This is a genomic window from Leclercia sp. GLN_9 (assembly GCF_043105735.1).
Taxonomy (GTDB): Bacteria; Pseudomonadota; Gammaproteobacteria; order Enterobacterales; family Enterobacteriaceae; genus Enterobacter; species Enterobacter adecarboxylatus.
The window spans coordinates 1-57,285 of the sequence record NZ_JBICLV010000038.1; the positions used below are offsets into that span (position 1 = coordinate 1).

General features: G+C 55.2%; 54 protein-coding genes and 3 tRNA genes (1 of these 57 only partly in view). 34 read left to right on the forward strand and 23 right to left on the reverse strand.

Going from position 1 to position 57,285, the window contains the following annotated elements; translation table 11 throughout:
• From ACF8PE_RS20400 to ACF8PE_RS20410, 3 genes are all read left to right on the forward strand, one after another.
• The coding region (locus ACF8PE_RS20400; protein WP_392495218.1) for a hypothetical protein at positions 1 to 186 on the forward strand (186 nt) is incomplete at its 5' end.
• Between the two features lie 44 nt (positions 187 to 230).
• Positions 231 to 1,073 (forward strand): AraC family transcriptional regulator, encoded by an 843-nt coding sequence (locus ACF8PE_RS20405; protein WP_338534247.1) that lies wholly within the window; start codon positions 231 to 233, stop codon positions 1,071 to 1,073.
• A 36-nt stretch (positions 1,074 to 1,109) separates the two neighbouring features.
• Positions 1,110 to 1,700 carry a LysE family translocator gene (locus ACF8PE_RS20410; protein WP_032616143.1) on the forward strand — a complete coding sequence of 197 codons (591 nt, stop codon included), beginning with the start codon at positions 1,110 to 1,112 and terminating at the stop codon, positions 1,698 to 1,700.
• Here the strand turns inward: ACF8PE_RS20410 and ACF8PE_RS20415 are convergent.
• From ACF8PE_RS20415 to aspA, 5 genes are all read right to left on the reverse strand, one after another.
• Positions 1,697 to 2,272, reverse strand: a complete 576-nt coding sequence (locus ACF8PE_RS20415) for a transcriptional regulator (protein ID WP_032616144.1) — start codon at positions 2,270 to 2,272, stop codon at positions 1,697 to 1,699. The two genes, ACF8PE_RS20410 and ACF8PE_RS20415, sit on opposite strands and share 4 nt — an antisense overlap.
• A 47-nt stretch (positions 2,273 to 2,319) precedes the next feature.
• Positions 2,320 to 4,029, reverse strand: coding sequence for a protein-disulfide reductase DsbD (locus ACF8PE_RS20420; RefSeq protein WP_392495219.1), 1,710 nt, complete (start codon positions 4,027 to 4,029; stop codon positions 2,320 to 2,322).
• Positions 4,005 to 4,328: a divalent cation tolerance protein CutA gene (gene cutA, locus ACF8PE_RS20425; RefSeq protein WP_392495220.1), complete on the reverse strand. Its 324-nt coding sequence runs from the start codon at positions 4,326 to 4,328 to the stop codon at positions 4,005 to 4,007. The genes ACF8PE_RS20420 and cutA overlap by 25 nt, the downstream gene beginning before the upstream one ends.
• Before the next feature lie 113 nt (positions 4,329 to 4,441).
• Positions 4,442 to 5,743, reverse strand: a complete 1,302-nt coding sequence (locus tag ACF8PE_RS20430) for an anaerobic C4-dicarboxylate transporter (RefSeq protein ID WP_032616147.1) — start codon at positions 5,741 to 5,743, stop codon at positions 4,442 to 4,444.
• Between the two features lie 114 nt (positions 5,744 to 5,857).
• Positions 5,858 to 7,294 carry an aspartate ammonia-lyase gene (gene aspA, locus ACF8PE_RS20435; RefSeq protein WP_032616148.1) on the reverse strand — a complete coding sequence of 479 codons (1,437 nt, stop codon included), beginning with the start codon at positions 7,292 to 7,294 and terminating at the stop codon, positions 5,858 to 5,860.
• Positions 7,295 to 7,629: 335 nt separating this feature from the next.
• On the opposite strand from aspA, the gene ACF8PE_RS20440 reads away from it, so the two are divergent.
• The gene (locus tag ACF8PE_RS20440) at positions 7,630 to 8,100 is read left to right on the forward strand and encodes an FxsA family protein (protein WP_032616149.1); all 471 of its coding nucleotides are present in this window, start codon (positions 7,630 to 7,632) and stop codon (positions 8,098 to 8,100) included.
• A 78-nt stretch (positions 8,101 to 8,178) separates the two neighbouring features.
• On the opposite strand, the gene yjeH is transcribed toward ACF8PE_RS20440, so the two are convergent.
• A complete protein-coding gene (gene yjeH / locus ACF8PE_RS20445) occupies positions 8,179 to 9,417 on the reverse strand; it encodes an L-methionine/branched-chain amino acid transporter (RefSeq protein WP_032616150.1) in 1,239 nt (412 codons plus the stop codon).
• Positions 9,418 to 9,594: 177 nt separating this feature from the next.
• On the opposite strand from yjeH, the gene ACF8PE_RS20450 reads away from it, so the two are divergent.
• From ACF8PE_RS20450 to ACF8PE_RS20460, 3 genes are all read left to right on the forward strand, one after another.
• Positions 9,595 to 9,888, forward strand: coding sequence for a co-chaperone GroES (locus ACF8PE_RS20450; RefSeq protein WP_032616151.1), 294 nt, complete (start codon positions 9,595 to 9,597; stop codon positions 9,886 to 9,888).
• 44 nt (positions 9,889 to 9,932) lie between these two features.
• Positions 9,933 to 11,579 carry a chaperonin GroEL gene (gene groL, locus ACF8PE_RS20455; RefSeq protein ID WP_032616152.1) on the forward strand — a complete coding sequence of 549 codons (1,647 nt, stop codon included), beginning with the start codon at positions 9,933 to 9,935 and terminating at the stop codon, positions 11,577 to 11,579.
• Between the two features lie 243 nt (positions 11,580 to 11,822).
• Positions 11,823 to 12,176 carry a DUF4156 domain-containing protein gene (locus ACF8PE_RS20460; RefSeq protein WP_032616153.1) on the forward strand — a complete coding sequence of 118 codons (354 nt, stop codon included), beginning with the start codon at positions 11,823 to 11,825 and terminating at the stop codon, positions 12,174 to 12,176.
• Between the two features lie 54 nt (positions 12,177 to 12,230).
• Here the strand turns inward: ACF8PE_RS20460 and epmB are convergent, their stop codons facing one another.
• On the reverse strand, positions 12,231 to 13,262 hold the full coding sequence (gene epmB, locus ACF8PE_RS20465) for an EF-P beta-lysylation protein EpmB (protein WP_059308910.1): 1,032 nt from the start codon (positions 13,260 to 13,262) through the stop codon (positions 12,231 to 12,233).
• Positions 13,263 to 13,302: 40 nt separating this feature from the next.
• Between epmB and efp the strand changes: the two genes are divergently transcribed.
• The 3 genes from efp (at position 13,303) to ecnB (ending at position 14,319) form a co-directional block, all read left to right on the forward strand.
• A complete protein-coding gene (gene efp / locus ACF8PE_RS20470; RefSeq protein ID WP_032616155.1) occupies positions 13,303 to 13,869 on the forward strand; it encodes an elongation factor P in 567 nt (188 codons plus the stop codon).
• Positions 13,870 to 13,935: 66 nt separating this feature from the next.
• On the forward strand, positions 13,936 to 14,067 hold the full coding sequence (locus ACF8PE_RS20475) for an entericidin A/B family lipoprotein (RefSeq protein ID WP_077226973.1): 132 nt from the start codon (positions 13,936 to 13,938) through the stop codon (positions 14,065 to 14,067).
• Between the two features lie 105 nt (positions 14,068 to 14,172).
• Entirely contained in the window at positions 14,173 to 14,319 is a 147-nt protein-coding gene (gene ecnB / locus ACF8PE_RS20480) for a lipoprotein toxin entericidin B (protein WP_032616157.1), read from the forward strand.
• Positions 14,320 to 14,368: 49 nt separating this feature from the next.
• Here ecnB and ACF8PE_RS20485 read toward each other — a convergent pair whose 3' ends face one another.
• Entirely contained in the window at positions 14,369 to 14,956 is a 588-nt protein-coding gene (locus ACF8PE_RS20485; protein WP_032616158.1) for a LuxR C-terminal-related transcriptional regulator, read from the reverse strand.
• Between the two features lie 271 nt (positions 14,957 to 15,227).
• On the opposite strand from ACF8PE_RS20485, the gene sugE reads away from it, so the two are divergent.
• Positions 15,228 to 15,545, forward strand: coding sequence for a quaternary ammonium compound efflux SMR transporter SugE (gene sugE / locus ACF8PE_RS20490; RefSeq protein WP_032616159.1), 318 nt, complete (start codon positions 15,228 to 15,230; stop codon positions 15,543 to 15,545).
• On the opposite strand, the gene blc is transcribed toward sugE, so the two are convergent.
• The 5 genes from blc to frdA form a co-directional block, all read right to left on the reverse strand.
• The gene (gene blc / locus ACF8PE_RS20495) at positions 15,542 to 16,072 is read right to left on the reverse strand and encodes an outer membrane lipoprotein Blc (RefSeq protein ID WP_392495221.1); all 531 of its coding nucleotides are present in this window, start codon (positions 16,070 to 16,072) and stop codon (positions 15,542 to 15,544) included. The genes sugE and blc overlap by 4 nt on opposite strands.
• Before the next feature lie 86 nt (positions 16,073 to 16,158).
• Positions 16,159 to 16,518 (reverse strand): fumarate reductase subunit FrdD, encoded by a 360-nt coding sequence (gene frdD / locus ACF8PE_RS20500; RefSeq protein WP_032616161.1) that lies wholly within the window; start codon positions 16,516 to 16,518, stop codon positions 16,159 to 16,161.
• Between the two features lie 10 nt (positions 16,519 to 16,528).
• Positions 16,529 to 16,924 (reverse strand): fumarate reductase subunit FrdC, encoded by a 396-nt coding sequence (gene frdC / locus ACF8PE_RS20505; protein ID WP_032616162.1) that lies wholly within the window; start codon positions 16,922 to 16,924, stop codon positions 16,529 to 16,531.
• 10 nt (positions 16,925 to 16,934) lie between these two features.
• Positions 16,935 to 17,669, reverse strand: a complete 735-nt coding sequence (locus ACF8PE_RS20510; RefSeq protein ID WP_032616163.1) for a succinate dehydrogenase/fumarate reductase iron-sulfur subunit — start codon at positions 17,667 to 17,669, stop codon at positions 16,935 to 16,937.
• Positions 17,662 to 19,452, reverse strand: coding sequence for a fumarate reductase (quinol) flavoprotein subunit (gene frdA, locus ACF8PE_RS20515; protein ID WP_032616164.1), 1,791 nt, complete (start codon positions 19,450 to 19,452; stop codon positions 17,662 to 17,664). Before frdA ends, ACF8PE_RS20510 begins: the two co-directional genes overlap by 8 nt.
• A 310-nt stretch (positions 19,453 to 19,762) precedes the next feature.
• On the opposite strand from frdA, the gene epmA reads away from it, so the two are divergent.
• The 3 genes from epmA to ACF8PE_RS20530 all read left to right on the forward strand — a co-directional run bounded on the left by epmA (position 19,763) and on the right by ACF8PE_RS20530 (position 23,037).
• The gene (epmA, locus tag ACF8PE_RS20520; protein WP_032616165.1) at positions 19,763 to 20,740 is read left to right on the forward strand and encodes an elongation factor P--(R)-beta-lysine ligase; all 978 of its coding nucleotides are present in this window, start codon (positions 19,763 to 19,765) and stop codon (positions 20,738 to 20,740) included.
• 198 nt (positions 20,741 to 20,938) lie between these two features.
• Positions 20,939 to 22,441: a glutamate/gamma-aminobutyrate family transporter YjeM gene (gene yjeM / locus ACF8PE_RS20525; RefSeq protein WP_392495222.1), complete on the forward strand. Its 1,503-nt coding sequence runs from the start codon at positions 20,939 to 20,941 to the stop codon at positions 22,439 to 22,441.
• Positions 22,442 to 22,719: 278 nt separating this feature from the next.
• A complete protein-coding gene (locus ACF8PE_RS20530; RefSeq protein ID WP_077226977.1) occupies positions 22,720 to 23,037 on the forward strand; it encodes a DUF2645 family protein in 318 nt (105 codons plus the stop codon).
• A 46-nt stretch (positions 23,038 to 23,083) separates the two neighbouring features.
• Here ACF8PE_RS20530 and mscM read toward each other — a convergent pair whose 3' ends face one another.
• The 3 genes from mscM to rsgA form a co-directional block, all read right to left on the reverse strand.
• Positions 23,084 to 26,407: a miniconductance mechanosensitive channel MscM gene (mscM, locus tag ACF8PE_RS20535; RefSeq protein ID WP_392495223.1), complete on the reverse strand. Its 3,324-nt coding sequence runs from the start codon at positions 26,405 to 26,407 to the stop codon at positions 23,084 to 23,086.
• Between the two features lie 16 nt (positions 26,408 to 26,423).
• Positions 26,424 to 27,392: an archaetidylserine decarboxylase gene (gene asd, locus ACF8PE_RS20540; protein WP_032616169.1), complete on the reverse strand. Its 969-nt coding sequence runs from the start codon at positions 27,390 to 27,392 to the stop codon at positions 26,424 to 26,426.
• A 99-nt stretch (positions 27,393 to 27,491) separates the two neighbouring features.
• Positions 27,492 to 28,544, reverse strand: a complete 1,053-nt coding sequence (gene rsgA / locus ACF8PE_RS20545) for a small ribosomal subunit biogenesis GTPase RsgA (RefSeq protein ID WP_072250796.1) — start codon at positions 28,542 to 28,544, stop codon at positions 27,492 to 27,494.
• Between the two features lie 107 nt (positions 28,545 to 28,651).
• On the opposite strand from rsgA, the gene orn reads away from it, so the two are divergent.
• The 4 genes from orn to ACF8PE_RS20565 all read left to right on the forward strand — a co-directional run bounded on the left by orn (position 28,652) and on the right by ACF8PE_RS20565 (position 29,792).
• Complete coding sequence (gene orn / locus ACF8PE_RS20550; protein WP_032616171.1) at positions 28,652 to 29,197, forward strand: oligoribonuclease; 546 nt, start codon at positions 28,652 to 28,654, stop codon at positions 29,195 to 29,197.
• Between the two features lie 198 nt (positions 29,198 to 29,395).
• Positions 29,396 to 29,471 (forward strand) — tRNA-Gly (locus ACF8PE_RS20555).
• A gap of 81 nt (positions 29,472 to 29,552) precedes the next feature.
• Positions 29,553 to 29,628 (forward strand) — tRNA-Gly (locus ACF8PE_RS20560).
• An 88-nt stretch (positions 29,629 to 29,716) separates the two neighbouring features.
• Positions 29,717 to 29,792 (forward strand) — tRNA-Gly (locus ACF8PE_RS20565).
• 270 nt (positions 29,793 to 30,062) lie between these two features.
• On the opposite strand, the gene queG is transcribed toward ACF8PE_RS20565, so the two are convergent.
• Positions 30,063 to 31,202 carry a tRNA epoxyqueuosine(34) reductase QueG gene (gene queG, locus ACF8PE_RS20570; protein WP_059308905.1) on the reverse strand — a complete coding sequence of 380 codons (1,140 nt, stop codon included), beginning with the start codon at positions 31,200 to 31,202 and terminating at the stop codon, positions 30,063 to 30,065.
• On the opposite strand from queG, the gene nnr reads away from it, so the two are divergent.
• The 13 genes from nnr to rlmB all read left to right on the forward strand — a co-directional run bounded on the left by nnr (position 31,201) and on the right by rlmB (position 47,152).
• Positions 31,201 to 32,727: a bifunctional ADP-dependent NAD(P)H-hydrate dehydratase/NAD(P)H-hydrate epimerase gene (gene nnr, locus ACF8PE_RS20575; protein WP_103793117.1), complete on the forward strand. Its 1,527-nt coding sequence runs from the start codon at positions 31,201 to 31,203 to the stop codon at positions 32,725 to 32,727. The genes queG and nnr overlap by 2 nt on opposite strands.
• Positions 32,720 to 33,181 (forward strand): tRNA (adenosine(37)-N6)-threonylcarbamoyltransferase complex ATPase subunit type 1 TsaE, encoded by a 462-nt coding sequence (gene tsaE / locus ACF8PE_RS20580; protein ID WP_032616175.1) that lies wholly within the window; start codon positions 32,720 to 32,722, stop codon positions 33,179 to 33,181. The genes nnr and tsaE overlap by 8 nt, the downstream gene beginning before the upstream one ends.
• 16 nt (positions 33,182 to 33,197) lie before the next feature.
• Positions 33,198 to 34,532, forward strand: a complete 1,335-nt coding sequence (gene amiB / locus ACF8PE_RS20585; RefSeq protein ID WP_032616176.1) for an N-acetylmuramoyl-L-alanine amidase AmiB — start codon at positions 33,198 to 33,200, stop codon at positions 34,530 to 34,532.
• A 9-nt stretch (positions 34,533 to 34,541) separates the two neighbouring features.
• Positions 34,542 to 36,389, forward strand: coding sequence for a DNA mismatch repair endonuclease MutL (gene mutL, locus ACF8PE_RS20590; RefSeq protein WP_032616177.1), 1,848 nt, complete (start codon positions 34,542 to 34,544; stop codon positions 36,387 to 36,389).
• Entirely contained in the window at positions 36,382 to 37,332 is a 951-nt protein-coding gene (gene miaA, locus ACF8PE_RS20595; RefSeq protein ID WP_032616178.1) for a tRNA (adenosine(37)-N6)-dimethylallyltransferase MiaA, read from the forward strand. The genes mutL and miaA overlap by 8 nt, the downstream gene beginning before the upstream one ends.
• Positions 37,333 to 37,417: 85 nt before the next feature.
• Entirely contained in the window at positions 37,418 to 37,726 is a 309-nt protein-coding gene (gene hfq / locus ACF8PE_RS20600; protein ID WP_032616179.1) for an RNA chaperone Hfq, read from the forward strand.
• A 76-nt stretch (positions 37,727 to 37,802) separates the two neighbouring features.
• Positions 37,803 to 39,083, forward strand: coding sequence for a ribosome rescue GTPase HflX (gene hflX / locus ACF8PE_RS20605; protein WP_032616180.1), 1,281 nt, complete (start codon positions 37,803 to 37,805; stop codon positions 39,081 to 39,083).
• 116 nt (positions 39,084 to 39,199) lie between these two features.
• Positions 39,200 to 40,456 (forward strand): FtsH protease activity modulator HflK, encoded by a 1,257-nt coding sequence (gene hflK, locus ACF8PE_RS20610; protein ID WP_032616181.1) that lies wholly within the window; start codon positions 39,200 to 39,202, stop codon positions 40,454 to 40,456.
• A gap of 2 nt (positions 40,457 to 40,458) precedes the next feature.
• On the forward strand, positions 40,459 to 41,460 hold the full coding sequence (gene hflC / locus ACF8PE_RS20615; protein WP_032616182.1) for a protease modulator HflC: 1,002 nt from the start codon (positions 40,459 to 40,461) through the stop codon (positions 41,458 to 41,460).
• 266 nt (positions 41,461 to 41,726) lie between these two features.
• Positions 41,727 to 43,025, forward strand: coding sequence for an adenylosuccinate synthase (gene purA / locus ACF8PE_RS20620; RefSeq protein WP_032616183.1), 1,299 nt, complete (start codon positions 41,727 to 41,729; stop codon positions 43,023 to 43,025).
• Positions 43,026 to 43,226: 201 nt separating this feature from the next.
• Positions 43,227 to 43,652, forward strand: a complete 426-nt coding sequence (gene nsrR / locus ACF8PE_RS20625; RefSeq protein ID WP_032616184.1) for a nitric oxide-sensing transcriptional repressor NsrR — start codon at positions 43,227 to 43,229, stop codon at positions 43,650 to 43,652.
• A gap of 38 nt (positions 43,653 to 43,690) precedes the next feature.
• The gene (gene rnr, locus ACF8PE_RS20630) at positions 43,691 to 46,132 is read left to right on the forward strand and encodes a ribonuclease R (protein ID WP_032616185.1); all 2,442 of its coding nucleotides are present in this window, start codon (positions 43,691 to 43,693) and stop codon (positions 46,130 to 46,132) included.
• A 285-nt stretch (positions 46,133 to 46,417) separates the two neighbouring features.
• A complete protein-coding gene (gene rlmB, locus ACF8PE_RS20635) occupies positions 46,418 to 47,152 on the forward strand; it encodes a 23S rRNA (guanosine(2251)-2'-O)-methyltransferase RlmB (RefSeq protein ID WP_032616186.1) in 735 nt (244 codons plus the stop codon).
• A gap of 123 nt (positions 47,153 to 47,275) precedes the next feature.
• Here the strand turns inward: rlmB and ACF8PE_RS20640 are convergent, their stop codons facing one another.
• Positions 47,276 to 48,565: an MFS transporter gene (locus tag ACF8PE_RS20640; protein WP_077227715.1), complete on the reverse strand. Its 1,290-nt coding sequence runs from the start codon at positions 48,563 to 48,565 to the stop codon at positions 47,276 to 47,278.
• A gap of 183 nt (positions 48,566 to 48,748) precedes the next feature.
• Here ACF8PE_RS20640 and ACF8PE_RS20645 point away from each other — a divergent pair, with 183 nt between their 5' ends.
• On the forward strand, positions 48,749 to 50,371 hold the full coding sequence (locus ACF8PE_RS20645; protein ID WP_155166229.1) for an isovaleryl-CoA dehydrogenase: 1,623 nt from the start codon (positions 48,749 to 48,751) through the stop codon (positions 50,369 to 50,371).
• 3 nt (positions 50,372 to 50,374) lie between these two features.
• Here ACF8PE_RS20645 and ACF8PE_RS20650 read toward each other — a convergent pair whose 3' ends face one another.
• The 3 genes from ACF8PE_RS20650 to bsmA form a co-directional block, all read right to left on the reverse strand.
• Positions 50,375 to 52,300, reverse strand: coding sequence for a methyl-accepting chemotaxis protein (locus ACF8PE_RS20650; RefSeq protein ID WP_032616189.1), 1,926 nt, complete (start codon positions 52,298 to 52,300; stop codon positions 50,375 to 50,377).
• 172 nt (positions 52,301 to 52,472) lie between these two features.
• Positions 52,473 to 52,760, reverse strand: a complete 288-nt coding sequence (gene yjfN / locus ACF8PE_RS20655; RefSeq protein WP_032616190.1) for a DUF1471 family protease activator YjfN — start codon at positions 52,758 to 52,760, stop codon at positions 52,473 to 52,475.
• A gap of 136 nt (positions 52,761 to 52,896) precedes the next feature.
• Positions 52,897 to 53,226, reverse strand: coding sequence for a biofilm peroxide resistance protein BsmA (gene bsmA / locus ACF8PE_RS20660; RefSeq protein ID WP_077227718.1), 330 nt, complete (start codon positions 53,224 to 53,226; stop codon positions 52,897 to 52,899).
• 138 nt (positions 53,227 to 53,364) lie between these two features.
• Between bsmA and yjfP the strand changes: the two genes are divergently transcribed.
• Positions 53,365 to 54,096: an esterase gene (yjfP, locus tag ACF8PE_RS20665; protein ID WP_059308899.1), complete on the forward strand. Its 732-nt coding sequence runs from the start codon at positions 53,365 to 53,367 to the stop codon at positions 54,094 to 54,096.
• On the opposite strand, the gene ulaR is transcribed toward yjfP, so the two are convergent.
• Positions 54,093 to 54,848, reverse strand: coding sequence for an HTH-type transcriptional regulator UlaR (gene ulaR / locus ACF8PE_RS20670; protein ID WP_032616193.1), 756 nt, complete (start codon positions 54,846 to 54,848; stop codon positions 54,093 to 54,095). The two genes, yjfP and ulaR, sit on opposite strands and share 4 nt — an antisense overlap.
• Positions 54,849 to 54,956: 108 nt before the next feature.
• On the reverse strand, positions 54,957 to 56,021 hold the full coding sequence (gene ulaG, locus ACF8PE_RS20675; protein ID WP_032616194.1) for an L-ascorbate 6-phosphate lactonase: 1,065 nt from the start codon (positions 56,019 to 56,021) through the stop codon (positions 54,957 to 54,959).
• A 356-nt stretch (positions 56,022 to 56,377) separates the two neighbouring features.
• Here ulaG and ulaA point away from each other — a divergent pair, with 356 nt between their 5' ends.
• On the forward strand, positions 56,378 to 57,285 hold the 5' portion of the coding sequence (ulaA, locus tag ACF8PE_RS20680) for a PTS ascorbate transporter subunit IIC (protein ID WP_032616195.1). It continues 493 nt past the right edge of the window; 908 of the gene's 1,401 nt are visible here — the first part of the coding sequence; its start codon is at positions 56,378 to 56,380; its stop codon lies off the right edge, out of view.

Consider the following 57,285-nt stretch of genomic DNA (forward strand, 5'->3'; position numbering starts at 1 on the left):
TCGAACCAAGGACACGGGGATTTTCAATCCCCTGCTCTACCGACTGAGCTATCCGGGCAACGGGGCGCATTAAACCGCAATCACGTACGGGCGTCAACCTTATTTCTGGAAAAGCTGTTCAACTGCTTAAGTTTGCGGCAATCTGTCGGTTTGCGCGTCGATTTTGCACAAATCTTCCAGACATAAAGGTGAACCGGGGCAATGCTGACAGCGAAAAAGGGGGCGCGACAGTGAGCGACTGGCTTGAGCTGCGACAGCATGCGGATACAGGAATTGAAACCATCAAGGCGCACTTTGAAGGGCACGCCTACGATCCGCACTGGCACGACAGCTATCTGGTGGGGATCACCCTCAGCGGCACCCAGCAATTCCATTGCCGCCGTAAGCGCTATCTTAGCCATCCGGGTGATGCGTTCCTGCTTGAGCCGGGTGAGATCCATGACGGTGACGCACCCGTCGCGGGCGGTTTCACCTATGTGACGTTCTACCTCGACGAGCGCTGGCTCCTCAACACTCTGCATGGCCTTTATGAGGCCACACCCGGCAGTTATTCTCTGCATTTCTCGCAAATCCTGACCCGCGAGCCGCAGCTGGCGCACACCATCGGCAATACCTTTGCGGCGCTGCACAATGACGAGATGAAGATCGTGCAGCAGAGCACGATGGATAATCTGCTGGCGCAGCTCACGTCCCATAGCCACTGGCGTAAAAAATTACCGTCACAGTTGCAGAGCGCAGCGGTGGCGCATCGTGCACGGGACTATCTCTATGCCCATCTGGGCGACAATATCGGCCTGTCCGATCTGGCCCGGGAGACCGGCACCGATCGCTTCACGCTCACCCGCTGCTTTAAGCGAGAGTTCCACCTGGCGCCGCATGCCTGGCTCATTCAACTGCGTCTGGCCAAAGCGCGGCAGTTTCTGGCGCGTGGGGATCAGCCCGTCGATGTGGCGGCGGCGCTGGGGTTTGCCGATCAAAGCCATCTGGGCCGCTGGTTCCAGCGGGCTTACCGTATCACGCCTGCCCACTACCGTCGGTTGTGCACAAACCTTCCAGACGTTTCCAGAAAATAGCGGCACTGTCAGGACTCTTATAATAAGGAGTCACCTGTGAATCTAATGCCGTTTCTGTTATTTGCTTTTGTCGCCTCGATAACGCCAGGGCCAACCAATATCCTTGTACTGACCAACAGCCAGCATTTCGGGGTGAGGGCAACCCTGCCGGCGCTATTGAGTGCCTGCGTGGCAGCCAGTGCCATTGTGCTGATTTCCGGGGCCGGAGCGGGTGAGATGCTGCATCAGTATCCGCTGGTGCGTCAGGTGATGAGCTGGGCCGGAGTACTGTGGTTAAGCTGGATGAGCTGGCAGCTGTTTTGTGCGCCAGCGGCAAACGTCTCCCGCGACACGCATACCCGCTTCACCGCGCGGGCGGCGGCGTTACTGCAGGTCATTAACCCTAAAACCTGGATGATGGCGCTGGCGGTGGTCAGCCTGTTTGCCCCTGCGGGAGAGGGGGCGTTGCGGGATATCGCGCTGATGGCGCTCTGGTTTCTGCTGATCTCCGTGGCCTGTCTGCTGTGCTGGGCATGGCTGGGACAGGCGGTAAACAAAGTGTTTCGGACCGCTGCGGCGATGGTGCGTTTTCAGCGCCTGATGGCGCTGTGTCTGTTCATCTCTGCCTGGGCGGGAATGCTGGCTTAAGTCAGCGCTCCACCTTTGCGACATTGCGCAAAGTGCAGAATATCTTCCGCCAGCCGCTGGGCGGTATCGACATCGGCCTGGCTGCGGTTCACCAGCATCCGGCTGAGGCAGCCTTCAATAATCAGATCCATCTGCTTTGCCACCATCGCCGGATCGTCCACTTCCAGCGTGGTCAGCAGTTCATGCGTAAAGTCATGCGAGGCGCGTTTTTGCTGGTCGGCAAGCTGGTGGATCGGGTGGCCCGGATCCGGGTAAAAGGTACAGGCGGCAATAAACAGGCAGCCCGGATAGCGATGGTTACGCACGCATTCGGTCAGCGCAGAGTAGCGCGCCAGTAATTTTTGCTCTGCCGAAAGCTCGGTGTTGAGCATCAACTGTCTGCGCCAGGTATCCACCTGCTGGCTGAGATAACGCAGGGAATCGTACAGTAGCGCCTCTTTATCGGGCCAGAAACGACGTAGTTCATCCAGAGGATAATTAATACGTTCGGCAACCATTTCCAGCGAGGTGCTGGCTATCCCTTGAATTTCAAGTAATTGCAGGGTTGCACCCAGAACATCTTCACGTTGCACGGTTTTCTCCTCCGTTTACTTTCGTACTTTCCCATTTGAAGTGTCGTTTACGGTTGGCGATCGCGCAAATGCGCACTGAACGCGGCGGCATCCATAAAACCCGTTACCCGCTGTGCGGGCTGCTCTTCACCTTGTGCGTTGAAAAACAAGATAGTCGGCAGGCCGAGCACGTTAAGCTCCTTCAGCAGGGCCTTATCCTGCGGGCTGTTCGCCGTGACGTTAGCCTGCAGCAGGACGGTCTCTTTCAGGGCATTTTGCACCTGTGGATCGCTAAAGGTGTATTTTTCAAACTCTTTGCAGGCGACGCACCAGTCGGCGTAGAGGTCGAGCATCACCGGTTTTCCCTCTGCCTGTGCCAGTGCGCGGTGTAATGCGTCGACATTGTCGACAGGCGTGAAGTTCAGGTGCGCCTGGCTTTGCGCAGTAGGCGCACCAAAGGCCCAGTCCTGCAACGGACGCACGCTGACCAGCGCGGCAGCCAGCAGCAGGATCTGCACCAGGCGGATCCATGGCTTGCGGGCGTTCAGGCTGCTGATAAAGGCCCAGCTAAAGAAGGCGACGCCCAGCATGGCCCACAGCCGCAGGCCCCAGACGTCACCGACCACGCGCTCCAGCAGGAACACCGGCAGGGCCAGAATGACAAAACCAAAGGCGGTTTTTACCGTCTCCATCCACGGGCCGCTCTTCGGCAGCAGGCGGTTGCCAAACACCGTGACCAGGATCAGCGGCAGACCCATCCCGAGGGCATAGAGATACAGCGTGCCGCCGCCGAGCCACATATTGCCGCTCTGGGCGATATACAGCAGGATCGCGCTGAGCGGGGCGGTAGTGCAGGGCGAGCAGATCAGCCCGGCAATGGCTCCCATTGCAAATACGCCGCCGACAGATCCACCCTGCTGGCGGTTGCTCATCAGCGTTAAACGGGTTTGCAGGGAGGAGGGCAGTTGCAGGCTGAACAGGCCAAACATCGACAGCGCCAGCAGAATAAAGACCGCCGACAGCCCGATCAGCACCCAGGGGTGCTGGAGCGCCGCCTGAAACTGTAGTCCGGCTGCCGCGACGACCAGACCGAGCGCGGTATAGGTGAGCGCCATCCCCTGAACGTAGATAAACGCCAGCAGCAGCGCACGGCCAGTAGAGAGCCGCTGTTTACCGCCGAGAACGATGCCTGAGATCAGCGGATACATGGGTAATACGCATGGCGTGAAGGCGATACCGATGCCAATTAACAGCGCCCAGAGCGCGGAGAAGGGCAGCTCAGCGCCGCTTTCGTCCTTCGCCCCGGTCCTCTCTTCTGAGGGAAGAGGGGCAACAGCAGGTTGGGCGGCTGCTTTCACTTCACTGAGGGGAATTACTTTGGTTTCGGGCGGGTAGCAGAGACCGGCATCGGCACAGCCTTGATAAGTTACCGTCAGCGTAGCGCCTTTATCGGCCTGCGCGACGGCGACAGGCACAGACAGCTGGCCCCGGTAGATTTCACTTTTGCCGTAAAATTCGTCTTCGTGCGCTACTCCGGCGGGCAACTGGAGTGGACCTACCTGCGCCTGAGCAGGCGTAATGCTGATCTGCTTGCGATAGAGGTAGTAACCCTCTTTTACCTGCCAGTTGAGATTCAGGTCATGTTGGTTTTGCTGAAAATCGAAGACAAAAGCCTGGTCGGCAGGCGTGAAATTCGAGCGGCCGGGCGCGTCAAATAACCCGGCAAAAACTGATGTGCTGCACAGCAGCAGGATCAGCGTAAGGAAACGTTGAGCCATGAGAGATAGTCGTTATCACCGTGGAGCACTGGCAGCACCAGCAGTTCCGGGGTCTGGTAAGGATGATGCGATTTGAGGCAGTCGAGGAGTGCTTGCTGATGGGTCACGCTGGATTTGAGGAGCATCTGCACTTCGTACTCCTGTTCCAGCTTGCCTTCCCAGTAGTAAAGGGAGGTGGCGCCGGGGAGGATGGTCACGCAGGCTGCAAGCTTATCTGCCAGCACTTTGGCGGCAAGATCCTGGGCGGTAGCTTCATCGGGAGCGGTACACAGAACAACAACAGTGTCGGGCGTATTCACAAGTCGACCTCGGTATCGCGAAAAAAATTACTATATCACGACCGGCCGCTGCTCATTAATGAATCGGGCCGCTAAGCGGCCCGACTTTAACTCTTTTTACAACCGAAAGCGGTTTACAGCACAATTCCGCCGATGATGAAGCCGAGCACGACACACAGGGTAATGGCAATCACGCCCGGGATCAGGAAGGCGTGGTTAAACACGTACTTACCGATACGGGTAGAGCCGGTGTCATCCATCTCGACCGCAGCCAGCAACGTCGGATAGGTTGGCAGAACAAACAGCGCGGAAACGGCCGCAAAAGAGGCAATCGCCGTCAGCGGAGAGACGCCCAGCATCAGCGCCGCAGGCATCAGCGCCTTAGTGGTCGCCGCCTGGGAGTAGAGCAGGGTCGCAGCAAAGAACAGCACCACCGCCAGCAACCACGGGTAGTTATGCAGCAGATCGCCCGCAACGGTCTGGATATCGGTGATATGGGCTTTCACGAAGGTATCACCCAGCCAGGCCACACCCAGTACGCACACACAGGCGCTCATACCGGATTTGAAGGTGCTGGCGTTGAGTACTTCGCTGGTGTCGATTTTACAGGTGATGCTAATCAGCGTGGCGATGGTCAGCATGAACACCACGATCGCTTCGTTACGTGGCAGAACCGGGTTCTGAATCAGCCCCACGGTATCGCTGATGGCGGTCGCGTAGAACATCACCGCGATGATCCCGATCAGGAACAGCAGCACGGAGCGTTTAGCGTGTGGCTTCAGGACAAAGGCCTGGCTGCCGCGCAGCTTCACTTCACCTTTTGCCAGACGCTCCTGATAGACCGGATCGTCTTTCAGCTCGGCACCGAGGAAGTTACAGAACACCGCGGTGATCATCACCGCAATCAGGGTGACCGGAATACAGATTGCCAGCAGCGTCAGGTAGCTTACGCCCAGCGGCTCGAGGATCCCGGCAAAGAACACCACCGCCGCAGAGATAGGAGACGCGGTGATAGCAATCTGTGACGCGACAACGGCAATGGAGAGTGGACGAGAAGGACGGATGCCCTGCTCTTTCGCCACTTCGGTAATGACCGGCAGGGTGGAGAACGCGGTATGGCCAGTACCGGCCAGAATCGTCATAAACCAGGTTACCAGCGGGGCGAGGAAGGTGATGTATTTCGGGTGGCGGCGCAGCATACGCTCCGCCAGGCTCACCAGGTAGTCCATCCCCCCGGCAACCTGCATGGCGGCGATAGCGGCGATAACCGCCATGATGATTTCAATAACGTCGAACGGAATAGCGCCGGGTTTAATTTGAAAAATGAGAGTAAGGACAAGTACGCCAAGACCGCCGGCGAAACCGATGCCGATTCCCCCGAGCCTTGCCCCTAAATAGATCGCCAACAGGACGACGACGAGTTCTGCTCCAAACATGAGTGCCTACCTTGTTTATTAACAAGTTGATATTGAATTGTTGTGTTTTGGTAAAGCCTAAAAACAAAAAAGGCACGTCAAGTGACGTGCCTTCATGAAGATTAACCTGAACTGTTATTGTTCACTTTCATCCGTATATCTTTTTGCTTTATAGGCCGGGTGCATTAAGTTTTGTGCGGAGAAGATATCATCCAGCTCAGCTTCTGTCAGCAAGCCACGCTCAAGTACGACCTCTCGTACGCTCTTACCGGTTTCGGCACAGATCTTACCAACGATGTCGCCGTTGTGGTGACCGATGAACGGGTTGAGGTAGGTGACGATACCGATGGAGTTATAGACGTAGCTTTCACACACCGCTTTGTTCGCCGTGATGCCGTTGATGCATTTCTCCAGCAGGTTGTAGCAGGCGTTGGTCAGAATGTGAATCGACTCAAACATCGCCTGGCCAATCACTGGCTCCATCACGTTCAGTTGCAGCTGGCCCGCTTCCGAAGCCATGGTGACAGTGATGTCGTTCCCGATGACTTTGAAGCACACCTGGTTAACCACCTCTGGCACCACCGGGTTCACTTTGGCTGGCATGATGGACGAGCCTGCCTGCAGTTCTGGCAGGTTGATTTCGTTCAGACCTGCACGCGGACCTGAAGAGAGCAGGCGCAGGTCGTTACAGATTTTGGAGAGCTTCACCGCCAGACGTTTCAGGGCGCTGTGCACCATGACGTAAGCGCCGCAGTCGGAGGTGGCTTCGATCAGGTCTTCCGCTGGCACAACCGCCAGGTTGGAAACTTCGGCCAGCTTCTGCACTGCCAGCTGCTGATAGCCATCCGGGGTATTCAGTCGTGTACCGATGGCCGTGGCCCCAAGGTTTACTTCCAGCAGCAGTTCAGAGGTGCGCATCAGGTTGCGGGTCTCTTCATTCAGCAGCACGTTAAATGCGTGGAACTCCTGGCCGAGGGTCATCGGCACCGCGTCCTGCAGCTGGGTGCGGCCCATTTTCAGGATGTCCTGGAATTCGACGGCTTTATTCTGGAAACCTTCACCCAGTTGGTTAATGGCATCAACCAGCTTCACCACGGAAGCGTAAACGGCGATACGGAAACCGGTCGGGTAGGCGTCGTTGGTGGACTGGCATTTATTGACGTGATCGTTCGGGTTCAGGTACTGGTACTCACCTTTCTGGTGGCCCATCAGCTCAAGACCGATGTTTGCCAGTACCTCGTTGGTGTTCATGTTCACCGATGTCCCCGCGCCGCCCTGATAGACGTCGACCGGGAATTGATCCATGCACTTGCCATTGTTCAGCACTTCATCGCAGGCGGCAATGATGGTATTGGCAATGTTTTTCGGAATGGTTTGCAGCTCTTTGTTCGCCATGGCTGCCGCTTTCTTCACCATCACCATGCCACGCACAAACTCAGGGATGTCGCTGATTTTGCTGTTGCTGATGTAGAAGTTTTCAATCGCTCTCAGAGTGTGAACACCATAGTAGGCATCCGCTGGAACTTCCCTGGTACCCAACAAATCTTCTTCGATACGAATGTTGTTTAACATGTGAACCTTCTTTTCAAGCTGCCGATTGATTGTACTAAACACACAGTACATCTGTGGTTATGTCTATTTTCTGACCGACGATTATCCCCTGAATCGACCAGATACCCGGAATGATATGCTGATGATAGCGAAATGCCGTAACCTGGATCACTTATTATCGACCCCGTAACATGATATTTATCAATATGTGAAATGAGTCACCGCTTCAATATTTCCAAAAAAAATATCCGTGCAAACCGATTGAATTTTGACTAAACGCCTCCATTTCAGACAGACGCGAATCGCAAATTGATACCGACAGGGGCCTTAAGGCGTCTGCCACACAGGAGAAGCCATTGCGCTGGATACCGTTAGTTGCCATTTTCCTTTATGTTTACATAGAGATATCTATTTTTATTCAGGTCGCCCATGTGCTTGGCGTCCTGCTGACGTTAATCCTGGTGATTTTCACGTCGGTCATTGGTATGTCGCTGGTGCGTAATCAGGGTTTCAAAAATTTCCTGTTAATGCAGCAGAAGATGGCCGCAGGCGAAAGCCCGGCAGCGGAGATGATCAAAAGCGTGTCGCTGATTATTGGCGGTATCCTGCTGATTATTCCCGGCTTCTTCACCGATTTCCTCGGCCTGTTGCTGCTCTTCCCGCCAGTGCAAAAGTTGCTGACGCTGAAGCTGATGCCGCACCTGCGTTTTAACCGGATGCCGGGCGGCGGATTTAGCACCGGCCCAGGTAACGGCGAGACGTTTGACGGGGAATTCCAGCGCAAAGATGACCAGCGCGACCGTCTGGATCATAAAGACGACCGTTAAGATATTTTGCCCGGCGGCGCTGCGCGTACAATGGGCCTACGGTTTTGTAGGCCAGGTAAGCGAAGCGCCATCCGGCGCTTACACTGCACTCCGCTTCGGCAAGAACCACCACAGCCCCGCCAGCATCACAATGGCGTACAGACTCTTCCATCCCACCATCGCCAGCAGCAGTAAGCACAGCACCCCACCGATCACCGCCAGCGCCTTATAGCGGCCTTTCAGCAGGCGGCAGCCCGCCAGCATGCACAGCAGATAGATCATGATGAATATGCCGTTGGCATAGACGATAAGCGCGTCGAGGTTGATGTCCAGCCAGTAGATCGCCAGCGTGCTCAACACGCAGCAGCCCAGCACGGCGTTCAGCGCGTTGAGCGGCAACTGGCGTTTCGACAGACGCGACAAACGGCTGTCCGGCTTATACAGCGCCTGGGACCATACCAGCCGGGCAAAACTCTGGATGTAGATATTCAGGCTGGCGAAGCAGGCGAGATAGCCAATGACGCAGGCGATCCACAAAGCCTTCACACCAAACAACTGCACCACAATGGCTGGCAGCGAGGCCGCCGCGGCCATATCGGCGCCATAAGCGGTGAAATGAAGGACCAGGACCGTACAGGCCCAGTAGACCGTGCCCGCCAGCAGCAAGCCAATCATCAACGCCCGTGGGAAATCGCGTTCTGGCTGTTTGAATTCCGAGGCTAAGTGGGCGAAAGCTTCGAGGCCGACAAAGCACCAGAACATTACCGAAAGGGCGGCGAAAAGCTGTGAATGGTCGATATCAGTCACGGCAGGGAAGGGGATAGCACTAACGTTAATTTCCCCGGCCCACCAGATGGCGGCGATCAGCGCCACAATCAGCACCGCAACCAGCGTCTGGAGGTTGGCGCTGGAGCTTGCGCCCCGTGAACCGACCCACCAGACAATCGCCAGGGTACCCAATTCGGCCAGCAATAGTTGCGCATCATGCCAGCCAAACAGCGCCTGACCAAAACCTGTCGCGATATGCAAGGCTGCCGGTAAGCCTACGGGGATCACGGAGAGGAACAACCAGCCGGTAACGCGCTCCAGGCGTGGGCCAAACGCCATCCCGACAAAATGCGCCACCCCGCCGGCACTGGGAAAGTGTCGCCCGAGAATGGCAAAGACAATCGCCACCGGAAACACCAGCACGATTAACACCGGCCATGCCCACAGACTGTTATCACCTGCGACCAGGGCAGCCAGCGCCGGTACGGCAAACACCCCCGTACCCAGTAACGACGTTGAAAGTAAGCCTACACCCTGTGCGAGTCCCAGCTCCTGTTTGAGTCCACTCATTCCGTTGTCCTGCCGCCATCAAAAGAGAGGCGATGGTAACACTTTCGCAAATTTTTTTTCGACTACCCCTTGAAGGGGTAAAACCCCATCCCCATCTCTCTGGGCACTAGCCGGAAAACCGCTTACGGCCCGGCGTCACCCATAACTGATAATGACTTTCTCAAAGGAGAGCTATCAATGAGTATTCGTCCGTTACATGATCGTGTGATCGTCAAACGTAAAGAAGTTGAAACTAAATCTGCTGGCGGCATCGTTCTGACCGGTTCTGCAGCAGCGAAATCAACTCGTGGCGAAATCATCGCTGTCGGTAAGGGTCGCATTCTGGAAAACGGAAATGTGCAGCCTCTGGACGTTAAAGTTGGTGACATCGTTATTTTCAACGATGGCTACGGTGTGAAGTCCGAGAAGATCGACAATGAAGAAGTGTTGATCATGTCCGAAAGCGACATTCTGGCAATTGTTGAAGCGTAATCCGCGAACGACACTGAACATACGAATTTAAGGGAAAGATTAAAATGGCAGCTAAAGACGTAAAATTCGGTAACGACGCTCGTGTGAAAATGCTGCGCGGCGTAAACGTACTGGCAGATGCAGTTAAAGTAACTCTGGGTCCAAAAGGCCGTAACGTGGTTCTGGACAAATCCTTCGGCGCGCCGACCATCACCAAAGACGGTGTGTCCGTTGCGCGTGAAATCGAGCTGGAAGACAAGTTCGAAAACATGGGTGCTCAGATGGTGAAAGAAGTTGCCTCTAAAGCGAACGACGCTGCAGGCGACGGCACCACCACTGCAACTGTACTGGCGCAGGCAATCATCACTGAAGGCCTGAAAGCCGTTGCTGCGGGTATGAACCCGATGGATCTGAAACGTGGTATCGACAAAGCTGTCGTTGCTGCTGTTGAAGAGCTGAAAGCGCTGTCCGTACCGTGCTCTGACTCTAAAGCTATTGCTCAGGTTGGTACCATCTCCGCTAACTCCGACGAAACCGTAGGTAAACTGATCGCTGAAGCGATGGATAAAGTCGGTAAAGAAGGCGTGATCACCGTTGAAGACGGTACCGGTCTGGAAGACGAACTGGACGTGGTTGAAGGTATGCAGTTCGACCGCGGCTACCTGTCCCCATACTTCATCAACAAGCCGGAAACTGGCGCAGTAGAACTGGAAAGCCCGTTCATCCTGCTGGCTGATAAGAAGATCTCCAACATCCGCGAAATGCTGCCAGTTCTGGAAGCCGTTGCGAAAGCAGGCAAACCGCTGGTTATCATCGCTGAAGACGTTGAAGGCGAAGCGCTGGCAACCTTGGTGGTTAACACCATGCGTGGCATCGTGAAAGTGGCTGCGGTTAAAGCACCTGGCTTCGGCGATCGTCGTAAAGCCATGCTGCAGGATATCGCAACTCTGACTGGCGGTACCGTGATCTCTGAAGAGATCGGTATGGAGCTGGAAAAAGCCACTCTGGAAGATCTGGGCCAGGCGAAACGCGTTGTTATCAACAAAGACACCACCACCATCATCGATGGCGTGGGTGAAGAAGATGCCATCCAGGGCCGTGTGACTCAGATCCGTAAGCAGATCGAAGAAGCCACCTCTGATTACGATCGCGAAAAACTGCAGGAACGCGTAGCGAAACTGGCTGGCGGCGTTGCGGTAATCAAAGTCGGTGCAGCTACCGAAGTTGAAATGAAAGAGAAGAAAGCTCGCGTTGACGATGCCCTGCACGCGACCCGTGCTGCGGTAGAAGAAGGCGTGGTTGCTGGTGGTGGTGTTGCTCTGGTTCGCGTTGCAGCGAAACTGGCTGGCCTGACCGCTCAGAACGAAGACCAGAACGTGGGTATTAAAGTTGCGCTGCGCGCAATGGAAGCACCACTGCGTCAGATCGTTTCCAACGCCGGTGAAGAGCCGTCTGTTGTAGCGAACATGGTGAAAGCGGGCGAAGGTAACTACGGTTACAACGCAGCGACTGAAGAATACGGCAACATGATCGACTTCGGTATCCTGGACCCAACCAAAGTGACCCGTTCTGCTCTGCAGTACGCGGCCTCTGTTGCGGGTCTGATGATCACCACCGAATGCATGGTGACCGACCTGCCAAAAAGCGACGCGCCTGATTTAGGTGCTGCTGGCGGTATGGGCGGCATGGGTGGAATGGGCGGCATGATGTAATTGCCCTACGCCCTGCATCTTTCAGGCTGTAGATGCGTTGGCTACGTTCGCGAACCCCAGTTACTTACTGGGGATTCACAAACTTGCCGCCTTCCTGCAACCAGAATGATTTGGGCGTATACCTCGCAGAAATGAAGAAACCCCCGGTCAGAAATGACCGGGGGTTTTTCTTTTGGTCATCTTTTTAGTATAAGGTTTAGACGCGGGCAGCGAGTGCTCAACTTTTTGAAAACGAGGAATAATATGCGCGTTAACGTTTGTGCAGGGATTGTAGGAGCAGCACTGCTGCTGGCGGGGTGTAGTTCCGGTAATGAGCTGTCTGCTGGTGGGCATAGCGTTCGCTTTGTAGAAGATAAGCCGGGCAGCGAATGCCAGCTGATTGGCACCGCTACGGGCAAACAAAGCAACTGGCTTTCCGGGCAGCATGGCGAAGAGGGCGGTTCAATGCGTGGTGCAGCGAATGGTCTGCGTAACCAGGCGGCAGAGATGGGCGGGAATGTGATTTATGGCGTCAGCAGCCCGACGCAAGGCCTGTTATCAAGCTTTGTGCCGACTGCCAGTGAAATGCAGGGCCAGGTTTATAAGTGTCCGAATTGATATGCTGTGCCTCTCTCTGCGCGATCGGAAAGAGGCTCAACATTCTCTTCTTGCTTAACTCTCTTGTTTCAGCCCTAAATCAAGCGGTGTTTTACTCGGTTGACCGCCAATTTCCCGGGCTAACCTTGGCACCATGTACCCTGATACCAGGGTCAGCAGTTCACGCATAATGGCGCGGGCTTCATCATCATTCACCATGAAATGCGCGGCGCCCTGCACCTTATCGAGCACATGGATGTAATAAGGCATCACCCCCGCATCAAATAAGGCATTGCTCAGGTTAGCGAGGGTGTGGGCATTATCGTTCACGTCGCGCAGCAGAACGCTCTGATTAAGCAGTGTTACTCCGGCCTGGCGTAAGCGGGCCATTGCCGCCCGGAATGTCTCGTCAATCTCGTTAGCATGGTTGATATGGTTAACCAGCAAGATTTGCAACGAAGACCGCGCAAGACGTGCCGTGAGTTCTTCAGTAATACGCGCCGGGATCACAATCGGTAAACGGCTATGAATGCGTAACCGCTTGATATGCGGGATCGCTTCCAGCTGGGTGATCAGCCAGTCCAGCTCATGATCTTTCGCCATCAGCGGATCGCCGCCAGAGAAGATAATCTCATCCAGCTCAGTATGAGAAGCAATGTAGTCGAGCGCGGCCTGCCAGTTGCGCTTGTTGCCCTGATTGTCGGCGTACGGGAAGTGACGACGGAAGCAATAGCGACAGTTTACTGCACAGCCGCCCTTAACCAGCAGCAGGGCGCGATTACGGTACTTATGCAGTAAACCGGGCACCACGCTGTTCTGCTCTTCGAGGGGATCGGTGCTAAAACCCGGAGCGGAGATAAACTCATCCTGGGCTGTGAGCACTTGTTTTAACAGCGGATCATCGGGATTTCCTTTCTCCATGCGAGCCACGAAAGCACGTGGAACGCGCAGGGGGAAAAGACGTTTCGCTTCACGTCCGGCGAGAAGTTTTTCATCATTATCCAGATCCAACAGATGAAGCAGTTCATCAGGACGGGTGATTACATCGGCAAGTTGCGATAACCAATCTTCTCTGGACGGGGTATTTAGGGTTACAATATGCGCCATTTTGTGGCTTAGCTACCAGTTAACAATTTCAGAGGGCCTTATGGCGACTTACTATAGCAACGATTTTCGTGCCGGTCTTAAAATCATGATGGACGGCGAACCGTACGCGGTTGAAGCCAGCGAATTCGTTAAACCAGGTAAAGGTCAGGCATTCGCACGCGTTAAGCTGCGCCGCCTGCTGACCGGTACCCGTGTAGAGAAAACCTTCAAATCCACCGACTCTGCTGAAGGCGCAGACGTGGTTGATATGAACCTGACCTACCTCTACAACGATGGTGAATTCTATCACTTTATGAACAACTCCACTTTCGAGCAGCTGTCTGCTGACGAGAAAGCGGTAGGTGACAGCGCTAAATGGCTGCTGGATCAGGCAGAGTGCATCGTGACCCTGTGGAACGGCCAGCCTATCGCTGTGACCCCACCAAACTTCGTTGAGCTGGAAATCGTTGAAACAGACCCAGGTCTGAAAGGCGATACCGCAGGTACTGGCGGTAAGCCAGCCAAGCTGTCTACCGGTGCCGTGGTTAAAGTTCCACTGTTCGTGCAGACTGGCGAAATCATCAAAGTGGATACCCGCTCTGGTGAATACGTATCTCGCGTGAAGTAATTCACTTCGGGATGAAAGGCGCAGTTTTTTGCTGCGCCTTTTTGACCGAAAAAGGATTCATGGACGATGCAGCGCACAATCAAAATTTTCCTGCTGATAATCCTTGCTGGCTCACTGCTCACCGGCTGCAATACGGCTCGTGGCTTCGGGGAAGACATTAAAAGCCTCGGCCATGCCATTTCGCACGCCGCCTCCTGATTTTTCTTCTTTTCCTAAAAATTCTTCCTTTTCCATCACTCGCCGGGATCCTGGCTATGCTTATGTAGCTGTACACAATAACTTTGGCTAAAAAAGGAAGACATTATGCTTAAGAAAACATTTGTAGCGATCTTTTCGGTTCTGGTGCTTTCGTCTGTACTGACGGCCTGTAATACCACTCGCGGCGTCGGTGAGGATATCTCCTCTGGCGGTAGCGCGATTTCTGGTGCGGCAACTAAAGCACAACAGTAATCTTGGGCGGTACGGTGCTGAATACGTCGCCGTACCCTCAGTTTCCCCCTCAGGGTAGTGACAGAAACGGCGAGTACCGTGTATCCATGTGCAATTTCATTCGAATATTGCGCTTGTAGGTGTAAACCGTTTTCCCGTGAATACTCAGTTTACTGGCAATCTTCTGGTTGCTGGCGCCGTCCATCCATAGCGTTAACACTTTCTCTTCCTGGCGCGTCAGTAATGGCGTTGCGACAGGTCCAGGTTCACTGATTTCTTGTGAGGCTAATGCCTCATTAATTGTCTGCGCCAGTATCGCCAGCGGGATCGTTTTGGCTAATGATGCCCACAAGGGAAAGGTATTCATAAAGGCCGACGTTTCAGGTTGTTCCTCTGATTGCAGTAAAACAAAAGGCACGGTTTCACTGGCGCTCATCAGAGAAGAGAGCTGCTGGATATGTTGTATGTCTGACGTAAACCCCTGCAAATCTGCAATTACCAGCGTCGGTTTCCATTGCAGAATATGCTCTCTGGCCAGAAAGAGATTGTTAAGGCCCGTTACCAGAACGGGGGAGGGGAACAGCCCTGAATGATTGATCCACATTTCCAGGCCCATGCGGGTGTAATGACACCGGTCAATCAAAAGAATTTTGAACATTTGGTTTTCGCAATCGGCAAAGTGAAGTCGCTTCCTGCATCGAGGAAGTCACTCATAGTAAAGAAGTCGGATGAGTTATAAATGGGGGAATTTCGCAGCTAATTACGTCTATTTCTTGCATTCAAATGGTTAACTATGGCCAGAAACAAAGACGTTGAAAAATGAATGCATGCTCTTCACAATAAGTTGTTCACCTGCCTTACAGGACGACCTGTAAGCGCTTCTCTCATCGGGGACGGCCCCAGACTGTTATTTAAGTTAAGGAGCCTTTATGTCCTGGATTATTCTTTTTATCGCCGGTTTACTCGAAGTGGTTTGGGCCATTGGCCTGAAATATACCCACGGGTTCACGCGTCTCACGCCCAGCATTATTACCGTTTCTGCGATGATCGTGAGCATTGTGCTGCTCTCCTGGGCCATGCGTTCGCTGCCCGTAGGGACGGCTTATGCAGTGTGGACGGGGATTGGTGCGGTAGGCGCGGCCATTACCGGGATTTTACTGCTGGGTGAGTCTGCGAGCCTGGCGCGTATTGCCAGCCTCGCATTGATCGTCGCCGGGATTATTGGGCTGAAGCTCAGCACTCACTAATGGGTCTGCTCAACCCAGACCAACTGGCTGATATCAAATCCCTGACGGCTGGCAGAGTCCAGCAATCTCTGTTTCATCTCATCTGGAATCGTTGGTGTGCGGGAAAGAACCCACAGGTAGTCACGATCGGCCCCGCACACTAGCGCATGCTGATAATTTTTATCCAGCGCAATCACGTTATACCCGCCATAAAAAGGACCGATGAAAGAGGCTTTCAGCGCGGCGGTATCAGACGCGCCGGTAAAGTAGGCTTTCCCCGTCATTTTTTGCCACATGCCGCGGTCAGGATTATAGCCACGGTTGATGACCTGGATTCCGCCGTCGCTCATCAGGCTGTAGTGAGCCGTTACCTGTTGTAAGGCACGCTCATAGCGATGGTCAAAACGGGCAATTTCATACCAGGAACCCATAAACTGCTGGGCGTTAAAGGGCCGGACGACAGTCACGCCCTGAGGCGGGGCAGGCGTACTACAGGAAACAACCAGAAATGCAGCGGCAATGGCGGCGATGACGGGCAGGATGCGCATAGGCGTTTCCTTACAGGATTTTTCATAAGTGTAGAACCTGTCAGGAATTTTGCTCTCCCACCAACAGGTGGGAGAGCGGAGGAAGATCACATAAACACAACGGCAACCAGCGTGACCACGCTGAGAATGGCGGCCAGTCCGTAGAACACCCATTTCCCGTTAGGGACGTGGATCTTCAGGTCGTGCATGGCGTGATGAATGCGGTGCAGGCCACACCACAGCGGCAGCACGATCATCAGGAAAATGAACACCCGGCCAATAAGGCTATGGGCAAAAGCCAACACCCGCTCGTAGCCCAGCGCATCGCCGGGGTAAAGCCCCAGCGGCAGCATAATGCCCACCAGCAGAATAATGACCGGCGCGATAATGGCGCACCACATACCACCTGCCCCGAAGAGTCCCCAGAAGACTGGCTCATCAGAACGTTTTGGAGTTGGATTAATCACAGAGGTCTCCTTACCAGAACAGGGCTACGCCAAGAACAACCACGGTCACGACCGCAGTCACCGCCCAGAGTCCTTTGATGATCGGCTCTGGCCCCAGCTTTTCGTTTTTGACGATAATATTTGCCGCTTTCGGCGCCAGCTCAAACCAGGTTTTGGTATGCAACAGCGCTGCCGCCAGCACGATGATATTCAGGATCACCACAATAGGGTTCTGCAGGAATCCAACAAAACCGGCCCAGGTTTCAGGCCCGTGCTTAAGGGCAAACAGACCGTACAGCAGTTCGATGCTGAACCACACCGCCGGCACCGCCGTGCCTTCACGCAGCATATAGAAGCGATAAAACGGCAGATTTTTCCACCAGGTGGACGGCATCGGCCGGACATAGGCTTTGCGTTTAGTCGTCATCATGCACTCCTTAGCGTGGTTTCAGGGTAGCGATAAGAAAGTCTTTCGAACTTTCCACTTTGCCCTGCTGGATCGCGGCGGCCGGGTCGACATGCTTCGGACACACTTCCGAGCAGTAGCCAACGAAGGTACAGGTCCAGACACCGTTCTGGCTGTTCAGCTGCGCCATACGTTCTTTCTTACCGTGATCGCGGCTATCTTCGTTGTAGCGATGCGCCAGGGTAATCGCGGCTGGGCCAATAAACTCTGGATTCAGACCAAACTGCGGGCAGGCGGCATAACAGAGACCGCAGTTAATGCAGCCGGAGAACTGATGATATTTAGCCATCTGCGCCGGGGTTTGCTTGTTCGGTCCCTGTTCCGGCGTGCGCGGATTGCCAATAATGTACGGCTTGATGGCTTCCAGGCTCTCGATAAAGTGGGTCATGTCGACCACCAGATCGCGCTCAATCGGGAAGTTAGCCAGCGCTTCGACCTTCATCCCTTTCGGGTATTCACGCAGGAAGGTCTTACAGGCCAGTTTGGGCACCTTGTTGACCATCATGCCGCAGGAGCCGCAGATCGCCATACGGCAGGACCAGCGGTAGCTCAGGTCCGGCGCCAGGTTGTCTTTAATGTAGCCAAGCGCATCCAGCAGGGAGGTCTGCTCATCGTAAGGCACGTCATAGAAAGTGCTGTGCGGCGCGCTGTCTACTTCCGGGTTGTAGCGCACCACTTCCACTTTCATTGTTTGCATCTCAGCCATTTGTCGTCTCCTTCTTCTCGGCTGCTTCCGCTTCTGCACCGTACACACGTTTCGCCGGTGCCAGCGTGGTGATCTTCACGTCGCTGTAGTCCAGACGGGTAGAGCCGTCTGCATCGCGATAAGCGAGGGTATGCTTCAGGAAGTTCACGTCGTCACGCTCCGTGCAGCCTTCGTCCAGGCGCTGGTGCGCACCGCGCGACTCTTTACGTGCGAAGGCGGAGTGCGCCATACATTCGGCCACATTCAGGCCATGACCCAGCTCAATGGTGTAGAGCAGATCGGTATTAAAGACGCTGGAGGTGTCAGTCACGCGTACCCGTTTGAAGCGCTCCTGCAGCTCGGCCAGTTTGTCGATGGTCTTCTGCATCAGCTCCGGTGTACGGTAAATGCCGCAACCTTCTTCCATGGACAGACCCATTTCGTCGCGGATCTTCGCCCAGTTTTCAGTGCCTTCCTGATTAACCAGCTTTTTCAGGCGCTGCTCCACATCGGCCACCTGCGCATCAAGCGCGGCACTGTTAGCGGTGCCAGCCGTCGCAGCGCGTGCCACGGCTTGTTCACCAGCAAGACGGCCAAACACCACCAGTTCTGCCAGTGAGTTTGAACCCAGACGGTTAGCGCCATGCAGGCCGACGGACGAACATTCGCCCACTGCAAACAGCCCTTTAATACGGGTTTCACACTGCTGATCGGTTTCGATACCGCCCATGGTGTAGTGCGCGGTTGGGCGTACCGGAATCGGATCTTTGACAGGATCGACGCCCACATACGCTTTCGACAGTTCGCAAATGAAGGGCAGACGTTCCAGCAGCTTCTGCTCACCCAGGTGGCGCAGGTCGAGATAGACCACATCGCCGCGTGGGGTTGGGATGGTGTTGCCTTTACGCCACTCGTGCCAGAACGCTTGCGACACTTTGTCGCGCGGACCGAGTTCCATGTATTTGTTTTTCGGCTCACCCAGCGGGGTTTCGGGACCCATGCCGTAATCCTGCAGATAGCGATAGCCATCTTTATTGACCAGAATACCGCCTTCGCCGCGGCAGCCTTCAGTCATCAGAATGCCGGAGCCGGGCAGGCCGGTTGGGTGATACTGGACGAACTCCATGTCGCGCAGTGGAATACCATGCTGTAACGCCATGCCCATTCCGTCGCCCGTCACGATGCCGCCGTTGGTGTTGTAGCGATAGACGCGTCCGGCACCGCCGGTGGCCATCACCACCGCATTGGCGCGGATCTGAACCAGCGTGCCTTCCATCATGTTCATCGCCACCAGGCCGCGGGCCTGGCCGTCATCGACCAGAATGTCGAGGACGAAATGTTCGTCGAAGCGTTGGATCTGTGGGAACTGCAGCGAGGTCTGGAACAGGGTGTGGAGCATATGGAAGCCGGTCTTATCGGCGGCAAACCAGGTACGTTCAATCTTCATGCCGCCGAAGCGACGCACATTGACGCTGCCATCTTCACGACGGCTCCAGGGGCAACCCCACTGCTCCAGCTGGGTCATTTCCGTTGGGCAATGATGAACGAAATAATCAACGACATCCTGTTCGCACAGCCAGTCGCCACCGGCAACGGTGTCGTGGAAGTGATACTCAAAGCTGTCATGATCCTGCGCGACGGCGGCGGATCCTCCCTCCGCGGCGACCGTATGGCTGCGCATCGGGTAGACTTTTGAAATCAGGGCAATTTTAGCGTTTGGGTTAGCCTGGGCTGCAGCAATTGCTGCGCGTAATCCCGCTCCGCCTGCGCCTATAATGGCAAGATCGGCTTGAAAGGTATGCACGACATTCCTCCAGATTTTTGATATTTCGCATCTCCGCTACCCTGAGGTAGTGCACGGCCCGGTAAGGCGAATGCGAAAGCGATTCCACTGCTCCTTTATGGGTAACGCAGTATAGCCTTAGGAAAGAAAGGGAAATTTGACGTGTTCGATTTTTTTGCGGTTCTTTCCCGCGATTTATCACTGTAATTGATGAATCACGTCACGAAATTATTGGAAGTTATGAAAACCACAAAATTGACTGTGCAAAATTTGTCTCTGCCATAGGTTACGAGTAGACTTCGTCCCCTTGTCTGAAATCGGAGAACTTCTCATGAGCGAAACGGCCACCTGGCAGCCGAGCGCATCCATCCCCAATCTTTTAAAACGCGCAGCAATTATGTCGGAGATCCGCCGCTTCTTTGCCGACCGCGGTGTGCTGGAGGTGGAAACGCCCTGCATGAGCCAGGCGACGGTAACGGATATTCACCTGGTGCCGTTTGAGACCCGTTTCGTTGGCCCTGGTCACTCCCAGGGGATGAATCTCTACCTGATGACCAGCCCGGAATACCACATGAAGCGCCTGCTGGCGGCGGGATGTGGCCCGGTATATCAGCTGTGCCGCAGTTTCCGTAATGAAGAGATGGGGCGTCATCACAACCCGGAATTCACCATGCTGGAGTGGTACCGGCCGCATTATGATATGTACCGCCTGATGAACGAGGTGGACGACCTCCTGCAGCAGGTGCTGGAGTGCCCGGAAGCCGAGACCCTCTCTTATCAGCAGGCTTTCCAGCGCCATCTGGAAATTGATCCGCTCTCTGCGGATAAAACCCAGCTGCGCGAAGTGGCGGCAAAACTGGATCTCAGCAACGTTGCCGATACTGAAGAAGATCGCGACACGCTGCTGCAGCTGCTCTTTACCTTTGGCGTTGAGCCGCAGATTGGCAAAGATCGTCCGACCTTTGTCTATCACTTCCCGGCAAGCCAGGCGTCACTGGCGCAGATCAGCACCGAAGATCACCGCGTGGCGGAGCGTTTCGAGGTGTACTTTAAAGGTATTGAACTGGCGAATGGTTTTCATGAACTGACCGACGCCCGTGAACAGCAGCAGCGTTTTGACCAGGATAATCGCAAGCGTGCCGCGCGCGGCCTGCCGCAGCAGCCTATCGATCACAATCTGTTGGGCGCGTTAAAAGCCGGCTTGCCGGACTGCTCCGGCGTGGCGCTGGGGGTTGATCGTCTGGTGATGCTGGCGCTTGGCGCAGAGCAGCTTGGCGACGTGATTGCATTTACGGTCGATCGCGCGTAATAAAATACCGGGCGGTACGCATCTCTGCCCGGTATGCTTCCCTCCCGGGCAATAAATTCCTCATTAATTATTAGTAACATCAATAACTTCCAGTGCCGCGTAACGCAGGCTATTTTCCTAATTTGCCCTGAATAGCCACACTGTTCATCTGGTCATCTGCTACCATCCGCGCAGTTTATTTTCGCTTTGGATGGTTCTATGTCCCACTCAATGAAAAAGATGACCCTGACCGGTCTCATCCTGATGATCTTTACGTCAGTGTTTGGTTTTGCCAATAGCCCCTCGGCGTTTTACCTGATGGGCTACAGCGCGACGCCGTTTTATATCGTCTCTGCTCTGTTCTTCTTTATTCCGTTTGCGCTAATGATGGCGGAGATGGGGTCCGCTTATCGCAAGGAAGAGGGCGGGATTTACTCGTGGATGAACAACAGTATCGAGCCGCGCTACGCGTTTATCGGCACGTTTATGTGGTTCTCTTCCTACGTGGTCTGGATGGTCAGTACGGCCGCCAAGGTGTGGGTACCCTTCTCGACGTTTCTCTTTGGAGCAGATAAAACGCAGGTCTGGTCTTTGGCTGGACTTAGCTCCACGCAGGTCGTCGGGATTCTCGCGGTCTGCTGGATGATGCTGGTAACGCTGGTGGCATCGAAAGGCATCAACAAAATCGCACGCATAACCGCCGTGGGCGGTATTTCAGTCATGTGTCTGAACCTGGTCCTGCTGTTGGTGAGCATCGCGATTTTGTGCCTCAACGGCGGCCATTTTGCGCAGGAGGTGAATTTCGTTTCGTCACCTAACCCGAGCTATCAGTCCGGCCTCGCGATGCTCTCCTTTGTGGTGTTTGCGATCTTTGCCTACGGCGGTATTGAAGCCGTGGGCGGCCTGGTCGATAAAACCGAAAACCCGGAAAAGAACTTTGCCAAAGGGATCATCTTCGCGGCGATGGTTATCTCTGTCGGCTACTCGCTGGCGATTTTCCTCTGGGGGGTGAGCACCAACTGGCAGCAGGTATTAAGCAACGACACCACTAACCTTGGCAATATTACTTACGTGCTGATGAAAAGCCTGGGGATGACGCTCGGGCAGGCAATGCAGCTGACGCCGGATGCGGCCACGACGATGGGCGTCTGGTTTGCGCGTATCACCGGCCTGTCAATGTTCCTCGCCTATACCGGTGCTTTCTTCACGCTGATCTATTCGCCGCTAAAAGCGATTATCCAGGGAACACCAAAAGCGCTGTGGCCGACCCGCATGACGCAACTCAACACGGCAGGCATGCCTGCGAATGCCATGTGGATGCAGTGTCTGCTGGTCTGTGTGTTTATTCTTCTGGTGTCGTTCGGAGGGGATACTGCTTCTGCGTTTTATAACAAGCTGACCCTGATGGCGAACGTATCAATGACGCTGCCCTATCTTTTCCTGACTCTGGCGTTCCCGTTCTTTAAGGCGAAGCAGGATCTCGAACGTCCGTTCGTGATTTTCAAAACCCGCGCCGCCACGCTGCTGGCAACGACCGTCGTCGTGCTGGTGGTAGCCTTTGCAAATATTTTCACCGTGATCCAGCCGGTTATTGAGGCCAACGACTGGAACAGCGCGCTGTGGATGGTCGGCGGCCCGATCTTCTTCTCGCTGATGGCGATGGGGATTTATGAGAATTACCGTCGTCGCGTAGCGCCATCACCGATTTGGGTGGCTGACTGAGTTCGCTATTCCCCTACTGCCTGAAAGTGTGCGGGGAGTAGGGGGGTGAATTTTATTTACGCGATTTAACCTCTTATGCCAATCCGGGTATCCGAACCGATAATCTGGCAGATGAAAAATCATTCTGGCAGGTTCACGATGTAACAGAGATACCCAAAGAAGTGCGGGTAATCGCATTGCTTCCATTCACCATCCCGTGGGTCAGTCTTCACGAGTATACGGTGAGACGCATAATTGCGAAAAAAAGCGCGATCATGGCCATCTTAGAAGGTATTTAAGTGAGCTATAAAATATTTACGCTTGGGATCATCTGGCTGTGCTTATCGATTATCGTCACTGTTATCTTCTCAACACAGGATAAGGAATGGTGGATTGGAGAAGAGAACATCAAAAACATCTGTGACCTGATGGCGTATGTCGAGAATGATGATATCCGCGGTTTCGGAATGCTCATTACGTTCCCGATTTTTTTACCTGCGCTTTATGCTTTTTTGATAAAAAAAGCCCATCACGGATTTCTGTACCTTATAACAATACTTATCGCAGGCATCTGGTTATGGCGATTTGTTTTCAGGTACCAGTTTTGTCTTGGGTAAAATCGCAGGCAAAAAAGCCAGCCACTGATGCGGCTGGCTTTTATTTTTACAAACTTCCCGCCGGGCGTGTCTTCGCCGCTGACGTTAATGTTCTTCCCGTCTTATGTCCATCCAGGGTTTCCAGTCGCATCTGGAACGGTGGGAATGGCATGTCGATACCGTGTTCACGGAAGCCCGCCAGAATCAGCTGGTGGATCTCATGACGCAGCGGCATGCGATGACCCATTTCGGCCGCATAGATACGCAGCTCGAAAATCTGGATCCCCTGTTGTAAATCCACCAGGAACACTTCCGGTTCCGGCGTGCTGATCACCAGCGAACAGCGCTCGGCCGCGGTATAGAGAATTTGCGTCACCTCTTCGCTGTTGGCATCTGACGGGGCCGGTACGGTCAGTACCACACGCGTCACGGAGTCCGACAGCGACCAGTTGATAAACTGCTCGGTGATAAACGCCTTGTTAGGAACGATAATCTCTTTGCGATCCCAGTCGCTGATCGTGGTGGCGCGGGTGTTGATCTTCGTAATGCTGCCGGTCAGATCGCGGATCGTCACGGTATCGCCAATACGGATCGGCTTTTCAAACAGGATAATCAGGCCTGAGATAAAGTTGGCGAAGATCTCCTGCAAGCCAAACCCAAGCCCGACACCGAGCGCGGCTACCAGCCACTGCAACTTCGACCACTCGATGCCGATCATCGAGAAGCCCACCAGCCCGCCAAACACCATCAGCAGGTATTTGGTGATGGTGGTAATGGCGTATCCGGTGCCCGGGGTGAGATCCAGATGCTGCAACAGGGCCAGCTCCAGCAGCGCCGGGAAGTTTCGGATTAGCTGGGTGGTGATGATGAACACCAGAATGGCGATCAGCACTGCCCCGAGCGTAATCGGCTCCAGACTTTCCACGCCCTGAACCGTCGAGGTAACATCCCAGAGGGTAATGTTTTCCAGGAAGCCAAACGCTGAATGGATTTCCGACCACAGCACAATGACGGACAGCAGCGCGATCAGCATCAGAATGGAACGGACCAGGCGCAGGGACTGGGTACTAATGGCATCCAGATCCAGCTCCGTTTCATCGACCTCCACCGTTCCTTCCGTGCTGAGCATATGGGCTGGCTCTTCTTCGCCGCGCGCACGTTGGGCGAGAATTTCGGCACGACGGTTTTTCGCCCGGTCGAAGGCCAGACGACGACGCTGAATCAGCATCCAGCGGCGAATAACGTGGTAGACCACCAGCAGCAGGAACCAGATTGCTACCGAGGTTTCAAGACGCGCCAGTAGCGCCTGGGCAGTGGCCAGATAGCCGACGGCTGCCGCCAGAATCGCCGCCAGCGGGGCGCTGAGCAGCAAATTCCACAGCATATGGTTGACCATGTTATCGCCGCTGCCCTCTTTGTCGAGATAGAGCGGGATCCCGGCTCTCTTCAGACTCAGCGTGACCACCGCCAGCGCACCACAAATCAGGATGAAACACAGGCGGCCGAACGAGCCGGAAAACTCCCTGTCGTTCAGATTATCAAACATGATCAGCGCCATGATCAGCGGCACAATCAGCCCGATGCTCATCAGATAGTAGCGCATCGCCCGCGCCACGCGGTGACGCGGCCAGCCAAAGTGGGCGACAAACAGGCCATTCGGCCGGGCGAAGGTGGCGCAGATCATCACGACCCACAGCAGCGGCACGGTGGCCGTTACTCCAAAGCCAATCGCCACCGCCAGCGGGTAAGGCCAGGCCTCACGCAGGCCATAACCCAGGGTCATCCACAGTACCGGCAACGGCGAGGCCACCAGGATCGACCAGAAGACCGTACGCAGCGTGAGCCAGAAATGGTCCTGGGTCACCTTACCGACGCGCGCGCTGGAGCGGTCGAGGAAGCGGGTGAAGTGACGGCGGGAGTAAATACTGAATCCAACCAGAATTAATGCGCCAAGCAGCGGGAAAATCGTCTCCTTGCTGGTGAGCATCATCACGCTGGCTTTACCAAGCTGGCTGAAGGTATCCAGCGAAATCAACCGCCGCAGATCCTGAACAATATCAAGCGGCCAGGAGAAGGTGATCGGGCGTACGTCCGAGGTCCAGAACAGATAGCGGTGAGTGGCCTCGTTGACCTCTTTTAACGCATCTTCCAGCTGGCTATTTGAGACTTTCAGTTTGGTCAGCTCGAGCAGCAGCGTATCGCCCCCCTGTAACAGGGAGTTCAACAGCTCGCGCTGGGTGCGTAGCTGGGCTTCCAGAATGCGGTTTTGCTCGGCGGTGAGCGGCTTGCCGTCCGGCTGGTGGATCTGGCGCAGCTGCGGCTGCTTATTCAGCAGATCTTCAAAGCGCAGACGCTGCACACGCAGTTGCGCCATTTCGGTATCGAGCTGCTGGGGTTTTGGCATTTCAGGAAGACGGGCAACCTGGGCGCGCAGGGCTTCACCAAGCAGGTTCGATGAGCCAAGCCACTGCGACTGCTCGCGCAGCGTATTCAGCGCCTGACGTACCTGTAGCGTTTGATTGGTGGCCTGGCGTTGCTGGGAAGCCACCAGATCCATGCGCTGCGCCTGCTGGTTGAGCGCGGCAGAAAGCTCACGGTTGACCTTAAACTGCTCGACGATACCGGCGGGCAGGTTCTCGCTGTTTTCCGCCAGCAGTTCAGTGCTTTCCAGCGCCCGCTCGGCTTCGCGCTGGCGCTGGCTGTTGAGTTGATTGCGCAGCGCCTGGAGATAAGCATCCAGCTGCTCGCCCTGTTTTTTCGCCAGCTCAGAGCGCATACGCGCCAGCTCCTGGCGATTGTTGGCCGAAAGCTGCGCCAGCTCCAGTTCATCTACCCTGGCTTTTAACCTGGCAGATTCCGCCTGTAGGCCGAGATTTTGAGCCTGGCTGAGGGCGTTAGCGCCGGTTTGCGCTCCGGCCCGGCGTTCTACCTCATTGAGCTGACGGCGGGCATCGGTTTGCTGCTGAGGCAGCTGGTTCAGGGAGTCCGCAATATCGCGGGCGCGCTCCTGCTCCTGCTGCGCCTGGCGGGTTTTTTCCAGTAACTGGCTGCTGACCTGCAGGATCTCCTGATTCAGGGTGTCAGAGGTCATGCCCGCAGGCACCTGGCGCGGCTCTTCACGAATATCGTTCAGCTGCGCGCGCAAGGTTTGTGAAAGTTTGGGGAAGTTATCGATGACCTGCTGGTACTGCGCGGCGCGCTCAAGGGAGGCTTTACGCTCCTCAAGCGCGTTCAGCGCAGCCTCGAGCGCCTCAACGGTTTCTGGCTGGGCAGGCTTTGCCGCCTTCGCCTGCTCGAGTTCCTGTGAGATTTGTTTACTGTCAGGGGCGTTCGCGGCGTACGCCCCCGTACTGAGGCACCAGGCCATCAGCAAAGTGATAATCAGGCGCACGTCAGTTTACCTTTGCTTAGCTTGCGTCTTTTTTGTCATCAACCAGCGGGCTGGCTTCGAGTTCAGCGGCGATCTCTTCGTCTGACAGCGGGGCAGGCTCTGCGTCCGTTGTAACGAAAGGCTCCGTCGAAACCGCCAGCGGCTGGCCGAGTTTGGTTACGGACAGGCTTTCAAGCTGCTCTACCAGCTTCACTTTACCCGGGGCAAACAGGTTGATTACAGTGGAGCCGAGTTTGAAGCGGCCCATCTCCTGACCCTTCAGCAGCGCCACGGAGCCTTCGCTTTCACCCTCAGGCCAGGTCCAGCGTTTAATCACGCCTTCGCGCGGTGGCGTAATGGTGCCCGCCCAGACGGTTTCAATGCTGCCGACAATGGTGGCACCCACCAGAATCTGCGCCATCGGGCCAAACTCGGTGTCGAACAGGCAGATAACGCGCTCGTTACGGGCAAAAAGGTTCGGAACATTTTGCGCGGTCAAATGGTTCACCGAGAACAGATCGCCCGGGACGTAGATCATTTCACGCAGAATACCGTTGCACGGCATATGCACGCGGTGATAGTCGCGTGGCGACAGGTAAGTGGTGGCAAAGGAACCATTGCGGAACAGATCCGCCATCAGGTAGTTACCTGCCAGCAAAGCTTCCAGACTGTAGTTATGGCCCTTAGCCTGCAGGATCTTGTCGTTTTCGATCGCGCCCAGCTGGCTGATCACGCCGTCAGCAGGCATCACCAGCACGTTCGGGTCGGTATTCAGCGGACGCACTTCATCGCGCAGTGGGCGCACGAAGAAATCGTTAAAGGTGCGGTAGCTGGCGGTATCCGGCTTCTGCGCTTCACGCATATCGACCTTGTAGTATTTCACGAACAGATCGATTACCAGCTTGGTCAGCCAGCCCGCTCGTTTGCTCGCGCCCCAGCCCGCCAGGCGAGTGAGCCACAGTTTTGGCAGAATGTATTGAAGCGAAAGTTTAAATGAGTTTAACAAGGTAGCCTCCAGGCCATTGTTTTGTCGTTCCTGAACCGGCTGTCAGACAGCCGGAACCTGAAAAAAAGGGGACGATTTTAGCGACGCTTAGCTTAGTTGTCAGTCATCAGATTCAGAAAAGCTTTTACGCGTTTTTACCTGCGCCATGCTGTCGAGAATATGGTGATAGTTGGCAAAACGGGTTTCCGCAATTTCACCGTTTTCGACCGCGGCACGAATGGCGCAGCCAGGGTCGTTATCGTGCTTACAGTCACGGTATTTACACGCGCCTAAATAGTCGAGGAACTCGACAAAGCCGTTAAAGATCTGATCGGGTTCGAGATGCCACAGACCAAATTCACGCACCCCCGGGGAGTCGATAACATCGCCGCCGTGCGGGAAGTGATACAGACGTGAGGCAGTGGTGGTGTGCTGACCCAGACCGGAGTTGTCAGAGACATCGTTAGTCAGAATCTCTTGTTGTAGACCCAGCAGGTTGTTCAGCAGGCTGGATTTGCCTACGCCGGACTGACCGGCAAAAATGCTGATGCGATCGGTTAATGCCTCTTCGAGCGGCTGCAGGCCATTCTGCGTCCGGCTCGAGACCATCAGCACGCGATAGCCAATCTTGCGATAGATATCCATCTGCTCATTAACGAAGTCCATGCCTTCGCTGTCGAGCAGATCGATTTTGTTCAGGACAATCAGCGGCTCTACTTGCAGGGTTTCACAAGCGACGAGATAACGGTCGATAATATTCAGCGACAGCTCGGGCAGGATCGCCGAGACAATGACGATCTGATCGATATTGGCGGCAATGGGTTTTACGCCGTCGTAGAAGTCCGGGCGCGTCAGAACCGACGTGCGCTCATGCACGGCTTCAACGATGCCTTTCACCGTCACGCCTTCTGCTGCAGCTTTACCCGGACGCCAGACCACGCGGTCACCGGTTACCAGCGAGCGGATGGTGCGGCGAATATTGCAGCGGTGAACCTCGCCATCACCCGATTCCACATCAGCATGCATACCGAAGCGGCTAATCACTACGCCTTCAGCGGGTTCGCCAAACAGGTTGTCGTCGTAATCGACCTTCTCCGAAGTGGTTTTAAGACGGCGCTGGTGATTGGCTTTCACGCGGCGCTGCTGCCCTTTGGAGAGTTTATTTTTACTCAATCGTGCTGGCTCCTGGTCGCCCATATTGGGCAAAACCTCTATGATACACACTAATTAATACTAGTTAACCTGCCACGGCCGGTTATACGAGAAGGGTGGAAAATAACATGAGTGCAGATGAAAACAATCTGATTTGGATTGATCTGGAGATGACCGGGCTGGATCCCGAGCGCGATCGCATTATTGAGATCGCCACACTGGTAACCGATGCGAACCTGAATGTGCTCGCGGAAGGGCCAACCATTGCCGTGCATCAGTCCGATGAGCAACTGGCGCTGATGGATGACTGGAACGTACGTACCCACACCGGCAGCGGCCTGGTGGACCGCGTGAAAGCCAGCACCCAGGGCGACCGCGAAGCCGAGCTGGCTACCCTTGAGTTCCTCAAGCAGTGGGTACCGCAGGGTAAGTCACCGATTTGTGGTAACAGCATTGGCCAGGATCGCCGTTTCCTGTTTAAGTACATGCCGGAGCTGGAAGCCTATTTCCACTACCGCTATCTCGATGTCAGTACCCTGAAAGAGCTGGCGCGCCGCTGGAAGCCGGAAATGCTGGATGGCTTTAAGAAGCAGGGGACGCATCAGGCCATGGACGATATCCGTGAGTCAGTGGCGGAACTGGCGTATTACCGCGAACATTTCATTAAACTGTAAGCGAGAACCCCGGCGGTGCTGCAGTTGCCGGGGCTAAACCGCTATAACGATTTAAAAATGCGCAATGTGACGAATATTGCAGCACTTGAATTAAATTTATAAAAAAACGCTTTTGGGGGGGTTGCAGCAGAAAGGATTTCTCGTATAATGCGCCTCCCGTAACGACAGAGAATTCATCGTTACGACAGCATAGATTTTGCGGGAATAGCTCAGTTGGTAGAGCACGACCTTGCCAAGGTCGGGGTCGCGAGTTCGAGTCTCGTTTCCCGCTCCAAATCTGTTCGCTGTGCAGTAAGACCACCAATCGCAGGCTTTCAGGTTGCAACAAAGCAGCAACGTGAAAGACGAAGATTAAGCGGGAATAGCTCAGTTGGTAGAGCACGACCTTGCCAAGGTCGGGGTCGCGAGTTCGAGTCTCGTTTCCCGCTCCAAAATTTGAAAAGTATCGCAAGATACGCACCACCAAAATCGCAGGATTTCAGGTTGCAACAAAACAGCAGCGTGAAAGACGAAGATTAAGCGGGAATAGCTCAGTTGGTAGAGCACGACCTTGCCAAGGTCGGGGTCGCGAGTTCGAGTCTCGTTTCCCGCTCCAAATTTTTTCTCCCCTTCCAGATATCCACCGCAGCAAGCCCCGCCGGGGATGACTTGTTTCATTTCTGACAAACTCTTCTTAACAGACTTATCCACAGCTTTGTTAATTTTCTGCGAATAGCCAAATACTTCGCCTGATGAATAGTAACTTTATAATTTATTGAAAATTATAGAGAAAATATCATTTCAAAATGTTAAGCCGATCACTTGACCAATAGCCTGGCCCAGATGGTTTCTGGCTTTTAAATTTTATTCACAGGCTGTGGAAACATCATGCATCCCGCGGCAGCCCTTTTTCGACCACCCGGACCAGCCTGTTTTTCTGCGGTAATTGCACCTCTACGGCACAGGCGTTTCGCCTGGCGATTTGCTGCGCAACCGCCCATTCTATGTGTTCATCAAGAAGTGGGTGCTCACCTCGGCGACTTTCCAGAGCCTGAATATTGGCTTCATCCCAGGGAGCATTTCCCAGCGCGACGGCGATATTACGCAGCCAGCGCAAGTGCCCGATACGGCGAATAGCCGATCCCTCCGTTACCTTTAAAAACCAGGCTTCACTCCAGCCAAACAGCTCAATGAGCGGCGGAGCGTGCAGGGCCTTGCGCGGACTGAAGTCGTCCTCTTCCGTTAACTGTGAATAACGGTTCCACGGGCAGATCAGCTGGCAGTCATCGCAGCCATAAATGCGATTGCCGATTAACGGCCTAAACTCTTCCGGGATCGCCCCTTCAAGTTCAATGGTCAGATAGGAGATGCAGCGGCGGGCATCGACGGTGTAAGGCTCTACGATGGCGCCGGTAGGGCAGATAGTCATGCAGGCGACACAGCGCCCACAGCCATCTTCAACCGGCTTATCCACCGGCAGGGGGAGATCAATCAGTAGCTCGCCCAGGAAGAAAAAGGAACCGGCGTCGCGGCTGAGGATAAGTGAGTGCTTACCTGTCCAGCCAAGTCCCGCTTTTTCAGCCAGGGGCCGCTCAAGAACAGGCGCGGAATCGACAAAGGGTCTAAAATTCAGCGTGGCGCATTGCTGCTGGATCATTTCCCCCAGCTTTTTGAGCCGGTTACGCAACAATTTATGATAATCACGCCCCAGGGCATAACGGCTGACGTATCCCAGCGTGGGGTCTTTTAGCGTGCTGGCAAAAGCGGCCCGGGCGGGAAGGTAGTTCATCCGCACACTGATCACGCGCAGCGTTCCCGGCAGCAGTTCATGCGGGCGGGCGCGCATCATGCCGTGACGCGCCATCCACTCCATCTCGCCGTGGTATTGATTATCCAGCCATGCCTGGAGTTTTGGCTCACTGGCAGAGAGATCGGTATCGGTGATACCCACGTGTTGAAAACCAAGCTCAGCGCCCCACTGTTTAATGTTTTGCGCTAACTGATTGAGATCGAGGGGCTGTGACATGACGGACCATACTGTGAAGAAAAACCCCGCAAGTATACCACATTCTGTCTGGCCGGCGGAGGCGCTACGTCGCGTCGAACAAGAGGCTGCAGACAGCATTGGTATGACGCTTTATGAACTGATGCAGCGCGCGGGTGAGGCAGCGTTTGCCGTTGCCCGCAGGGCGTATCCGCAGGCCAGACACTGGCTGATCCTGTGTGGCCATGGCAACAACGGTGGCGATGGTTATGTCGTCGCACGCCTGGCGCTGGCCGCCGGTATAACCGTGACGCTGTTGGCGCAGGAGAGCGACAAACCGCTTCCCGAAGAGGCTGCAAAAGCGCGGGAAACCTGGCTGGAGGCGGCGGGGGTGATCCATGCTGCAGATACGGCCTGGCCCGAAGAGGTCGATCTGATCGTCGACGGCCTGCTGGGAACGGGGTTACGTAGTGCGCCACGTAATGAGATTGCCAGATTAATCGCGCACGCTAACCACCACCCGGCCTCCATCGTTGCGCTGGATGTGCCCTCCGGGCTGAACGCCCAGACGGGCACCACGCCCGGCGACGTCATTCACGCTAACCATACGGTGACCTTTGTTGCCCTCAAGCCCGGCCTGTTGACCGGGAAAGCGCGTGATGTCGTCGGGGAACTGCACCATAACGCCCTCGGGCTGGAAGGCTGGCTTGCCGGACAAGAGACGCCCATCAGCCGCTTTGATGCTTCGCAACTGGCGCAATGGCTACCTCCGCGTCGTCCTACCTCCCATAAGGGCGATCACGGCCGACTGGTGATCATCGGCGGCGATCACGGCACCGCAGGGGCTATCCGCATGACCGGCGAAGCGGCGCTGCGAACGGGGGCAGGGCTGGTGCGCGTTCTGACCCGCCGCGAAAATATTGCCCCGATCGTCACCGCCCGGCCTGAGCTGATGGTACACGAACTGACCGCTGAGGCGCTGGACGACAGCCTGCAGTGGGCCGATGTGGTCGTAATTGGCCCCGGTCTGGGACAAGCGTCCTGGGGTAAAGAGGCGTTACGCAAGGTCGAGAACTTTCGGCACGCCATGCTTTGGGACGCTGACGCGCTGAACCTTCTGGCAATCAACCCGGATAAACGTCACAATCGCATCCTGACGCCGCACCCCGGCGAGGCCGCGCGTCTGCTTAACTGCAGCGTTGCAGAAATTGAAAGCGATCGCTTACATTCTGCCCAGCGTCTGGTAAAACGTTACGGTGGTGTGGTAGTGCTGAAAGGCGCTGGCACCGTCGTCGCCAGTGAAAGCGGAATGTCAGGTATTATTGATGCCGGCAATGCGGGCATGGCGAGCGGCGGTATGGGCGATGTGCTTTCCGGTATTATCGGGGCGTTGCTCGGACAGAAACTGGCGCTTTATGATGCTGCCTGCGCAGGCTGCGTCGTGCATGGTGCAGCCGCCGATCGGCTGGCTGACCAGTACGGTACGCGCGGCATGCTGGCAACCGATCTTTTTGACACGCTACGGCGTGTTGTTAACCCGGAAATAATTGACGTAGAAAATGATTAATCGAGTGATCCCTTTACCCGACGAACAGGCAACTTTAGATCTCGGCCAGCGCGTGGCGCAGGCCTGCAAGGGCGCAACCGTCATTTATCTGTATGGCGACCTTGGCGCGGGTAAAACCACCTTTAGCCGGGGCTTCTTACAGGCGCTGGGACATCAGGGAAACGTGAAAAGCCCGACCTATACGCTGGTGGAGCCGTACACCCTGGATAACCTGATGGTGTACCACTTCGATCTCTATCGCCTTGCCGATCCTGAAGAGCTGGAATTTATGGGGATCCGTGACTATTTCGCCAACGATGCCATTTGCCTGGTAGAGTGGCCGCAGCAGGGTACGGGCGTCTTGCCTGACCCGGATGTTGAAATTCACCTGGAGTATCAGGCGCAAGGGCGTGAAGCCCGCGTCACTGCTGTCTCCGCATCAGGTCACTCCATACTGGCGCGGTTGGCCGGTTAAAAGAAGAGATAACGGGATGATTAATCGCGTTAAAAGTTGGTTGATGGCTGCAACGGTGCTGTTTTGTGCCCAGACCGGGGCAGCAACGTTGTCCGATATTCAGGTGTCCAACGGCGACAATCAGGCCCGGATCACCTTCAGCTTTATGGGCGATCCTGAGTATGCTTTTTCGCAGGACGATAAGCGCAGCGTCGCACTGGATATCAAACAGACCGGTGTTATCAAAGGGTTGCCGCTGCAGTTCAGCGGCAATAACCTGGTGCATAGCATTCGTTCCGGTACGCCGAAAGACAATCAGTCCTTGCGTCTGGTGGTCGATTTAACGCAAAACGGCAAGACCCGGGCGGTGAAGCAACAGAACGGCGCGAACTACATGGTGATTTTTACCATCAACGCCGATGCACCGCCGCCGCCTCCACCACCACCGGTAGTGGCAAAGCGGGTGGAAGCGCCTGTGGTTGCACCGCGTCCTTCAGAGCCAGCCCGCAATCCGTTTAAATCCGGCAGCGATCGTATTACCAGCGTCACCAGCAGCAATACCGTGACCCGTCCGGCCGTCCAGGCGCGCCAGACAAACGGCGATAAGGTTATCATTGCGATTGATGCAGGACACGGTGGCGATGATCCTGGCGCTATCGGACCGGGCGGCACGCGTGAGAAGAACGTGACTATCGCCATTGCCCGTAAGCTGCGAACCCTGCTGAACAACGACCCGATGTTTAAAGGTGTATTAACCCGTGACGGCGATTATTTTATCTCGGTCATGGGCCGTTCTGACGTGGCGCGTCAGCAGAACGCTAATTTCCTCGTTTCTGTGCATGCCGATGCGGCTCCCAACCGCAGCGCGACGGGGGCATCCGTATGGGTGCTTTCCAACCGTCGTGCTAACAGTGAAATGGCAAACTGGCTTGAGGAACATGAAAAGCAATCCGAGCTGTTGGGCGGGGCAGGTGACGTGCTGGCGAACAGCCAGTCGGATCCCTACCTGAGCCAGGCGGTACTGGATTTACAGTTCGGCCATTCCCAGCGTGTCGGGTATGATGTAGCGACTAACGTCCTGAATCAGCTGCAAAGTGTGGGTTCCCTGCATAAGCGCCGCCCGGAACATGCCAGCCTGGGCGTGCTGCGTTCGCCGGATATCCCGTCCATTCTGGTCGAAACTGGCTTTATCAGTAATAACGGTGAAGAGCGACTGCTGGGCAGCGATAACTACCAGCAGCAGATTGCCGAAGCGATTTATAAAGGCCTGCGTAACTATTTTGATACGCATCCGCTCCAGTCTGCACCGCAGGGTGGCGCGGCGCAGACAGCCAGCGCCGTATTACCGGGCGAGTCGACCTCGACCAACTAAGGAGATTTCATGCCGATTCAGGTTCTGCCGCCGCAGCTTGCGAACCAAATCGCCGCCGGTGAGGTGGTAGAACGCCCTGCGTCGGTCGTGAAAGAGCTGGTGGAAAACAGTCTCGATGCGGGTGCGACCCGCATCGATATTGATATTGAGCGCGGCGGCGCGAAACTCATCCGTATTCGTGATAACGGCTGCGGCATCAAAAAAGAGGAGCTGGCGTTAGCGCTGGCCCGTCATGCAACCAGCAAAATCGCCTCCCTTGACGATCTCGAAGCCATCATCAGCCTCGGTTTTCGCGGCGAAGCGTTGGCGAGTATCAGCTCTGTCTCCCGCTTAACGCTCACTTCCCGCACGGCAGAGCAGCCGGAAGCCTGGCAGGCTTACGCCGAAGGCCGGGATATGGACGTGACGGTTAAACCCGCCGCGCACCCGGTGGGCACCACGCTGGAAGTGCTGGATCTGTTCTACAACACCCCCGCGCGGCGCAAATTTATGCGCACCGAGAAAACCGAATTCGGCCATATCGACGAGATTATTCGCCGCATCGCGCTGGCGCGTTTCGATGTCACCATCAATTTGAGTCATAACGGCAAGATGATGCGCCAGTACCGCGCCGTGGCGCAGGGCGGGCAAAAAGAGCGCCGACTGGGTGCCATCTGCGGTACGCCCTTCCTTGAACAGGCGCTGGCGATTGAGTGGCAGCATGGCGATTTGACCCTGCGCGGCTGGGTGGCGGATCCGAAAGCGAGCAGCGCGGCATTTGCTGAGATCCAGTATTGCTACGTGAACGGGCGCATGATGCGTGACCGCCTGATCAATCATGCGATCCGCCAGGCGTGCGAGGATAAACTCGGTGCCGGAGAGCAGCCCGCTTTTGTGCTCTATCTGGAGATCGACCCGCATCAGGTGGACGTTAACGTTCATCCGGCCAAACATGAAGTGCGTTTTCATCAGTCACGGCTGGTGCATGACTTTATCTACCAGGGCGTGTTGAGCGTGTTACAGCAGCAGGCCGATCCGACCCTGCCGTTGACTGATGTGGCACCTGCGCCGCGTCCTATCCCGGAAAACCGCGTAGCGGCGGGTAAAAACCAGTTTGCAGAACCGGCTGTCGCACGTGAACCGGCCGCGCCGCGCTTTGCATCCAGCGGATCGGCCCCGCGAGCATCGGGTGCCAGCTACCCCCATGCCCAGCCGGGTTACCAAAAGCAGGCGGGCGCGGTCTATCGCACATTGCTTGATACCCCAGCTCCCGCACATAAAGCAGAAGATAGCGCGCCCGCGGCCCCTACGCTGGCGGGGCATAGCCAGAGTTTTGGTCGGGTGCTGACCATCGTAGCGCCGGATACTGCCCTGCTGGAGCGTGACGGCCAGCTGGCGCTGTTGTCCCTACCGGTCGCCGAACGCTGGTTAAAGCAGGCGCAGCTTGCCCCCGGGCCGCATCAGGCCTGCGCCCAGCCGCTGCTGATCCCGGTGCGGATAAAAATCTCGGCGCAAGAGACGCAGGTCATCCAGCGTTATCAAACGGCGCTGGCTGAAATGGGCATCCAGATGGTGACCGAAGCGCACCATGTCACGCTTCGGGCCGTGCCTTTACCCTTACGCCAACAAAATTTACAAAACTTGATTCCTGAACTGATAGGCTACCTGGCGCAACAAACGACGTTTGATGCCGCCAACACCGCGCAGTGGATCGCTCGCCAACTGGCCAGCGAACATTCGACGTGGAGTATGGCGCAGGCGATCACGGTGCTGGCTGAGGTCGAACGCCTCTGCCCGCAGCTGGTGAAAGCGCCGCCGGGTGGTTTATTACAACCTGTAGATCTACATTCGGCGATGAACGCCCTGAAAAATGAGTGACTTGAGTAATACCAGCCTGCCTAAGGCGATATTTTTGATGGGGCCAACGGCCTCCGGCAAAACAGCGTTAGCCATTGAGTTACGTAAAGTTTTGCCAGTAGAGTTGATTAGCGTTGATTCCGCCCTTATTTATCAGGGGATGGATATCGGTACAGCAAAGCCGAACGCAGACGAATTACGCGCCGCGCCGCACCGATTACTGGATATCCTTGACCCGGCGCAGGCGTATTCGGCGGCAGATTTTCGTCGCGATGCGCTGGCGCAGATGGCAGAGATCAGTGCGGCAGGTCGTATCCCCCTGTTAGTGGGTGGAACCATGCTCTATTTCAAAGCCTTACTGGAAGGGTTATCGCCATTGCCATCGGCAGATCCTGAAGTAAGAGCAAAAATTGAGCAACAGGCGGCAGAGCAGGGATGGGGTGCGTTGCATGAACAACTGGCTGAAATCGATCCGGTTGCCGCAGCACGTATTCATCCAAATGATCCGCAAAGGCTTTCCCGGGCACTGGAAGTTTTTTTCATTTCGGGTAAAACTTTAACGGAACTGACGCAAACGTCAGGAGAGGCTCTGCCGTATCAGGTGCATCAGTTCGCCATCGCCCCGGCGAGCCGTGAACTGCTCCATCAACGAATTGAGCAGCGTTTTCATCAGATGTTAGCTTCAGATTTTGAAGCAGAAGTGCGGGCGCTATTTGCCCGTGGAGATTTGCATACGGATATGCCTTCCATTCGTTGTGTGGGTTATCGCCAGATGTGGTCATACATTGAAGGTGAAATATCACATGATGAAATGGTTTATCGAGGTATTTGCGCCACGAGACAGTTAGCGAAACGCCAGATGACCTGGTTGCGCGGTTGGGACGGTATTCACTGGTTAGACAGTGAGAAACCGCAGCAGGCGCTACAAGATGTGTTACAGGTTGTTGGTGATATCGCAGACTGAATGTGTACAATTAAGCCGTATCGTGCGCAATTTTTCAGAATCGCAAGGTTCTAAGTACAAAACAAGCATATAAGGAAAAGATAGAATGGCTAAGGGGCAATCTTTACAAGATCCGTTCTTGAACGCACTGCGTCGTGAACGTGTTCCAGTTTCTATTTATTTGGTGAATGGTATTAAGCTGCAAGGTCAAATTGAGTCTTTCGATCAGTTCGTGATCCTGTTGAAAAACACGGTCAGCCAGATGGTCTACAAGCACGCGATTTCTACTGTTGTTCCGTCTCGCCCGGTATCTCATCACAGCAATAACGCTGGCGGCGGTTCCAGTAACTACCATCATGGCAGCAACGCACAGGGCTCTTCTGCGCCTGCGCAGGACAGCGAAGAAACCGAATAAGGTTACTGGCTGTTATTTCCATATCGGGGAGCCAGGTTTCTGCGTTCCCCGCTGATCTTTTTAGAGAGGTTTACGCTTGTTTGACCGTTATGATGCCGGTGAGCAGGCGGTGCTGGTACACATCTATTTTTCGCAAGACAAAGATATGGAAGATCTCCAGGAGTTTGAATCTCTGGTCTCTTCCGCCGGTGTCGAAGCAATGCAGGTGATTACCGGTAGCCGTAAAGCGCCGCACCCAAAGTATTTTGTTGGTGAAGGTAAAGCAGTAGAGATTGCGGATGCCGTTAAAGCGACTGGCGCATCAGTCGTGCTTTTTGATCACGCCCTGACACCGGCCCAGGAACGCAACCTGGAACGTCTGTGCGAATGTCGTGTTATCGATCGAACGGGTTTGATTTTAGACATTTTTGCTCAACGTGCGCGTACTCATGAAGGGAAGCTGCAGGTTGAGCTGGCGCAGTTGCGCCATCTGGCAACGCGCCTGGTGCGCGGCTGGACACACCTTGAAAGACAGAAAGGCGGGATTGGTTTGCGTGGCCCGGGTGAAACCCAGCTCGAAACCGACCGTCGCTTGCTGCGTGGCCGTATAATGCAAATCCTCTCACGGTTGGAAAAAGTTGAGAAACAACGTGAGCAAGGGCGCCGCTCCCGACAGAAAGCAGACATTCCGACGGTGTCGCTGGTCGGTTATACCAACGCCGGTAAATCCACCCTGTTTAACCAGATCACTGAGGCCCAGGTTTACGCCGCAGACCAGCTGTTTGCGACCCTGGATCCGACGCTGCGCCGCATTGATGTAACGGATGTCGGTGAAACCGTGCTGGCGGATACCGTTGGGTTTATCCGCCATTTGCCGCACGATCTGGTGGCTGCGTTTAAAGCCACCTTGCAGGAGACCCGTCAGGCGACGTTGCTGCTGCACGTGATTGACGCTGCGGATGTACGTCTGCAGGAAAACATTGACGCAGTGAATATCGTGCTGGAAGAGATTGATGCGCACGAGATCCCAACGCTGCTGGTGATGAACAAGATCGATATGCTGGACGGTTTCGAACCGCGTATCGACAGAAATGAAGAGAACATACCGATTCGGGTCTGGCTTTCTGCCCAGACCGGTGTCGGTGTACCACTGCTTTTCCAGGCCTTAACAGAACGTCTTTCCGGTGAAGTGGCCCAGCACACGCTGCGTCTACCGCCCGAGGAAGGCCGACTGCGCAGCCGTTTTTATCAGCTTCAGGCGATAGAAAAAGAGTGGATGGAGGATGACGGCAGCGTGGGGTTGCAAGTGCGTATGCCGATCGTTGACTGGCGTCGCCTCTGTAAACAAGAACCTGCGCTGGTCGACTACGTCGTCTGACCGGAAAGGAGATGCCTGAAGGTTTTTGCCCTTTGGGATACCCCAATCGCCATGGATGCTCCGGCATACCAGGCCTTTGAAGGTATATCACCGCATAACAAATATGGAGCACATACATGGCGTGGAATCAGCCCGGTAATAACGGACAAGACCGCGACCCGTGGGGGAGCAGCAATAATCAAGGCGGCAACTCCGGGGGAAATGGCAACAAAGGTGGTCGCGAGCAGGGGCCACCCGATCTGGATGATATCTTCCGCAAGCTGAGTAAAAAGCTGGGCGGTCTTGGCGGTGGTAAAGGCACTGGCGGCGGTACTGGCCAGGGGCCGCGTCCTCATATGGGCGGTCGCGTAGTGACTATTGTTGCGGCTGCAGCGGTAATTATCTGGGCTGCCAGCGGGTTCTACACCATCAAAGAAGCCGAGCGCGGTGTTGTCACTCGTTTCGGTAAGTTCAGCCATCTGGTTGAGCCAGGTCTGAACTGGAAGCCAACCTTTATCGATGACGTTAAGGCGGTAAACGTTGAATCGGTGCGTGAGCTGGCGGCATCCGGTGTGATGCTGACGTCTGACGAAAACGTGGTGCGCGTTGAGATGAACGTGCAGTACCGCGTAACCGATCCACAGCACTATCTGTTTAGCGTGACCAGTGCAGATGACAGCCTGCGTCAGGCTACCGACAGCGCCCTGCGCGGCGTGATCGGCAAATACACCATGGACCGTATTCTGACCGAAGGTCGTACCGTTATTCGTAGCGATACCCAGCGCGAGCTGGAAGAGACCATTCGTCCGTACAACATGGGTATCACCCTGCTGGACGTCAACTTCCAGGCTGCTCGTCCGCCGGAAGAAGTGAAAGCAGCGTTTGACGATGCGATTGCTGCCCGTGAAAACGAACAGCAGTATATCCGTGAAGCGGAAGCATACATCAACGAAGTCCAGCCACGTGCAAACGGTCAGGCACAGCGTATCCTCGAAGAAGCGCGCGCCTATAAGACTCAGACTATCCTCGAAGCTCAGGGTGAAGTGGCGCGTTTCGCGAAACTGCTGCCTGAATATAAAGCCGCACCGGAAATTACCCGCGAGCGTCTCTATATCGAGACCATGGAGAAAGTGCTGAGCCATACCCGTAAGGTACTGGTGAATGACAGCAAAAATGGCAACCTGATGGTTCTGCCACTGGACCAGATGCTGAAAGGCGCAAACGCCACTGGCGCGAAGAACGACACCAGCGGAGCGAATAACCTGCTGCGTCTGCCACCTGCGTCAACAGGCAACTCCAGCGCAAATACCACCTCTTCTTCAAACGATGGTGACATCATGGACCAACGCCGCGCCAACGCGCAGCGTAACGACTACCAGCGTCAGGGGGAATAACGATGCGTAAGTCAGTTATTGCGATCATCATCATCGTGCTGGTCGTGCTTTATACCTCTATTTTTGTCGTCAAAGAGGGCGAGCGCGGAATTACCCTGCGTTTTGGCAAAGTCCTGCGTGACAGCGAAAACAAACCGCTGGTTTACGAGCCGGGTCTGCACTTTAAGATCCCGATGATCGAATCGGTTAAAACCCTGGATGCCCGTATCCAGACTATGGATAACCAGGCCGATCGCTTTGTGACCAAAGAGAAGAAAGACCTGATTGTCGACTCGTACATCAAGTGGCGTATCAGTGATTTCAGCCGTTACTACCTGGCAACCGGCGGCGGCGACGTCTCCCAGGCCGAAGTGCTGCTGAAACGTAAGTTCTCTGACCGTCTGCGTTCTGAAATTGGTCGTCTGGATGTAAAAGACATCGTGACCGACTCCCGTGGTCGTCTGACCCTGGAAGTGCGCGATGCTCTGAACTCCGGCTCTGCTGGCACCGAAGATGAAGTGACCACGCCAGCGGCTGACGATGCGATCGCCAAAGCGGCTGAACGTGTTCAGGCTGAGACCAACGGCAAAGTGCCGGTAATCAACCCGAACAGTATGGCTGCATTAGGTATCGAAGTGGTTGACGTGCGTATCAAGCAGATCAACCTGCCGACCGAAGTGTCCGAAGCGATTTACAACCGTATGCGCGCTGAGCGTGAAGCGGTAGCCCGTCGCCATCGTTCACAGGGTCAGGAAGAGGCTGAAAAGCTGCGCGCAACCGCAGACTATGAAGTGACCAAAACGCTGGCAGAAGCTGAGCGTCAGGGTCGTATCCAGCGTGGTGAAGGCGATGCCGAAGCCGCTAAACTGTTCGCGGATGCGTTCAGTCAGGATCCAGACTTCTATGCCTTTATTCGTAGCCTGCGTGCATACGAAAGCAGCTTCCAGAGCAATCAGGATGTGATGGTACTCAGCCCGGATAGCGATTTCTTCCGCTACATGAAGTCTCCGACTGCTGGCCGCTGATTTTCACCGTCTGAATACGAAAATGGCGTCTCTTTGAGGCGCCATTTTTTTATCCGTACTCAACCAACAGGTGTTTTCCATCAGGCTACATTTTTGTCTATCCGGCTCTTCTTGTGATGAAAACAAGCGTGCCACACAAGATATTGAGGTAATCGTTTAACTGAACATGAACCCGGCAATTTCGGCGAAATTTGTATACAAAAAAAGCTGAACATCATCAAAACCGATGGTAGAATCCATTTTTAAGCAATCGGTGATTTTGAAAAATGGGTAACAACGTCGTCGTACTGGGCACCCAATGGGGTGACGAAGGTAAAGGGAAGATCGTCGATCTTCTGACTGAACGTGCTAAATTTGTTGTACGTTATCAGGGTGGTCACAACGCGGGCCATACTCTCGTAATCAACGGTGAAAAAACCGTCCTCCATCTTATTCCATCAGGCATTCTTCGTGACAATGTGACCAGCATCATCGGTAACGGTGTTGTGCTGTCTCCTGCTGCGCTGATGAAAGAGATGAAAGGCCTGGAAGACCGTGGCATCCCGGTTCGCGAACGTCTGCTGCTCTCTGAAGCCTGTCCGCTGATCCTCGACTACCACGTTGCGCTGGATCTGGCACGTGAAAAAGCGCGTGGCGCGAAAGCGATCGGTACTACCGGTCGTGGTATTGGCCCGGCTTACGAAGATAAAGTTGCACGTCGCGGTCTGCGCGTAGGCGACCTGTTCGACAAAGCTACCTTTGCTGAAAAACTGAAAGAAGTGATGGAATATCACAACTTCCAGCTGGTGAATTTCTACAAAGTTGACGCGGTTGACTACCAGAAAGTGCTGGACGATGTGATGGCCGTTGCCGACATCCTGACCGGTATGGTTGTTGATGTGTCCGATCTGCTGGACCAGGCGCGTCAGCGTGGCGATTTCGTCATGTTCGAAGGTGCGCAGGGTACGCTGCTGGATATCGACCACGGTACCTATCCGTACGTAACCTCCTCTAACACCACCGCGGGTGGCGTGGCGACCGGCTCTGGCCTGGGTCCACGTTATGTGGATTACGTTCTGGGTATCATCAAAGCTTACTCCACTCGCGTGGGTGCAGGTCCATTCCCGACCGAACTGTTTGATGACATCGGTGAGTTCCTCTGCAAGCAGGGTAACGAGTTTGGCGCGACCACTGGTCGTCGTCGTCGTACCGGCTGGCTGGATGCGGTTGCTGTGCGCCGTGCAGTGCAGATCAACTCCCTGTCTGGCTTCTGCCTGACCAAACTGGACGTCCTGGACGGCCTGAAAGAAGTGAAAATCTGTGTTGCCTACCGTATGCCGGATGGCCGCGAAGTGACCACCACTCCGCTGGCTGCTGACGACTGGCAGGGCATCGAGCCGATCTACGAAACCATGCCAGGCTGGTCTGAAACCACCTTCGGCGTGAAAGAGCGTAGCGGTCTGCCACAGGCGGCTCTGAATTACATTCAGCGTATCGAAGAGCTGACCGGTGTGCCGATTGACATTATCTCTACCGGCCCGGACCGTTCTGAAACCATGATCCTGCGCGACCCGTTCGACGCATAATCGTGGTTTTGCCCGGCGGCGCTGCGCTTGCCGGGCTGACAAAACGCAATGTAGGCCGGAAAGCCATGCGCATCCGGCTTTTTCTTTCTCCTTCCCTCCTTTCAGTCCAAATAAATTCGCCGTTAACTATCTGGCTGGTTTATCATCATTAATGAATATCTCTGCGGATATACCGCGATTTACCCTTTTCCTGAGGTTGATGTGCAGTTAACAAGTTTCACCGATTACGGATTACGTGCGCTGATCTACATGGCGTCGTTACCCGCTGGACAGATGACCAGTATCTCTGAGGTGACAGAGGTGTACGGCGTGTCCCGTAATCATATGGTCAAAATAATCAATCAACTTAGCCGTGCTGGATATGTTGCTGCCGTCCGCGGGAAAAATGGCGGCATCCGCCTCGGTAAACCGGCACAGAGTATTCGTGTTGGCGATGTGGTACGTGAACTGGAGCCATTGTCTCTGGTGAACTGCAGCAGCGCGTTCTGCCACATTACCCCTGCCTGTCGTCTGAAACAGGCGCTTTCAAAGGCCGTGCAAAGTTTTCTCATGGAGCTGGATAACTACACGCTGGCCGATTTGGTTGAAGAGAATCAACCGCTGTATAAATTATTGCTGGTGGAATGAAGAAAACTTCCACCGGAGATGACAACGGAGGAACCGCTATGTCACAAGATCCTTTCCAGGAACGCGAAGCTGAAAAATACGCTAATCCTATCCCAAGCCGTGAGTTCATCATTGAACACTTAACTAAACGCGAAAAACCCGCTAACCGTGAAGAACTTGCCGTTGAATTAAACATTGAAGGCGAAGAGCAGATTGAAGCCCTTCGCCGTCGTCTGCGTGCGATGGAGCGCGATGGACAACTGGTCTTTACCCGCCGTCAGTGCTATGCCCTGCCAGAACGTCTCGACTTGCTGAAAGGCATCGTGATTGGCCACCGAGATGGTTTTGGCTTCCTGCGCGTCGAAGGCCGCAAGGACGACCTATATCTCTCCTCTGAACAGATGAAGATGTGCATCCATGGCGACCAGATCCTGGCCCAGCCGCTGGGTGCCGATCGTAAAGGTCGTCGTGAGGCGCGCGTGGTGCGTGTCCTGGTGCCGAAAACCAGCCAGATCGTGGGTCGCTACTTCACCGACGCTGGCGTCGGTTTCGTGGTGCCGGACGACAGCCGCCTGAGCTTTGATATCCTTATTCCACCGGAAGAGGTGATGGGCGCGCGGATGGGCTTTGTGGTGGTCGTTGAACTGACCCAGCGCCCAACCCGTCGCACCAAAGCGATCGGTAAGATTGTTGAAGTGCTGGGCGATAACATGGGCACCGGCATGGCCGTGGATATGGCGCTGCGCACCCACGAAATCCCCTACGTCTGGCCAAAAGCGGTTGAAGAGCAGATTGAAGGCCTGAAAGAGCAGGTGCCGGAGTCGGCAAAAGAAGGCCGCGTGGATCTGCGCAACCTGCCGCTGGTCACCATCGATGGCGAAGATGCCCGTGACTTTGATGACGCCGTCTACTGCGAGAAAAAACGTGGCGGCGGCTGGCGGCTGTGGGTGGCGATTGCGGATGTAAGCTATTACGTTCGCACAGGTACGCCGCTGGATGGTGAAGCGCGCAACCGTGGCACCTCGGTATACTTCCCGTCCCAGGTCGTGCCGATGCTGCCAGAGGTGCTCTCCAACGGTTTGTGTTCACTTAACCCGCAGGTTGATCGTCTGTGCATGGTGTGTGAAATGACCATCTCCACCAAAGGGCGCTTAACGGGCTACAAATTCTATGAAGCGGTGATGAGCTCACATGCTCGCCTGACCTACACCAAAGTGTGGCACATGCTGCAGGGTGACCAGGATCTGCGTGAGCAGTATGCGCCGCTGGTGAAGCACATCGAAGAGCTGCACAACCTCTATAAAGTGCTGGATCAGGCGCGTGAAGAGCGCGGCGGCATTTCATTTGAGAGTGAAGAGGCGAAGTTCATCTTCAACGCCGAACGTCGCATCGAGCGTATTGAACAGACCCAGCGTAACGATGCACACAAGCTGATTGAAGAGTGCATGATCCTGGCGAACATCTCCGCGGCACGCTTCGTTGAGAAAGCCAAAGAGCCAGCGCTGTTCCGTATTCACGATAAACCGACCACGGAAGCCATTACCTCGTTCCGTACCGTACTGGCGGAACTGGGGCTTGAGCTGCCGGGCGGCAACAAGCCGGAGCCGCGCGATTACGCCGAATTGCTGGAATCCATTGGCGATCGCCCTGATGCAGAAATGCTGCAAACCATGCTGCTGCGTTCGATGAAGCAGGCGATTTACGATCCAGAAAACCGTGGTCACTTCGGCCTGGCATTGCAGTCTTATGCCCACTTTACCTCGCCGATCCGTCGTTACCCGGATCTTTCCCTGCACCGCGCTATTAAGTATCTGCTGGCGCAGGAGCAAGGTCATAAAGGCAACACGACGGAAACCGGTGGTTACCACTACTCCATGGAAGAGATGCTGCAACTGGGCCAGCACTGTTCCATGGCAGAACGCCGGGCAGATGAAGCAACCCGTGACGTGGCTGACTGGCTGAAGTGTGACTTCATGCTGGATCAGGTCGGCAACGTCTTCAAAGGCGTGATTGCCAGCGTCACCGGCTTTGGCTTCTTTGTCCGTCTGGATGAACTCTTTATTGATGGTCTGGTTCATGTGTCCAGCCTGGACAATGACTACTACCGGTTTGACCAGGTTGGGCAGCGTCTGATCGGTGAATCTGGCGGGCAAACCTATCGTCTGGGCGATCGGGTGGAAGTGAAGGTTGAAGCCGTCAACATGGACGAGCGTAAGATCGACTTCAGCCTGATCTCCAGCGAACGAGCGCCGCGCAACGTGGGTAAAACCGAGCGCGAGAAAGCGAAGAGAGGGGCCGCCGGTAAAACCAGCGGCAAACGTCGTCAGGCCGGGAAGAAGGTGAACTTCGAGCCGGACAGCGCGTTCCGTGGCGAGAAAAAACAGAAGCCGAAGGCCGCAAAGAAAGAAGCCAGAGCCGCGAAAAAGCCGTCAGCGAAATCTCAGAAAATCGCCGCCGCGACCAAAGCAAAGCGCGCAGCGAAGAAAAATAGCGCTGAGTAATACCTCCCTGTCACCCCTTCCAGCCGGAAGGGGTGACTCTTTTTAGCCGTAAGGCATCTCGTAACAAAATAGATATTTCCTTGCGTCCTGCCATGCCTCCACGCGCTTTTTGCTGAACGCCAGTTTGCCTGCGCACCCGGTCCCGACAGACGTTGCGTGAGCGGTGGTGAACGGCTAATGCCGACAGGAGTCGATTTGACCGGCGGGTCGGTTATAATAGGCGCAAGTGACGACATTCACGGCCCCATTTAACCCGGCGCACACCGCCTCACATGAGTACCTTTAATGAGTGAAATGATTTACGGCATCCACGCGGTGCAGGCCCTGCTGGAGCGCGCACCGGAGCGTTTTCAGGAAGTGTTTATTCTGAAAGGGCGTGAAGATAAACGCCTGATGCCGCTGATCCACGCCCTGGAAGCGCAGGGTGTGGTGATCCAGCTGGCGAACCGTCAGTATCTGGATGAAAAAAGCGAAGGCGCGGTGCACCAGGGGATCATCGCCCGCGTGAAGCCGGGCCGCCAGTACCAGGAAAACGATCTGCCGGATCTTATTGCTTCGCTGGAGAATCCGTTCTTCCTGATCCTCGACGGTGTGACCGATCCGCACAACCTCGGTGCCTGCCTGCGTAGCGCCGATGCGGCGGGTGTCCACGCGGTGATCGTGCCCCGGGACCGTTCCGCACAGCTGAACGCGACGGCCAAAAAAGTGGCCTGTGGCGCAGCGGAAAACGTGCCGTTGATCCGGGTAACTAACCTGGCACGTACCATGCGTCAACTGCAGGAAGAGAACATCTGGATCGTGGGCACGGCGGGTGAAGCTGACCATACTCTGTTCCAGAGCAAAATGACCGGCCGCATGGCGCTGGTAATGGGTGCAGAAGGCGAAGGTATGCGCCGCCTGACCCGTGAGCACTGCGACGAGCTGATCAGCATTCCGATGGCAGGCAGCGTCTCGTCCCTGAACGTCTCCGTGGCAACGGGTATCTGCCTGTTTGAAGCGGTGCGCCAGCGCGGGAAATAAGCTAAAGGCCTTCAAAGAAGGCCTTTAGTGTTTTCTCCCATAGTAAGAGGGAGAAGGTTGGGGTGAAGGCACCAGAGGGTGATCATCCGGGCCGGGTAAGCGTAATGCTACCCGGCACATACCTCACTCCTCCAGTGACCGTAAATGGTCATCCTTTCTCAGCGTCATCAGCGCCACAATACTCACCACTGCCGTCGCCATCACGTAATACGCCGGGATATCCAGATTCCCCGTCTCTTTTATCAGACCCGTAATAATTAAACCCGCACAGCCCGAGAAGATGGCATTCGACAGCGAATAGGCCAGCCCCAGCCCGGTATAACGTACTCGCGTCGGGAACATCTCCGACAGCATGGCCGGCCCTGGTCCTGCCAGCATTCCTACCAGGCCACCAGCAATCAGCACCACAATCGCTTTCACTGCCAGGGTACTGGATTCAGCCTGCAATATTTTCAGCAGCGGCAGGGCGAGGATCAGCAGCAGGACAGCGGCAATCACCATCACCGTGCGGCGTCCGATGCGGTCGCTGAGGATCCCCGACGGAATAATGGTCAGCGCAAAACCGATATTGGAGATCACTGCAATCAGCAGCGCCTGGTTAAAGCCGGTATGCAGGGCAGATTGCAGGTAGGCGGGCATGATCACCAGATAGGTATAGCCCGCAGCAGACCACACCATCACCCGGCCGATCCCCATCACAATGGCTTTCAGCGTGTCGCCGGTTTTGGCCTTCGCAACGACTGGCCTGGTTTGCTGTTTCACGAAGCTCGGCGTCTCTTCCATACTCACCCGCAGCCACAAGGCGACGGCCCCCAGCGGCAGGGCGATAAAGAACGGTATGCGCCAGCCCCAGTCATGCAGAGCTTCTGGTGTCAGCAGCGCCGACAGCAACGCCACAATGCCCGCACCGGCCAGCAGTCCCAGTGCAACGGTAAACGACTGCCATGCGCCGTACAGCCCCCGTTTGCCGCGCGGGGCGAACTCGGTCATCAGCGATACCGCGCCGCCATACTCGCCGCCCGCGAACAGCCCCTGCAGGATCCGCAGGACGGTGATAATCAGCGGGGCGGCAATGCCGATGCTGGCATACACCGGTACGAGACCGATGGCCGCGGTGGCCAGCGTCATCATCACCAGCACGATGATAAGCGTGGGCTTACGCCCGATACGATCGCCGATCCGCCCGAAGACGATGGCGCCCAACGGACGAAAGAAAAAGGCGATAGCAAAAGAGGCGTAGGTGAGGATCAGGCTGGTCAGCCCGGCCTCGCCGCTGAGCTGGAAAAAGTTTTTCGCAATCACAGTGGCCAGAAAACCGTACACCGCAAATTCGTACCATTCGATGAAATTACCAATTGAGCCAGCAATTAAAGCGCGCTTATGGGCATCCGGCGCTCGTTGAGGGGTTTGCATCGTTATTCTCTCCATGAGGGTAGGAATAAATTATTCACCATAAAAGCTATTTGGAAATTTATTATTCGCGCAATCTGTGACCAGATTCACGCTTACGGAGGGCGAAATTTTGCGCCCGCTCCCGTGCAGCGTCTGCCTGGCCTGTCCATAATTACGTCATTGCCATAGAAGGAGGGATACATTATGCACTGGCAGACGCACACTGTTTTTAATCAGCCTGCGCCACTCACCAACAGCAACCTTTTTCTTTCCGATCGTGCCCTGTGCGAAGCGGTCAGCCGTGAAGGCGCGGACTGGGACGCCGAGCTGCTCGCCAGTATCGGCCAGCAACTGGGTACGGCAGAATCTCTGGAACTGGGCCGCCTTGCTAACGCCAATCCACCTGAACTGCTGCGCTTTGACGCCAGCGGAACCCGGCTGGACGATGTGCGCTTTCATCCCGCGTGGCACCTGCTGATGCAGGGTCTGTGCGCCAACCGGGTGCATAACCTGGCGTGGGAAGAGGAGGTGCGCAAAGGCGCATTTGTGGCCCGGTCGGCACGCTTTATCCTGCATGCGCAGGTGGAGGCCGGCACGCTTTGCCCGATCACCATGACCCATGCCGCCACGCCGCTGCTGCAACAGGCATTACCGCGCGCCTTCCACGACTGGCTGACGCCGCTCCTCAGCGACCGCTATGACTCGCATCTGGCCCCGGGCAATCAGAAGCGCGGTCTGTTAATTGGCATGGGGATGACGGAAAAACAGGGCGGATCGGATGTTCTCAGTAATACCACCCGGGCAGAACGGTGCAGCGACGGTAGCTACCGGCTGGTGGGCCATAAATGGTTCTTCTCTGTGCCGCAAAGCGATGCCCATCTGGTGCTGGCGCAGGCGAAAGGCGGCCTGTCGTGCTTTTTCGTTCCCCGTTTTCTCCCAGACGGCCTGCGCAATGCCGTGCATCTGGAGCGTCTGAAAGACAAGCTGGGGAACCGTTCGAACGCCAGTAGTGAAGCCGAGTTTCTCGAGGCGACCGGCTGGCTGCTGGGCGAGGAGGGTGAAGGGGTGCGCCAGATCCTGAAAATGGGCGGCCTCACCCGATTCGATTGCGCGCTTGGCAGCCATGGTCTGATGCGCCGGGCATTCTCGGTGGCGCTGTATCATGCCCACCAGCGGCAGACCTTTGGCAAAAACCTGATCGATCAGCCGCTGATGCGCGACGTATTAAGCCGCATGGCGTTGCAGCTTGAAGGGCAGACCGCTCTTCTGTTCCGCCTGGCGCGCGCCTGGGATCGCCGGGATAACGAGCGCGAAGCGCTGTGGGCGCGGCTGTTTACCCCGGCTGCAAAACTGGCCATCTGTAAAGCGGGGATCCCCTTTGTCGCTGAAGCGATGGAGGTGCTCGGCGGTATAGGCTATTGCGAAGAGAGCGAATTGCCGCGCCTGTACCGTGAAATACCGGTCAACAGTATCTGGGAAGGCTCAGGCAATATCATGGGGCTGGACGTACTGCGCGTGCTGGCGAAACAGCCTGCGGTGATGGATCTGCTGGCCGATGATTTTGCCGAGGTGAAAGGGCAGGATCGGCACTTCGATCGCAGCTGGCGCCAGTTGCAGCAGAAGTTACGTAAACCGCAGGAGGCGCAGGGCAGGGAGATCGCCCGGCAGATCTTCCTGCTGGGCGCGGGGGCGCAGATGTTGCGCCATGCGTCACCGCCGGTGGCGCAGGCCTGGTGCCGTGAAATGCTTGATGCCCGCGGCGGATCGCTGATCGGCGAGCAGGTCCAGGACGACCTGCTGCTCCGCGCCACGGGCGGTGTTGCCTGATCCTTACAGGCGGAACAGGCTGACCAGATCGGTCAGGTGCGAGCCTTTCCCGCGCAGGACCTGCGCGGTCTGTTCGCTGCGCGAGACGCGATCGGCGTTAATATGCGACGCTTCGCCGATATGCGTCATCGCCAGGTTCACCTGACCGATGCCTGCCGACTGCTCGCGGGAGGCATGGTTAATTTCCGTGACCAGCTGGTTGATATTGTCGATGTGCTCAATGATGCTATCCATCGCCTGACGGGTCTGCTCCGACAGGGCGTGGCCCTCGCTCACCTTGCTGAGCGTATCGCCAATCAGCTGTTCAATCTCCTTCACCGCGTTAGCGCTTCGTGCTGCCAGGGCGCGAACCTCCTGAGCCACCACGGCGAAGCCTTTACCGTGCTCACCTGCGCGGGCGGCTTCTACGGCGGCGTTCAGCGCCAGAATATTGGTCTGGAAAGCGATACCCTCAATCACCCGGGTGATGGCTTCGATTCGTTTCGATGCTTCGCGAATATCATCCATCGTAGAGACAGCATTGCTGACGGTCTCCCCGCCCTGATGCACTGCCCGGGACGTTTCGCCCACCAGCTGCTGGGTCTGCTCCATATTGGCCGCATTCTGCTGCACGCTGGCCGCCAGTTGCTCCATACTGGCAGAGGTCTCTTCCACGCTGCTGGCCTGCTTGTTGATCTGTTCGGAGATCTCACCGGTATCCGCCGCCAGGGCGTTGGTTCCCAGATGGATATCTCCCGCGGCTTCACGCACCTGCAGCACGATTTTTTGCAGCCCACCGCCAATACCGTTAATGGCGCTGATCAACTGACCCACCTCATCCTGACGGGTGGCTGGCAGCGTGGCGCGCAGATCGCCTGCGGCATACTGTTCTGCCAGACCAATCACATCGCGCAGCGGGCGTGTCAGCCAGCGGCGGATAATAAACACGAACAGCATGGCGAAGAGCGCAGACAGGACTACGCCAGCCAGCAGGAAGCGATCGCGCATGCTGGTCACATCGGCCAGCAGGACGGTTTTATCCACTTCGCCCACTATCGTCCAGTTCCAGCCCGGGAGCGGCGTCCAGGCCATAATCAGGGTGCGACCATCGGCGCTCTGACGTTCCAGGGTGCCGGAATCATCCCCCAGTAACTGTTGCTGAACCTCGTTCTCCCACGTCGGCAACCGTCCCTCTTCTGCGCTGTGGAACAGGTACTGGCCGTGATTTTTGCCATTGCTGCGGTCCAGCACAAAGAAGTGGCCACTTTCGCCCAGACGGCGGCTGAGGATCTTCTCACGCATGACGTTCCACGAGTGGGTGATGTCGACCCCGACGAAGATAATGGCGATTACCTGTCCACCCGCATCTTTTACTGGTTGGTACTGGGTGATATAGCGTTTGCCGAACAGCAGGGCGAGGCCGCGATAAACCTCTCCTTTGGCCACCACTGCCCAGGCTGGACTGGCGTGATCCAGTTTCGTACCGATGGCCCGATCGCCGTTCTCTTTACGCAGGGAGGTTGCCACGCGAACAAAGTCGTCACCGCTGCGAACAAACAGCGTAGAGATGGCGCCGGTGCGATTCAGAAAATCATCGGGTGTGGTGTTGTTCTCATGGAGTTCCGTATCGCCGCCTTTCAGCAGCGGGACAGTCTGACCGTTGATGGTGCGGGTCTGGCTGGCGTCAAGGTTCAGCGGCTGCGGCAAAAAGGTGGTGAACAGGCGGGTATAGCTTTCCACCTCTTCGGTGAGGCTGGTGTTGAACATCTGCACCATATCCACCACGCCGGTGGACTGGTTATGCAGGTCTTCTATGGCCAGCGATTCGAGTTTTTGACTGGTGTTATAGCTCAGAAGGAAAGTGAAAAGCAGAAAGAGTGTGGCAACACTCAAGCCAGTAAGCAGCGATAGCTTTGTGCCCAGACCTGCACGGCGAAAAAAGTTGATCATAAATTGCTCATTGTTAAAAAGATAACGCTTTTCAACGGCAGAGCAGGGATAACATTTATTGGGTTTATGTAACAAAATGTTACATAAGTGTCTCGTGGTAGTAACGGCAAGGATAATAGAATTGTAAATAATAAAAAGCCACTCTTTTTTAGTGGCTTTTTATTGATGCTTTTTAGACGTAAAGGATGGCCTGGACTCGCCAACGATCGACATGGCTCTCTTCCTGCATAGCAATAATGCGATACCAAGACGCTCCCTGTTCATCTGCTTTTAGCGCGATCATGCGCTCTACATCCTGCGGACTCCCTGAGATATCACTCACGGAAATCAGTCCGATTTCATTTAAACCCGTCACGCAATCAGCACTGGCAAATTCGGCTGACTGGGCGGCAGTGCTCACCAGACCGGCTGAGAGCAACAGTGAGGTCAAAGCAAGAGATCGTTTCATCGTCAGCTCCATTTTACGTGTCCCCGGAATCCGCCGGGCAATCCTTCGCTAATAAACTCGCTTCCATTGACCCAGGCATGGAGTTTATTGTGAACAGGAAAACGTCTATGGACGCAAAGCAGTGTAAATGTCGTTTAAATACCGCGCGTTATTTACGGTATAAAATGGCCTGCGAGTACCATTGTCCTGTCACGATGGTTTCATCAACAAGGACAATGACGTAATAATCTGCTTTCGCAGCGACGGCTTTTGCTTTAATGGCATCTTCCACATCTGCGGGAGAGCCTCGCTCCAGGGCGGTGACCGTACCCATCCGCTGTAATCCTTCCGTCTGATTACGACGAATTTCTTGTGGGTGGTCGGCAACCGGTGGTGCAGGCTGCGGCGAGCCTTCTAATACACTACATCCGCCCAACGCCAGCGTTAGCAATAAAGCAGCAAACCTACGCATAACCATATCTCGTTTCCTGATAGCCATAGTGTAGAACTCTGTTGATTTAGGATTGGGGGAATGTTCCCAAATTGTTAGCTGCGGCGTAAATTTCGAATGAAAATTGTGCGAAAGCGTAATCTGGTTCTCAACATTTTAAATCACCCATTAGCATGAGGCCCATTAATGATTGAACTTGAAATACGTCAATTTGGCGACCATGAGTGTGTACACGCTTTTCCTGCCGGGAAAAAGGCTCAGCCGTTGCCCGTTGTCATTTTTTATCATGGTTTTACATCCTCAAAACTGGTTTACAGCTATTTTGCGGTGGCGCTGGCGCAAGCGGGTTTTCGGGTGGTGATGCCAGATGCACCCGATCACGGGGCGCGTTATTCCGGCGATGAGCAGGCTCGGCTGGGCCAGTTCTGGCCGATTCTGCATGGTAATCTCACGGAGTTTGCCGCATTGAAGAGCGCGTTATACCAGGCCGGGCTGGTGGCGGATGAACGCCTGGCAGTCGCCGGAGCCTCGATGGGAGGGATGACTGCGCTGGGTATCATGGCGCGCCATCCAGAGGTGAAATGCGTGGCAAGCCTGATGGGTTCTGGCTACTTTACCTCGCTGGCCCGCACGCTGTTTCCGCCGCTGCAACCGGGGGACTTTGCGACCATGGTCTCTCCGCTTGCCGACTGGGAGGTGACGAATGCGTTACCGCGCCTGGCCGATCGCCCGCTGTTGCTGTGGCACGGGGAGGAGGATGATGTGGTGCCCGCCGGGGAAACATTCCGTCTGCAGCAGGCCTTGCAGCATGAAGGGCTGGATAAAAACCTGACCTGCCTTTGGGAGGCGGGAGTAAAACACCGCATCACGCCCACGGCCCTTGATGCCACGGTGGCCTTTTTCCGTCAGCACCTTTAAACGCGCAGGATCTTCACCCCCTGATCTTCCAGTTTCTGGAGGATTGTGGGGTCAGCACTTTTACCGGTGATCACCAGATCAATCTGCTCGGCGCGGCTGAATAACATCCCCGCACGCTCTCCGACCTTGCTGCTGTCGACCAGCACCACCAGCTTGCCGACGACGTTCAGCATGTTCTGCTCCGCCATCGCCGTCAGCATATCGGTTTTATACAATCCCTCGGCGGTGAGTCCTTTCCCGCTGGTAAACATCCAGTGTCCGGCATAGAGGGTGTTCTCGCTATCCTGCGGGCTTAGAGTAATGGACTGGCTCTTGTTGTACTGCCCGCCCATGATCACCACGCTTTCGTGCTCCTGATCGATGAGGTAGTTAGCCAGCGGCAGGTAGTTGGTAATGATCTGCACCGGCTTACCACACATTTCCCGACCCAGCAGGAAAGCGGTTGAACCACAGTTGATCACCACGCTTTCGCCGGGATTGACCAGCTGAGAGGCGGCCCGGGCAATACGCACTTTTTCGTCGTGATTCTGCGCCTGATGAATATTCATCGGCGACCAGCGTGGACGCTGTTGGCTAATACCTTCGGCACCGTTGCGGACTTTTTTCAGCTTCCCGCTTTCATCAAGCTTATTGATATCCCGGCGCGCGGTGGCAGGGGAAACGCCCAGCCGGGCAATCACCTGTTCCACGGTGACAAACCCCGTCTGCGCCAGGAGTTCCAGTAAAATTTGATGCCGCTGTGCTTCTGTCATGAGCTATTCCGAAACAAATTGATTTCAAAAGATGATATTTGAAATAGCGTGAAATTACTAAGTAAAAGATGGTATCGCCAGGCGCTGTGCCCGGCGATAAGAGGGGTATTACAGGAAAGATTTGAACGGCAGATCCGGCTCAATGGTAAAGCAATCGTCAAACCCGCGCGGGTAGTGATATTCAAAATTGTCTTTATCAAGCGGCCAGGTAAACTTGCCGCCCACCTGCCAGATAAACGGCTTAAAGCCATATTTCAGACGGTCTTTTTTCATCTCCCACAGCACACGGATCTCCTGCGGATCGGCCTGGAAGTTTGACCAGATATCGTGGTGGAATGGGATTACCACCTGGGTGTTCAGTGCTTCTGCCATGCGCAGAATATCGGCACTGGTCATCTTGTCGGTGATACCACGCGGGTTCTCGCCATAGGAGCCCAGCGCCACGTCGATGTGATGCTCGTTGCCGTGTTTGGCATAGTAGTTTGAGTAGTGGGAATCGCCGCTGTGATACAGCGTACCACCGGGGGTTTTGAACAAATAATTTACCGCCCGCTCATCCATGCCGTCCGGCAGTACGCCGGCTGCCTTCTGGTCTGCCGGCAGGGTAATCAAAGCCGTGCGGTCAAAGGCATCCAGCGCGTGGATTTCAACATCTTTGATTTTTACGACATCACCCGGCTTCATCACGATGCAGCGCTCTTTTGGCACGCCCCAACCAATCCATAAATCAACGCAGGTCTGTGGGCCAATAAAAGGAACATCATCTGCACAATTCTGCATTACCGCCGCCGCGACGTTGACGTCAATATGATCGTTGTGATCGTGGGTCGACAGGACGGCGTCGATCTGGCGAATCGCAAAGGGATCAAGGACAAATGGAGTAGTACGCAGGTTGGGCTGCAGTTTCTGCACCCCCGCCATACGCTGCATCTGATGTCCCTTTTTCATCAGCGGATTGCCATGGCTTTGCTTGCCGGTGCCACACCAGAAGTCGACGCAAATATTGGCTCCCCCCTCTGATTTCAGCCAAATCCCGGTACAGCCCAGCCACCACATTGCAAAGGTGCCAGGCGCAACCTGTTCCTGCTCAATCTCTTCGTTCAGCCAGCTGCCCCATTCCGGGAAGGTGCTCAGAATCCATGATTCGCGGGTGATGGTGTTCACTTTACTCATCTTTTTGACTCCTGGTTTAATCAAATTAAATCATTTTGTGATTTGTTGTGATTAATGCTGTCACTATTTCACGCGCTTTGCAACGGTGGGAATGCGGAATTTTGGCTGATCGACTTCACGAATTGTTCAATTATTGCTTATTAAACGATCGCGTTATTTTCATTAATATAATGAATTATAAGAATTTAATTGGAATTTTTAGTGGTTTAATAAAATCAACACTAACAACAGGGAAATAATTTGCGTGACGCGTCACAAATAATCAAATGCAATCTTGTGATGATTATTCTTGATTACTAGAGTGGGGGCCTGTTGTACGAGCATTACGCAGCGTACTGCCTTTATCGGAGAGTGTTATGGAGATCCTCTACAGCGTCTTTACCGTCTTTTTTAATCAGGTAATGACCAATGCCCCGCTACTGCTGGGTATCGTGACGTGTCTGGGCTACATCCTGTTACGCAAGAGCGTCAGCGTCATTATCAAAGGCACTATTAAAACCATCATCGGTTTTATGCTCCTCCAGGCGGGGTCCGGCATTTTAACCAGCACCTTTAAACCTGTGGTCGCCAAAATGTCGGAGGTCTACGGCATTAATGGCGCAATATCAGACACCTATGCATCAATGATGGCCACCATTGAACGCATGGGCGACGCCTACAGCTGGGTGGGTTACGCCGTCCTGCTCGCGCTGGCGCTGAACATCATTTACGTTCTGCTACGCCGGATCACCGGCATCCGCACCATCATGCTCACCGGCCACATCATGTTCCAGCAGGCGGGGTTGATTGCGGTTTCCTTCTATATCTTCGGTTATCCAATGTGGACCACGATTATCTGCACGGCCGTATTGGTCTCACTCTATTGGGGTATTACCTCCAATATGATGTACAAACCGACGCAGGAAGTGACCGACGGTTGCGGTTTCTCTATCGGCCATCAGCAGCAGTTCGCCTCGTGGATTGCCTACAAGGTTGCCCCGTATCTGGGTAAAAAAGAGGAGAGTGTGGAGGACCTTAAGCTGCCAGGCTGGCTGAATATCTTCCATGACAACATCGTTTCTACAGCGATTGTAATGACCCTCTTCTTCGGCGCCATTCTGCTCTCTTTCGGTATCGACGTAGTCCAGGCGATGGCGGGTAAGACCCACTGGACGGTCTATATCCTGCAAACCGGTTTCTCTTTTGCAGTGGCAATTTTCATCATCACGCAGGGCGTACGCATGTTTGTCGCCGAGCTGTCCGAAGCTTTCAACGGTATTTCTCA

Excerpts from the sequence above, each read along its gene's own strand:
- ACF8PE_RS20420 (WP_392495219.1), bottom strand. The coding sequence starts at position 4,029 with ATGGCTCAACGTTTCCTTACGCTGATCCTGCTGCTGTGCAGCACATCA.
- ACF8PE_RS20430 (WP_032616147.1), bottom strand. The coding sequence starts at position 5,743 with ATGTTTGGAGCAGAACTCGTCGTCGTCCTGTTGGCGATCTATTTAGGG.
- aspA (WP_032616148.1), bottom strand. The coding sequence starts at position 7,294 with ATGTTAAACAACATTCGTATCGAAGAAGATTTGTTGGGTACCAGGGAA.
- yjeH (WP_032616150.1), bottom strand. The coding sequence starts at position 9,417 with ATGAGTGGACTCAAACAGGAGCTGGGACTCGCACAGGGTGTAGGCTTA.
- ACF8PE_RS20450 (WP_032616151.1), top strand. The coding sequence starts at position 9,595 with ATGAGTATTCGTCCGTTACATGATCGTGTGATCGTCAAACGTAAAGAA.
- groL (WP_032616152.1), top strand. The coding sequence starts at position 9,933 with ATGGCAGCTAAAGACGTAAAATTCGGTAACGACGCTCGTGTGAAAATG.
- ACF8PE_RS20460 (WP_032616153.1), top strand. The coding sequence starts at position 11,823 with ATGCGCGTTAACGTTTGTGCAGGGATTGTAGGAGCAGCACTGCTGCTG.
- epmB (WP_059308910.1), bottom strand. The coding sequence starts at position 13,262 with ATGGCGCATATTGTAACCCTAAATACCCCGTCCAGAGAAGATTGGTTA.
- efp (WP_032616155.1), top strand. The coding sequence starts at position 13,303 with ATGGCGACTTACTATAGCAACGATTTTCGTGCCGGTCTTAAAATCATG.
- ACF8PE_RS20475 (WP_077226973.1), top strand. The coding sequence starts at position 13,936 with ATGCAGCGCACAATCAAAATTTTCCTGCTGATAATCCTTGCTGGCTCA.
- ecnB (WP_032616157.1), top strand. The coding sequence starts at position 14,173 with ATGCTTAAGAAAACATTTGTAGCGATCTTTTCGGTTCTGGTGCTTTCG.
- ACF8PE_RS20485 (WP_032616158.1), bottom strand. The coding sequence starts at position 14,956 with ATGTTCAAAATTCTTTTGATTGACCGGTGTCATTACACCCGCATGGGC.
- sugE (WP_032616159.1), top strand. The coding sequence starts at position 15,228 with ATGTCCTGGATTATTCTTTTTATCGCCGGTTTACTCGAAGTGGTTTGG.
- blc (WP_392495221.1), bottom strand. The coding sequence starts at position 16,072 with ATGCGCATCCTGCCCGTCATCGCCGCCATTGCCGCTGCATTTCTGGTT.
- frdC (WP_032616162.1), bottom strand. The coding sequence starts at position 16,924 with ATGACGACTAAACGCAAAGCCTATGTCCGGCCGATGCCGTCCACCTGG.
- ACF8PE_RS20510 (WP_032616163.1), bottom strand. The coding sequence starts at position 17,669 with ATGGCTGAGATGCAAACAATGAAAGTGGAAGTGGTGCGCTACAACCCG.
- epmA (WP_032616165.1), top strand. The coding sequence starts at position 19,763 with ATGAGCGAAACGGCCACCTGGCAGCCGAGCGCATCCATCCCCAATCTT.
- yjeM (WP_392495222.1), top strand. The coding sequence starts at position 20,939 with ATGTCCCACTCAATGAAAAAGATGACCCTGACCGGTCTCATCCTGATG.
- orn (WP_032616171.1), top strand. The coding sequence starts at position 28,652 with ATGAGTGCAGATGAAAACAATCTGATTTGGATTGATCTGGAGATGACC.
- nnr (WP_103793117.1), top strand. The coding sequence starts at position 31,201 with ATGACGGACCATACTGTGAAGAAAAACCCCGCAAGTATACCACATTCT.
- queG (WP_059308905.1), bottom strand. The coding sequence starts at position 31,202 with ATGTCACAGCCCCTCGATCTCAATCAGTTAGCGCAAAACATTAAACAG.
- tsaE (WP_032616175.1), top strand. The coding sequence starts at position 32,720 with ATGATTAATCGAGTGATCCCTTTACCCGACGAACAGGCAACTTTAGAT.
- amiB (WP_032616176.1), top strand. The coding sequence starts at position 33,198 with ATGATTAATCGCGTTAAAAGTTGGTTGATGGCTGCAACGGTGCTGTTT.
- mutL (WP_032616177.1), top strand. The coding sequence starts at position 34,542 with ATGCCGATTCAGGTTCTGCCGCCGCAGCTTGCGAACCAAATCGCCGCC.
- miaA (WP_032616178.1), top strand. The coding sequence starts at position 36,382 with ATGAGTGACTTGAGTAATACCAGCCTGCCTAAGGCGATATTTTTGATG.
- hfq (WP_032616179.1), top strand. The coding sequence starts at position 37,418 with ATGGCTAAGGGGCAATCTTTACAAGATCCGTTCTTGAACGCACTGCGT.
- hflK (WP_032616181.1), top strand. The coding sequence starts at position 39,200 with ATGGCGTGGAATCAGCCCGGTAATAACGGACAAGACCGCGACCCGTGG.
- hflC (WP_032616182.1), top strand. The coding sequence starts at position 40,459 with ATGCGTAAGTCAGTTATTGCGATCATCATCATCGTGCTGGTCGTGCTT.
- purA (WP_032616183.1), top strand. The coding sequence starts at position 41,727 with ATGGGTAACAACGTCGTCGTACTGGGCACCCAATGGGGTGACGAAGGT.
- rnr (WP_032616185.1), top strand. The coding sequence starts at position 43,691 with ATGTCACAAGATCCTTTCCAGGAACGCGAAGCTGAAAAATACGCTAAT.
- rlmB (WP_032616186.1), top strand. The coding sequence starts at position 46,418 with ATGAGTGAAATGATTTACGGCATCCACGCGGTGCAGGCCCTGCTGGAG.
- ACF8PE_RS20640 (WP_077227715.1), bottom strand. The coding sequence starts at position 48,565 with ATGCAAACCCCTCAACGAGCGCCGGATGCCCATAAGCGCGCTTTAATT.
- ACF8PE_RS20645 (WP_155166229.1), top strand. The coding sequence starts at position 48,749 with ATGCACTGGCAGACGCACACTGTTTTTAATCAGCCTGCGCCACTCACC.
- ACF8PE_RS20650 (WP_032616189.1), bottom strand. The coding sequence starts at position 52,300 with ATGATCAACTTTTTTCGCCGTGCAGGTCTGGGCACAAAGCTATCGCTG.
- yjfN (WP_032616190.1), bottom strand. The coding sequence starts at position 52,760 with ATGGAGCTGACGATGAAACGATCTCTTGCTTTGACCTCACTGTTGCTC.
- bsmA (WP_077227718.1), bottom strand. The coding sequence starts at position 53,226 with ATGGCTATCAGGAAACGAGATATGGTTATGCGTAGGTTTGCTGCTTTA.
- yjfP (WP_059308899.1), top strand. The coding sequence starts at position 53,365 with ATGATTGAACTTGAAATACGTCAATTTGGCGACCATGAGTGTGTACAC.
- ulaR (WP_032616193.1), bottom strand. The coding sequence starts at position 54,848 with ATGACAGAAGCACAGCGGCATCAAATTTTACTGGAACTCCTGGCGCAG.
- ulaG (WP_032616194.1), bottom strand. The coding sequence starts at position 56,021 with ATGAGTAAAGTGAACACCATCACCCGCGAATCATGGATTCTGAGCACC.